This is a genomic window from Rickettsiales endosymbiont of Trichoplax sp. H2 (assembly GCF_009690945.1).
Lineage (GTDB): Bacteria > Pseudomonadota > Alphaproteobacteria > Rickettsiales > Midichloriaceae > Aquirickettsia > Aquirickettsia rohweri.
This window is the reverse complement of record NZ_NPHZ01000004.1, coordinates 1-57671: the sequence shown is the minus strand read 5'-3', so window position 1 is coordinate 57671 and position 57671 is coordinate 1. Positions and strand designations below refer to the sequence as shown.

The 57671-nt window shown below is 27.4% G+C and carries 47 protein-coding genes, 1 tRNA gene and 2 pseudogenes (1 of these 50 running past the window's edge); 24 read left to right on the top strand and 26 right to left on the bottom strand.

The annotated features are described in order from the left end of the window. From h2es_RS05170 to h2es_RS07820, 6 genes are all read right to left on the bottom strand, one after another. Positions 1 to 2202, bottom strand: the 5' portion of a protein-coding gene (locus h2es_RS05170) for an AAA family ATPase (RefSeq protein WP_154512021.1). It extends 51 nt beyond the left edge of the window; 2202 of the gene's 2253 nt are visible here — the first part of the coding sequence; it begins with the start codon at positions 2200 to 2202; its stop codon lies beyond the left edge, outside the window. Between the two features lie 77 nt (positions 2203 to 2279). Beyond that, a complete protein-coding gene (locus h2es_RS05165; RefSeq protein WP_154512019.1) occupies positions 2280 to 3548 on the bottom strand; it encodes a sigma-54-dependent transcriptional regulator in 1269 nt (422 codons plus the stop codon). A 70-nt stretch (positions 3549 to 3618) separates the two neighbouring features. Next, positions 3619 to 4464, bottom strand: coding sequence for a DMT family transporter (locus tag h2es_RS05160; protein ID WP_154512017.1), 846 nt, complete (start codon positions 4462 to 4464; stop codon positions 3619 to 3621). A 178-nt stretch (positions 4465 to 4642) separates the two neighbouring features. Next, the gene (locus tag h2es_RS05155; protein WP_154512015.1) at positions 4643 to 5617 is read right to left on the bottom strand and encodes a sensor histidine kinase; all 975 of its coding nucleotides are present in this window, start codon (positions 5615 to 5617) and stop codon (positions 4643 to 4645) included. 186 nt (positions 5618 to 5803) lie between these two features. Continuing rightward, complete coding sequence (locus tag h2es_RS05150) at positions 5804 to 6790, bottom strand: sodium:solute symporter family protein (protein ID WP_326845012.1); 987 nt, start codon at positions 6788 to 6790, stop codon at positions 5804 to 5806. 41 nt (positions 6791 to 6831) lie between these two features. Next, the gene (locus h2es_RS07820) at positions 6832 to 7287 is read right to left on the bottom strand and encodes a sodium:solute symporter family transporter (protein WP_154512009.1); all 456 of its coding nucleotides are present in this window, start codon (positions 7285 to 7287) and stop codon (positions 6832 to 6834) included. A 191-nt stretch (positions 7288 to 7478) separates the two neighbouring features. On the opposite strand from h2es_RS07820, the gene h2es_RS05135 reads away from it, so the two are divergent. From h2es_RS05135 to pheT, 6 genes are all read left to right on the top strand, one after another. Continuing rightward, positions 7479 to 8825: an amino acid carrier protein gene (locus h2es_RS05135; RefSeq protein ID WP_154512007.1), complete on the top strand. Its 1347-nt coding sequence runs from the start codon at positions 7479 to 7481 to the stop codon at positions 8823 to 8825. 10 nt (positions 8826 to 8835) lie between these two features. Beyond that, positions 8836 to 9348 carry a hypothetical protein gene (locus tag h2es_RS05130; RefSeq protein WP_126045083.1) on the top strand — a complete coding sequence of 171 codons (513 nt, stop codon included), beginning with the start codon at positions 8836 to 8838 and terminating at the stop codon, positions 9346 to 9348. Between the two features lie 119 nt (positions 9349 to 9467). Next, positions 9468 to 10796 (top strand): trigger factor, encoded by a 1329-nt coding sequence (gene tig / locus h2es_RS05125; RefSeq protein WP_154512005.1) that lies wholly within the window; start codon positions 9468 to 9470, stop codon positions 10794 to 10796. A 22-nt stretch (positions 10797 to 10818) separates the two neighbouring features. After that, positions 10819 to 11418 carry an ATP-dependent Clp endopeptidase proteolytic subunit ClpP gene (clpP, locus tag h2es_RS05120; protein ID WP_126045123.1) on the top strand — a complete coding sequence of 200 codons (600 nt, stop codon included), beginning with the start codon at positions 10819 to 10821 and terminating at the stop codon, positions 11416 to 11418. Further along, positions 11411 to 12676, top strand: coding sequence for an ATP-dependent Clp protease ATP-binding subunit ClpX (gene clpX, locus h2es_RS05115; RefSeq protein ID WP_326845011.1), 1266 nt, complete (start codon positions 11411 to 11413; stop codon positions 12674 to 12676). The genes clpP and clpX overlap by 8 nt, the downstream gene beginning before the upstream one ends. 21 nt (positions 12677 to 12697) lie before the next feature. Continuing rightward, positions 12698 to 15097, top strand: a complete 2400-nt coding sequence (gene pheT / locus h2es_RS05110; RefSeq protein WP_154512003.1) for a phenylalanine--tRNA ligase subunit beta — start codon at positions 12698 to 12700, stop codon at positions 15095 to 15097. On the opposite strand, the gene h2es_RS05105 is transcribed toward pheT, so the two are convergent. From h2es_RS05105 to h2es_RS05095, 3 genes are all read right to left on the bottom strand, one after another. Next, the gene (locus h2es_RS05105; RefSeq protein WP_154512001.1) at positions 15094 to 16482 is read right to left on the bottom strand and encodes a hypothetical protein; all 1389 of its coding nucleotides are present in this window, start codon (positions 16480 to 16482) and stop codon (positions 15094 to 15096) included. The genes pheT and h2es_RS05105 overlap by 4 nt on opposite strands. Positions 16483 to 16661: 179 nt before the next feature. Beyond that, positions 16662 to 17513, bottom strand: coding sequence for a hypothetical protein (locus h2es_RS05100; RefSeq protein WP_154511999.1), 852 nt, complete (start codon positions 17511 to 17513; stop codon positions 16662 to 16664). Positions 17514 to 17801: 288 nt separating this feature from the next. After that, complete coding sequence (locus h2es_RS05095) at positions 17802 to 19772, bottom strand: S9 family peptidase (RefSeq protein ID WP_154511997.1); 1971 nt, start codon at positions 19770 to 19772, stop codon at positions 17802 to 17804. Between the two features lie 178 nt (positions 19773 to 19950). On the opposite strand from h2es_RS05095, the gene hpf reads away from it, so the two are divergent. The 3 genes from hpf to recF all read left to right on the top strand — a co-directional run bounded on the left by hpf (position 19951) and on the right by recF (position 22921). After that, on the top strand, positions 19951 to 20532 hold the full coding sequence (gene hpf / locus h2es_RS05090) for a ribosome hibernation-promoting factor, HPF/YfiA family (protein ID WP_154511995.1): 582 nt from the start codon (positions 19951 to 19953) through the stop codon (positions 20530 to 20532). A 91-nt stretch (positions 20533 to 20623) separates the two neighbouring features. After that, a complete protein-coding gene (dnaN, locus tag h2es_RS05085; protein WP_154511993.1) occupies positions 20624 to 21748 on the top strand; it encodes a DNA polymerase III subunit beta in 1125 nt (374 codons plus the stop codon). Positions 21749 to 21796: 48 nt separating this feature from the next. Next, complete coding sequence (recF, locus tag h2es_RS05080; protein ID WP_154511991.1) at positions 21797 to 22921, top strand: DNA replication/repair protein RecF; 1125 nt, start codon at positions 21797 to 21799, stop codon at positions 22919 to 22921. Between the two features lie 246 nt (positions 22922 to 23167). Here the strand turns inward: recF and thiL are convergent, their stop codons facing one another. The 7 genes from thiL to h2es_RS05045 form a co-directional block, all read right to left on the bottom strand. Then, positions 23168 to 24169: a thiamine-phosphate kinase gene (thiL, locus tag h2es_RS05075; protein WP_154511989.1), complete on the bottom strand. Its 1002-nt coding sequence runs from the start codon at positions 24167 to 24169 to the stop codon at positions 23168 to 23170. Between the two features lie 34 nt (positions 24170 to 24203). After that, positions 24204 to 25385, bottom strand: coding sequence for an aminotransferase class I/II-fold pyridoxal phosphate-dependent enzyme (locus h2es_RS05070; protein WP_154511987.1), 1182 nt, complete (start codon positions 25383 to 25385; stop codon positions 24204 to 24206). Positions 25386 to 25389: 4 nt separating this feature from the next. Next, positions 25390 to 26247: a diaminopimelate epimerase gene (gene dapF / locus h2es_RS05065; RefSeq protein ID WP_154511985.1), complete on the bottom strand. Its 858-nt coding sequence runs from the start codon at positions 26245 to 26247 to the stop codon at positions 25390 to 25392. Then, a complete protein-coding gene (gene dapA, locus h2es_RS05060) occupies positions 26240 to 27127 on the bottom strand; it encodes a 4-hydroxy-tetrahydrodipicolinate synthase (RefSeq protein WP_154511983.1) in 888 nt (295 codons plus the stop codon). Before dapA ends, dapF begins: the two co-directional genes overlap by 8 nt. Next, positions 27120 to 27851, bottom strand: coding sequence for a 4-hydroxy-tetrahydrodipicolinate reductase (dapB, locus tag h2es_RS05055; protein ID WP_126044553.1), 732 nt, complete (start codon positions 27849 to 27851; stop codon positions 27120 to 27122). The genes dapA and dapB overlap by 8 nt, the downstream gene beginning before the upstream one ends. 136 nt (positions 27852 to 27987) lie before the next feature. Continuing rightward, the gene (locus h2es_RS05050; protein ID WP_195909980.1) at positions 27988 to 30060 is read right to left on the bottom strand and encodes an MFS transporter; all 2073 of its coding nucleotides are present in this window, start codon (positions 30058 to 30060) and stop codon (positions 27988 to 27990) included. Between the two features lie 61 nt (positions 30061 to 30121). Then, positions 30122 to 30207: transfer RNA gene (locus tag h2es_RS05045), tRNA-Tyr, on the bottom strand. Between the two features lie 195 nt (positions 30208 to 30402). Here h2es_RS05045 and h2es_RS05040 point away from each other — a divergent pair. Then, positions 30403 to 31047: an alpha/beta hydrolase gene (locus h2es_RS05040; protein ID WP_154511979.1), complete on the top strand. Its 645-nt coding sequence runs from the start codon at positions 30403 to 30405 to the stop codon at positions 31045 to 31047. Positions 31048 to 31055: 8 nt separating this feature from the next. Continuing rightward, positions 31056 to 32192, top strand: coding sequence for an FtsW/RodA/SpoVE family cell cycle protein (locus h2es_RS05035; protein WP_154511977.1), 1137 nt, complete (start codon positions 31056 to 31058; stop codon positions 32190 to 32192). On the opposite strand, the gene dnaE is transcribed toward h2es_RS05035, so the two are convergent. The 7 genes from dnaE to h2es_RS05000 all read right to left on the bottom strand — a co-directional run bounded on the left by dnaE (position 32189) and on the right by h2es_RS05000 (position 40842). After that, positions 32189 to 35560 carry a DNA polymerase III subunit alpha gene (gene dnaE / locus h2es_RS05030; RefSeq protein ID WP_154511975.1) on the bottom strand — a complete coding sequence of 1124 codons (3372 nt, stop codon included), beginning with the start codon at positions 35558 to 35560 and terminating at the stop codon, positions 32189 to 32191. The genes h2es_RS05035 and dnaE overlap by 4 nt on opposite strands. After that, a complete protein-coding gene (gene ruvC / locus h2es_RS05025) occupies positions 35560 to 36063 on the bottom strand; it encodes a crossover junction endodeoxyribonuclease RuvC (RefSeq protein WP_154511973.1) in 504 nt (167 codons plus the stop codon). Before ruvC ends, dnaE begins: the two co-directional genes overlap by 1 nt. A gap of 6 nt (positions 36064 to 36069) precedes the next feature. Continuing rightward, positions 36070 to 36795 (bottom strand): YebC/PmpR family DNA-binding transcriptional regulator, encoded by a 726-nt coding sequence (locus h2es_RS05020; protein WP_154511971.1) that lies wholly within the window; start codon positions 36793 to 36795, stop codon positions 36070 to 36072. Positions 36796 to 36896: 101 nt separating this feature from the next. Then, the gene (locus h2es_RS05015; RefSeq protein ID WP_154511969.1) at positions 36897 to 37760 is read right to left on the bottom strand and encodes an outer membrane protein; all 864 of its coding nucleotides are present in this window, start codon (positions 37758 to 37760) and stop codon (positions 36897 to 36899) included. A 34-nt stretch (positions 37761 to 37794) separates the two neighbouring features. Continuing rightward, positions 37795 to 39507, bottom strand: a complete 1713-nt coding sequence (locus tag h2es_RS05010; protein WP_154511967.1) for a tetratricopeptide repeat protein — start codon at positions 39505 to 39507, stop codon at positions 37795 to 37797. Between the two features lie 18 nt (positions 39508 to 39525). Next, complete coding sequence (locus tag h2es_RS05005) at positions 39526 to 39816, bottom strand: SEL1-like repeat protein (RefSeq protein ID WP_154511965.1); 291 nt, start codon at positions 39814 to 39816, stop codon at positions 39526 to 39528. A 132-nt stretch (positions 39817 to 39948) separates the two neighbouring features. After that, the gene (locus tag h2es_RS05000; protein ID WP_154511963.1) at positions 39949 to 40842 is read right to left on the bottom strand and encodes a hypothetical protein; all 894 of its coding nucleotides are present in this window, start codon (positions 40840 to 40842) and stop codon (positions 39949 to 39951) included. 314 nt (positions 40843 to 41156) lie between these two features. Between h2es_RS05000 and h2es_RS04995 the strand changes: the two genes are divergently transcribed. From h2es_RS04995 to h2es_RS04980, 5 genes are read left to right on the top strand one after another with little or no spacing between them, the layout of a single operon-like run. After that, positions 41157 to 41873 (top strand): ComF family protein, encoded by a 717-nt coding sequence (locus h2es_RS04995; RefSeq protein WP_154511961.1) that lies wholly within the window; start codon positions 41157 to 41159, stop codon positions 41871 to 41873. 42 nt (positions 41874 to 41915) lie between these two features. After that, positions 41916 to 42071: a DUF5993 family protein gene (locus tag h2es_RS07930; RefSeq protein WP_369122803.1), complete on the top strand. Its 156-nt coding sequence runs from the start codon at positions 41916 to 41918 to the stop codon at positions 42069 to 42071. Between the two features lie 20 nt (positions 42072 to 42091). Then, the gene (locus h2es_RS04990; protein WP_154511959.1) at positions 42092 to 42637 is read left to right on the top strand and encodes a disulfide bond formation protein B; all 546 of its coding nucleotides are present in this window, start codon (positions 42092 to 42094) and stop codon (positions 42635 to 42637) included. A gap of 9 nt (positions 42638 to 42646) precedes the next feature. Beyond that, complete coding sequence (locus h2es_RS04985) at positions 42647 to 43597, top strand: peptide deformylase (RefSeq protein ID WP_154511957.1); 951 nt, start codon at positions 42647 to 42649, stop codon at positions 43595 to 43597. Continuing rightward, positions 43590 to 44429, top strand: coding sequence for a peptide deformylase (locus h2es_RS04980; RefSeq protein WP_154511955.1), 840 nt, complete (start codon positions 43590 to 43592; stop codon positions 44427 to 44429). The genes h2es_RS04985 and h2es_RS04980 overlap by 8 nt, the downstream gene beginning before the upstream one ends. 13 nt (positions 44430 to 44442) lie before the next feature. Here h2es_RS04980 and h2es_RS04975 read toward each other — a convergent pair whose 3' ends face one another. Beyond that, positions 44443 to 45201: an Mrp/NBP35 family ATP-binding protein gene (locus h2es_RS04975; RefSeq protein WP_154511953.1), complete on the bottom strand. Its 759-nt coding sequence runs from the start codon at positions 45199 to 45201 to the stop codon at positions 44443 to 44445. Between the two features lie 136 nt (positions 45202 to 45337). Then, entirely contained in the window at positions 45338 to 45988 is a 651-nt protein-coding gene (locus tag h2es_RS04970) for a hypothetical protein (protein ID WP_154511951.1), read from the bottom strand. A 293-nt stretch (positions 45989 to 46281) separates the two neighbouring features. Here h2es_RS04970 and fabD point away from each other — a divergent pair, with 293 nt between their 5' ends. The 4 genes from fabD (at position 46282) to h2es_RS04950 (ending at position 49516) form a co-directional block, all read left to right on the top strand. Further along, a complete protein-coding gene (gene fabD, locus h2es_RS04965; protein ID WP_154511949.1) occupies positions 46282 to 47220 on the top strand; it encodes an ACP S-malonyltransferase in 939 nt (312 codons plus the stop codon). A 9-nt stretch (positions 47221 to 47229) separates the two neighbouring features. Further along, positions 47230 to 47967 carry a 3-oxoacyl-[acyl-carrier-protein] reductase gene (fabG, locus tag h2es_RS04960; protein ID WP_154511947.1) on the top strand — a complete coding sequence of 246 codons (738 nt, stop codon included), beginning with the start codon at positions 47230 to 47232 and terminating at the stop codon, positions 47965 to 47967. Next, positions 47967 to 49049, top strand: coding sequence for a cell division protein ZapE (gene zapE, locus h2es_RS04955; protein WP_154511945.1), 1083 nt, complete (start codon positions 47967 to 47969; stop codon positions 49047 to 49049). Before fabG ends, zapE begins: the two co-directional genes overlap by 1 nt. Positions 49050 to 49129: 80 nt before the next feature. Next, on the top strand, positions 49130 to 49516 hold the full coding sequence (locus h2es_RS04950) for a hypothetical protein (RefSeq protein ID WP_154511943.1): 387 nt from the start codon (positions 49130 to 49132) through the stop codon (positions 49514 to 49516). Between the two features lie 37 nt (positions 49517 to 49553). Here h2es_RS04950 and h2es_RS04945 read toward each other — a convergent pair. Continuing rightward, positions 49554 to 50291: pseudogene (locus tag h2es_RS04945) on the bottom strand (IS6 family transposase). A 373-nt stretch (positions 50292 to 50664) separates the two neighbouring features. Here h2es_RS04945 and h2es_RS04940 point away from each other — a divergent pair. The 4 genes and pseudogenes from h2es_RS04940 to h2es_RS04925 all read left to right on the top strand — a co-directional run. Next, the gene (locus tag h2es_RS04940) at positions 50665 to 51234 is read left to right on the top strand and encodes a recombinase family protein (protein WP_154511941.1); all 570 of its coding nucleotides are present in this window, start codon (positions 50665 to 50667) and stop codon (positions 51232 to 51234) included. Between the two features lie 364 nt (positions 51235 to 51598). Next, positions 51599 to 53950, top strand: coding sequence for a hypothetical protein (locus tag h2es_RS04935; protein WP_154511939.1), 2352 nt, complete (start codon positions 51599 to 51601; stop codon positions 53948 to 53950). A 105-nt stretch (positions 53951 to 54055) separates the two neighbouring features. Then, positions 54056 to 57172, top strand: a complete 3117-nt coding sequence (locus h2es_RS04930) for a hypothetical protein (protein WP_154511937.1) — start codon at positions 54056 to 54058, stop codon at positions 57170 to 57172. Between the two features lie 304 nt (positions 57173 to 57476). Then, positions 57477 to 57671, top strand: a pseudogene (locus h2es_RS04925) (transposase); the annotation flags it as partial.

Sequence of the window (57671 nt, the reverse complement as noted above, 5' to 3'; positions counted from 1 at the left end):
AACGGAATTATTAAAAACATTAACATCTAAACTATTTAACTCTTTATCAGTACATGGTCCTATAGAGGCATATGTATTGTTATCTTGATCATCTTGTATATACTTTCTATATTGTTGAAGTGTTTCAAATTTTTCAGGTGCAGTTACGTTAATTGATTGATAATAGTCATATTCTTTGCAGTATTCAATATTATTATTGTCATCAATCTTACTTCTGCCAGCAAATAAAGAGATAATACCTGGAACATATATAAGCTTTTGAACCCAATAGTTCTTTATGTATCCTGTCCAATCTACTATTAACCCAATTAATGTAAATAAAGTTGCTCCTTTTATACCATTTGAAAAATGTGGATAGTTATCAAATTGTGATGATACATAACATAAAGCTAAAGTAAATGAATTATATTCATTAATGTGAATATCAACTTCTTCTGGGTAATTTTTTTTAAAAGATTCTAAATAACTATCCTTTTGTAATATAATTGCATAATCTAAAGGTAATAATCCATATTTATTATCTTTAAAATTAAATAGTTCTTCTATACATGTAGAGTTAAGTAAATAATTAAATATATTATTACTTGAATATATAATAGACAACTGCAAGAAATTGAAATTCATACTGTAATCATGGCATTTTATTTTTCCTTCTTCAAAAATCTTTGAAAAACCATCATAATCATTTGATTTGATAAAATTTACAGCTTTTAGGTAATTAGACTTTTTTAAATTTTCTAAAATTTCATCACACTGTTTATCATCTCTAGGCAGTATTTCTTTAAATTCTTCTAACAATTCTGCATTTGGTATAGAAAACTCAAAATCTTGATCAGATTTTTTAACAGAAAAATATCCAGAGTTTACTAATAAATAAGTAAAAAATTCCTCATTATCAACATCATGATACCAATTATATTTAAATAATGAAATTTGGTTGTCAAATTTCAGTTTAAAAGTTTTATTAGTTGAAAGCTCTAGAAATTTATTACTAATATGACTATTTAAACATTTTTCTTTTGTAAATAATTTTTGTAAAATTGTACTAGCTCCACTTTTTGACCAGTAATTTCGAGGCTCAAGGTCTTTGGTAGAATAAGCAGTATTTAAGTATTTCATTACAGCCCAAGGAGTATATGTGTGCATATATTCTTCAGTACTAATAGGAATATGATATCCATCATACCAATCAGTTATTTTTTCTAAGATTTTTGATTTATCATCAAATGGATATTGATCTGGAAATTTATTTATTAATTGTGTTACTTCCTGTTTTGAAAATCCAAAATTTTTGCTAAATTTTATATCTGTAATCCCGTAAGGAGAAACATTATTGCATCCAGATCCTGCTTCTTTATATATAGTATCAAAAATTCCTGTTAAAATTAATTTTTCTAAATTATGATTAGTTTTAGCTAGTGGAGAACAGAATATATCAGAAATTAATTTTGAAATTTTAATTACTAACTTATTTTCTTCATCTGGTTGTTTTAATCCTAGATTATCTTCTAAAAAAGAATTAATGGGTTTATCGTATTCATCAACTAATACATACACTTTTTGACCATAGTGATTTTTTAATAGTCCACTTAAAAAACTTATGCTATTTTCTAATCTAATTTTATCATATTGAATATCAATATATTTTTTAAAATCATTTCTATCTACATCATGTAATTCATTATTATCTAGCAAATATCTAAAATCTTTATATAAGTTTTTAATTAGACTTTTTAATTGATCTGTAATTACTTCTAAGTTATTTCCATTTATTTCTTTTAAACTAATATATATTACTGGATGCTTACCTTGAAATTTCATGTAATAACCAGAATTAACTTCTGAGATTTTCAGTTTATTATCTATAAATAAATCTTTATTACAAAGAGTTGATCTATGTATGCTATAAGAAAATGACCAAGTCCAAGGACATAAATAAGAAAAACTTTCTTCATAGTTAGTTTTTTGTATGCAATTACTGTTCTCAGGTTCTAAAAATACCTTGAGCATATCTAAGTTAAGTGTTTTGCCCCATCTTCTAGGGTAAGTGATTAACATCGCTTTTTCACTACTATCTAAGATTTCTTTTATAAAGAGGCTTTTATCAACATATACATCATAGTCACTGATCATTTCTTTAAAATTATCAGTTCCTACAGCTATTTTTAATGGCTGATTATTTTTAGTTTTTTGATAAGTCATAACACACTACGTCAAAATTTATAACTTATATAACATATTTTCGCCTAAATTATAAATTTTATCAATAAATTAGTTATTTAAATTAATTTATGATGATGTTTTAGTTTATTTTGTAATGTGTTTATAGATATGCCTAAAACTTTTGCAACTAAATCATAATTTTTGTTATATTTATTTAGCGCTTTATCTATTGCCTTTTTTTCCATTGCTTCAAGTGATTCTAAATTTTCTTCTTCTGATGTATTTATAATTGATATATCTTTTTCTTCAATTTTTGAGGTAGTAGAAATTAATATGAATCTATGAATAGTATTTTCAAGTTCTCTTACATTTCCTGGCCAAAAATGAACTTGTAATTTTTTCAGTGCTTTTTCATCTAATGTTTTTTTGCCTAAATTATTTACTTTACAATATTTTTGTAGAAAATGTTCAGATAAAGGAATGATATCTTCTAATCTGTTTTTAAGTGGTGGAATTTCTAAATGGATAACATTTAATCTATAAAATAAATCTTCTCTAAAATTACCGTTTTTAACTTCAGAAATTAAATTTCTATTACTTGTAGCAATAATTCTCATGTTGAGTTTTATAGGTTTATTTCCTCCAACTCTAAAGATTTCTTTTTCTTGGATTGCTCTTAGTAATTTAGCTTGTAATTTTAAGTCCATTTCACTAATTTCATCCAAAAATAAAGTGCTATTATTAGCTTGTTCAAATTTACCAATTCTTCTTTCAGCAGCTCCTGTAAAAGCTCCTTTTTCGTGCCCAAACATTTCAGATTCTAATAAATTTTCTGGTATTGCAGCACAGTTTATAGAGATGAGATCATTTTGAGAATTTTTACTGTGTTTATGTATTAATTTGGCAATGACTTCTTTACCAACTCCTGATTGTCCTGAAATTAATACATTTGCAATAGAAGGTGCTATTTGTTTAGCAACAGAAATAATTTTTGACATACTTTGTGAAAAGCAAATCAGGTTATTATCATCTTCAGAGTTATTAGATATTATTGAAAATAATGCAGCAATAACTTCTTTGTTTGGAGGTAATAGTATGTATTCAATTGCACCTTCTTTTATACTTTCAGCAGCTCGTTTAGGATTATTAGATAATCCGCATGATACAATTGGTACAGAAAAATGCTCTGCTTCAAGAGTATTTTTAAGTTCTTTTATATTCATTTCTGAATCAATAATAATTAACTCAATATTTTCACCGTTTCTTAAGTTAATCATTGCTGATTTTATATCTATAGCGTGTAAAATTTTTGCATTTTGCTCTTTAGCTAGTTTTGCAGCATTGACTATAGATCCCTTTAAATCGCCAATTATCAATAAACGCATTGTATCACTTTCAAAATATCTAACTATAAAGTATAAAGGTAAAATTCTTTAAATCAAAGAGTTATATAAATTAATTAATATTTTTTGGAGATTTTGATTTTTTCCAAGTCAAACCTCCAATTAATCCAGCAGAAAAAATTAGAAATGAGGATATAAATAATGCATAAGTAGGTTTACTATAACCAGCTATAATTAGTATTGATATTGAGATTATAGGGTTAAAATATGATAGTATGCTAAGTAATTTAAAATTCCCTTTTTTAACTCCATAATCCCAAAAAAAATAAGCTAAACAATGAGTAGCTATGCCCATAAAAATTAATGATATGAAATTAGATAGAGTTGGTATTATAGTTTTTTCATAAGTTAAATGCATCAAAAAAGATAATATAAATCCTAAACCACAATATATTCCAATCATTTCTGGCTTTAATTTTCCATAAAATTTCGAAATTATTGTATAAAAAGTCCAAAAAAATGCAGCAAATAAAGCATATATATAACCTTTAATATATTGATGTTGAAAATTAATATTTTGTCCCTCATCATAAAAAATTAATATATAAATTCCGATAAAAGCAATTAAACTTGCTAAAAAATAACGAAATTGAAGTTTTTCTTTTGGAAATAGAGAAGAGAAAAATATTACCATAATTGGCCATAAGAAATTTATTAAGTCTGCATGTGCAACAGGTGCATGTTTAAAAGATTCTATAAATAAAACTTCGTTGCCAAAAATTCCTATTATACCGATGATCCATATATAAAAAGGATGGTCTAAAGTTTTTCTCCAGGTATGATTATAAGTGTTATAAGATGCAGAGCATATAAAGCCTATTAAAAAAACAATTGATAAAATTTCATATGTAGGAATTTTTTTTAAACTAGCAACTGATGTAGCTGAAATTGCCCACATTAATAATCCTAATTCACCAATGATATTGGCCTTAAATTTTCTATAAATATTATAAGAGATCTTTTCACCACTACCCTTAAAGAAGTTATATTATTTATAAAAAAGCAAAAGTCAAAAAAATTATTAGGTGGTATGAGTGAGATATAATTAAAAGTATATATCTGCAAATTTAGTTAGTTTAATTAAAACTAATAACAAACTCTGTTTCCTTGCCTTCTATACTATTGCAAGTAATATCACCACCCATCTTCAGCATTGATTCTTTGCAGAAATTTAATCCTATTCCATAACCTTCTGTTGTGATATATTTCTGGAACAAGTCAGCAAGTATTTCTTTTTTAATTCCGACACCATTATCCTTAAAATGTAATTTATTATTTTTAATAAATATTTCTATCTTAGCTTTATAGCCTGAGTATTTTAGTGCATTTTTTAATAAGTTAAATATTATATATTTCAACAATGTTGCTGAGCCTACAAATTTAAAATCTTTATTCTTTTTATCTTTATCTAGAAAAAATATTCTTTTTCTCTGGTTTTCATCTGTATGATATTTTTGTAACGCGTCGTTGACACATTTTATAACGGAATATTGTCCCCAATCCCTAGGTTTTGTATTACCTTCAATTTTTGTGTTACTAAGTATTACATCAATATCTTGAATAGCTTGTTTATTACATTTTTTTAGATTTTTAACATACTTTTTTATGTATTCAAGATTATTGTTCTCTAATGCCTTTTCTATTAATTCTGCATTCATTAATCCAATAGAAAGAGGTGTGTTCATATCATGTGCTATTGATTTACTTAATATCTCTAATGTTCTCTGTTTTGTTTTATCTTCTCTAAATCTATGATAAATCACATGAAATATTATCAGTAACAGCAGCACTGTAGAATATGCAGAAAATAAATTTGTGTTTATTTGTTTATTATGTATTACCAAACCTTCAACTAGGTTACATCCTAAATATAAAGTAATGGCTGTTAGCACTCCTAGTATCCCTAATATCCAGGCATAAAACAAATTGGCAAATAAGAATAATGCAAATATTGAAATAACGCAGTTAACACCCCATATAAGGTTATAGCCACTTGAGATAAATAAATATGTGGAAAAAACGGTAATGTTAAAAATAATATTAAATTCCATAGTTTGATAGTAACTTTATTAGTAAAAAATTCATTCATTATCAAAAGCAAGGCAAGGAATAAATTAATATATCGTAGATATTGTGTTGTGATATTTATAAAATTATTAATGTTGTTATATCCTAATATTAGTACAGGAATATTAAGTGCCATAATGAATAGAGCAAATGTGTAATATGATGTTTTGCTAATTTCCACTTTTTCTTTTTATATCTATAAAATTTGCTACAGATCTTTTGATTTTTTGATGTAGAGTTAGCTTGTATTCTTGATATATAGATTTTTCTATTTTAATTATTCCCAAATTAACCTGTAAGTAGTGCGCTCCAAAGAAACCTAACGCACTTCCTAGCACTCCTACGACAAGGCTTATTATACCAAATTCTCCCACATAAAATTTTGCCAATATAGTGCCAATAATTCCTGATATAACACTGATCAAAAAGGAAATTGAGTTTGTTTTAAATTTTAAAAATCCTAGAGTATAAGGGACGAAAATAGTTGTATAAGTAAAAGCGTCAACAAAAATTATCAATTTAAAAATCTCCCTAAATTTGAGTGCAATGAGCACTGCAACTCCAGCACATACACAAGTTGCAATTCGTGCAATTAAGAGCTCTTGTTTTTCATTAATTTTAGGAAAAATCTTTTTTATAACATCATGAGAGGCAACAACACTTAGTGCATTAAGCCAAGAGTCTGCTGTAGACATCATTACTGCGAGCATACCTGCTACCATAATGCCAACAAAAACTGGAGATAAACTGCCAATGAAAGTATAAAGAGCCATTTTACCTTCTATATTTGGAAAAATAGTTTTTATAGAAAATCCCAAAACAAAGATAATAACAGCAAAAAAGAATGAGAGTACCATTAGTACATTGTATGAATTCATTAATTGCTTCGTATCCTTTGCCATTAAAAGCCTCTGTGTATAGGGTGCACTAACAGCTGGCAATATTATCCAAAAAGCATAGCTAAGGAATAGTATAGTGGAATTAGCATTATTAAATATTGTTAAATGTGATTTAGGAATAGAATTGATAATATTATTATATCCTCCTGCTTTGGAATATGCTATGCCACAAGCTATCGGCAATGCTATGAAAAATATTAAAAACTGGAAAACATCAGTCAGTGCAACTGCACGCACTCCTCCTAAAAGTGAATAAATTGTTAAAATTCCAATACCTATGGCAACTCCAGTTTCATAATCTAAACAAAAAAATAATTAAATAGCAAGCCAACTGCTGTTACAGATACTGCTATAGCTCCAATACATTTACTTATTAAAATAAAACTTGTTATATAACTTCCATAATTTCCATAAAGTTTTTGCATAATCTCACTCATGGTGATGCAACCTTTAAATTGCCCAATATTCTTTGCATATATGTTTTTTACCAATAACCAATTGAATGATGTAAAAAGTAAAGCTAAGCCATAAAGTGCACCTGAATTATAAATTCCCTCTACTTTTCCTACAGTACAACCTGCACTTACATAAGTGGCAAATATAGTTGCTATTATTGTAAACGTAGCAAAATTTCTGTTGCCAATGGCATATTCCTTAATGGTTTTAATTTTAGTAGATTTATAAAGACCGATTGCTAAGCAAAGAAGAAGATAAATCCCAACTATATAAATATCTGTAATATGTAGTTTTCCCATATTTTTATAATAACCTAACAATATTAGATAAGAATTAAGCACATATTAAATAAAATTAAAAGAGAATTTTAATTAATTTTTAATATTTAGCATATTTTATTGCCTGAAGTTAATTATTATATTGTTTAATTAAGAGCTGTAATGTATAAGATTTTATCAATTTAAACTTCTAATAAAATAATTTTACATTAATGTCAGAAGCAATATTTGGATTTTTAAGTCAATTAGACATTATTTTATGGGATTATATAGGAATAATTATCATTTTATTTGTTGGAGTTTTTCTTACAATTTATTCAAAATTTTTTCAATTTAGAGCACTGTTTAGGTTAAGAACCTATATAAAGGATTTGGTTGCATGTGCTGAAAAAGATAAACAAGGAACACATCCTATAAAATTATATTTTGCTTCAGTTGGAGGTATGGTGGGGCTTGGTAATATAGTTACAGTCGTTAGCACAGTAACTTTAGGAGGCCCTGGGAGTATTATATGGCTTTGGGTAGCGTCATTCTTGGGAATGTTAGTAAAATATTCTGAAGTTTACTTAGGAATAAAATATAGAGTAAAAAATAATGAAAATGGTTTTGATGGTGGTCCAATGTATTACCTTCGTGTAGGCTTTAAAAACAAGATATTACCAATATTTGTTTGTATTTTATTATGCATATATGGTGCAGAAGTGTCGCAATTTTTAATTATTACAGATACAATTGTAAACGTATTTTCACTTAATAATAGTCATATTGATTTAAATGGTATTAAATTTTTATATGGAAGATATATAGTGATAGGATTATTACTTACATTCATATTATTGACATCAGTCAAAGGGGTTAAAAGATTTGCAAATGTTTGCTCGGCAATGATGCCTCCTTTTATGATTGGGTATATTATTTTAGGGATCTGGATAATATTTGATCATAGTGCTGATTTGCCAGATGTTTTTTCATTAATATTTTCTTCGTTTTTCGATTATAAATCTCAAGCAGGTGGTTTGATATCTGGGGGAATATTTTTAACTGCGCATTATGGAGTTTCTAGAGCAGTATATTCTGGTGATATAGGTATAGGCTATGATTCTATAATACAAAGTGAAACTCAGACTTTATATCCAGAAAAGCAAGCTAGGATGTCTATATTTGCACTATTTTCTGATTCTTTGATTTGCACTATAAGTATTTTGATACTATTGGTTACAGGTATGTGGCAAGTTAAAGGTTTGCAGCCTTCTGAATATGTGGTTAATGCATTGAAATTATATTTACCAAATGTAGAATATTTTATGGTCGTTCTCTTCACATTTGCTGGTTTTACAACGATAACAGGTTATTTAGTAGTTGGTCAAAAATGTGCAAAATATCTTAATAAAAAATATGGACAGTTTCTATATATATTATACTCGATATTTGCATTTATAGTTTTCTCATTTTATGATCAAGAACAAGTTATATTAATAATGAGTGTTTCTGGTGGAATTCTTATGGTAATTAATATGCTTGGAGTATTTAAATTAAGAAAGTCTATTGAATTTTTATAATTAGTTTTTCATGGCTTTAAAAAAAGGTAAAAATAAAATTAAGACGAAAAAGTCAAGATTTTACTCTTCTAAAATTACCAAAACTTTAAGAAGCATAATAATTAAATTATTAGTTATTATAATTAGTCTATTAATTTTTATGTTAGTTATATATAAAGCTTATAACTATTATGTAAAGCCAATTGATTTAAAGAATATTCCTTATATCAAAAATAATAAAAAATGCGATAAAATAAAATTTAATGAAAATGATGGGATTATTTTTTCTAATCAGGATAAGAAAGTTTATGATAGTTTAAAACAAAAGAAAAGAGATTCATATAAGCAAAATTTAAAATCAGAAAAAGTAATACAAGATTTTTCCCATAAGCAAATTTTTGATATTGTGCAAGAAATCAAAAAAGATGAATTTAAAGAAAATAAAAATAACAAACCTAAACCAGTAACTGAAAAGAAAAATATTTCAAATAAAATCAAAAAAAAGAAGATGAATACACAAAGTATTTTTGATGTTTTAGGGTAATATTTTATAATTAATTTATTATATGGTATTGCTATTAAAAATAATTTAAAAAAATTGTTTAATATATTTAAAAATTCTGTTAAACCTGAATCTAAATATAAATAAAAAATATTGATCAAATGACGATTAAAAAATTGCAAAACGAAAAGTTTTTTAAAGAATTTGAAGTGCATGTGCCGTTTGAAGAAATTAATTCAAAAGTTGAAGAAAGTGTTTCTAAAGCTGCAAAAACGTTTAAAATGCCAGGTTTTAGAGAAGGTAAGGTGCCGCTTAGTATTGTAAGACAAAAAGTTGGGAAGGAAGAAACAGGTAAGCAAATACAAGAAAAAATTTCTGAGTCTATTAAAAATTTAATTGATTCCAAAAAAATTATTCCATACTCGAAACCTGATGTGCAAGTTCTATCATTTGATGAAGATAAGGGGCTATCTATTAAAATAGGCTTTGAAATATTGCCGGAAGTTCCAGAAGTAAAGTGGGATAGTATAGAGGTTGAAAAAATAAATATAAAAATTTCTAATGATGAAATAACTCAGACAAAAAATAATTTACTTAAAGAATTTAGAAAATACAAAAAAGCTGAATCAAATTATAAGACTAAAGTAGGGGATAAAGTAAAAATAAATTTCCATGGTAAGATTGAGGGTAAGGATTTTGATGGTAATAAAGCTGATGCTATGGAGCTTGTGATTGGTGATAATACTTTTTTAGCAGATTTTGAATCTAATTTAGTTGGATGTAAATTAAATGATGAAAAATCTTTTGATATAGTGTTCCCAAAAGATTATCCAAAAGAAGATATAGCAAATAAAAAAGCTGTATTTAAAGTTAAAATAGTTGATGTGCAAGAATTAGCTTTGATTGATAAAGTTTCTGATGAAATGCTTAAGAAATTAGGTGTAGAATCTGAAGAAAAATTAAATGAATTAATAAAACAAAAATTAAATTTTGACTTCATGAATTCAATTAGGTTAAAGATGAAAAAGGAACTTTTTGATCAAGTTGATAAGAAATATGATTTTGATTTACCTAATAAAATGATTGAGCAAGATTTTGAAATTATCTGGAGTGAAGTGGAAAAAAACAAGGGAAAACAAGAGAATATAAAGGATAAATCTGATGAGGAATTAAAATCTGAGTATAAACAAATTGCAAAAAGGAGAGTTAAGCTGGGCTTAATAATGGCTGAAGTGACCAGAGAAAATAATATTTCTATAACAGATGATGAATTAAGAAAAATAGTTGAGCTTCAAGCAAATCAGAATCCTCAAATAAAAGATAAGATACTGGAATTTTACAAAAATCCAGAAAATTTAGAAAAAATTAAAGGGCCAATTCTTGAAGAGAAAGCTTTAGATTTTATTTTATCTAAGGTTAAATTAAATGAAATTGAAATGACAACGGATGATTTTGTAAAAAACGTTTTGCCTAAAATTAAAGATAAATAAATATATATTTAGTTATATAAAAATGTCTTATATTCCTGTTGTAATTGAACAAACTCCTAAAAGCGAGAGAGCTTTTGATATATTTTCTAGGCTGCTAAAAGAAAGAATAGTTTTTTTAAGTGGTCAAGTTGAGGATAATATGGCATCAGTTATTATTGCTCAGCTTCTGTTTTTGGAATCAGAAAATCCTGATAAAGATATTTTTATGTATATTAATTCTCCAGGTGGAGTGGTTTCTGCAGGTTTAGCAATTTATGATACAATGCAATATATTAAATCTGATGTTTCCACTTTATGTGTTGGTCAAGCTTGTTCTATGGGGTCTTTTCTTCTTACTGCTGGGGAAAAAGGTAAGAGATTTGCTTTACCTAATTCAAGAATTATGATTCATCAGCCAATAGGAGGTTTTCGTGGTCAAGCTACAGATATTGAAATTCATGCAAAAGAAATATTACAGTTAAAAAATAAGCTTAATAAGTTGCTTAGTTATCATACAGGTCAAAAATCTTCAAAAATTGAAAAAGATGCAGATAGGGATAATTTTATGTCTCCTGAAGAGGCTAAAAAATATGGATTAATAGATAAAATTATTACTAAAAGAGCGGTAACTCAAAGTGAATAAAGGACATTCAGAAATATTATATTGTTCGTTTTGTGGAAAAAGCCAAAATGAAGTAAAAAAGCTTTTATCTGGAGTAGCTGTATATATTTGTGATGAGTGTATTACTCTTTGTTCTCAAGCGTTAAATGAGAATAAATTAGAGACTAAAAATTTAATAAAAAGCGATATAAGTCCTAAAAAAATATATGAGATCTTAGATTCCTATGTTATTGGACAAGTAAGAGCAAAAAAAGTGTTATCAGTAGCAGTATATAATCATTATAAAAGATTTGAAAAGCCAAAATTTGATAATAAATTTCATGATGTTGAAATTGCGAAATCAAATATATTAATGATTGGTCCAACAGGTTGTGGAAAAACATTGTTAATGCAAACTCTTGCTAAAATTTTAAATGTACCTTTTGCTATAGCTGATGCAACAACATTAACTGAAGCTGGATATGTAGGTGAAGATGTAGAAAATATATTGGTAAGGCTATTACAAGCAGCTGATTATAATTTAGAAAAAGCAGAAAAGGGAATTATTTATATTGATGAAATTGATAAAATATCTAGGAAATCTGAAAGCCCATCAATAACACGAGATGTTTCTGGAGAGGGAGTGCAACAGGCGCTGTTAAAATTAATGGAAGGTACTGTTGCATCTATTCCACCTCAAGGAGGAAGAAAACACCCTCAACAAGAATTCTTGCAAATTAATACTAAAAATATATTATTTGTTTGCAGTGGAGCTTTTAGTGGCCTTGATAAGATTATTAATCAGAGAAAGAAAAATAGTTCTATTGGTTTTGAAGCAGTAGTAAAAAATAAAGATGAAGATGTTTCTGCATCAAATGTTATTAATAGTGTTGAGCCAGAAGATTTAGTTAAATATGGTTTGATTCCTGAGTTTATTGGAAGATTGCCATTGATTGTTACTATAAATGATCTTGATGAATCTATGTTGATAAGAATTTTAAAAGAGCCAAAAAATTCTTTAATTCAACAATATCAAAAATTATTTGATTTAAATGATATTAAATTAAATTTTGAGGAAAATGCATTTAAAGAAATAGCTAAAATTGCTTTCAAAAGAAAAACTGGTGCCAGAGGTTTAAGAGCAATATTAGAGAATATTTTGCTTGATTTAATGTTTGATTTTTCTAATAAGAAAAATATTAAAGAAATAACAATTACTTCTGATGTAATTAAGTTAAATTCTAAACCTAAAATTAAGTATTATACTAATAAAAGTATTAAAAATAAAAAAGTAATTTAACTAAACTTCAGGTAATAATTTATGAAGCTTACTTATAAATGGCTTAAATCATTCATTGATTTAAGTGTAGATTTAAATACTGTTCTTGAGATACTTTCTAATATTGGATTGGAGGTTGAAGATTACGATAATAAAGAAGAGATTTATTCACAATTTATAATTGCTGAGATTATTGAAGTGTGTAAGCACCCTAATGCTAGTAAATTAAGTGTTTGTAAAGTAAATAATGGTAAAGAAATTTTACAAATAGTGTGTGGTGCTTCTAATGTTAGACCTGGAATGAAAGTTGTACTTGCACCTGTTGGTTCTGTAATTCCAAGTAATAAAATGGTTATAAAAAAATCTAGTATTCGTGAAGTGGATAGTAATGGAATGCTTTGTTCCGAACAAGAATTACTGCTTGGTAATGATTATGATGGTATTATTGAGGTTCTAGATAATAAAATTAAATTAGGTACAAAATTTTCTGATGGATATAATTTGAATGATATAGTTATTGATATTAATTTAACTCCAAATAGAGGCGATTGTGCATCAGTATATGGTATTGTAAGAGATTTATCAGCTAAAAATATAGGTAAATTAAAGTCTAAATATTTAAATTTTTCCCAAAATAATTTTGAATTTGGGCAAAATATAGATGGTATAAAAATTTCCATAGATAGTGAATATTGTTATGAAATAGCTTTTTGTAAAATAAAAAATATAAATAATAATTTAGAAATTAAACGTGATATATTGTCATTTTTTAAGCTAGTTGATTTAAAATCACATAATCCAGTAGTTGATATCTCCAACTTCTCTATGCACGAATTTGGTAGCCCTAATCATATTTATGATGCTGATAAGATTAAAGGTAACATTCAAATCAGACTTTCTAAAAAAGGAGAATTTTTTAAGTCATTGGATAATAATGAATATAACTTGCCAAAAGATATATTGGTTATTTCTGATGATGAAAAAATTCTTTCTATAGCTGGTATTATTGGTGGTGCAGATAGTAAGGTTGATGAGAGCACAAAGAATATTTTAATTGAAGTTGCAAACTTTAGTCCTGAACAAATTTCTAAATCTGTAAGAAAGTTAAACATTAGAACAGAATCCTCATTCAGATTTGAGAGAAGGATTGATCATGCTAATACATCTGCTTTTATGAATAATTTAGTTAATCTGCTATTAGAAAATTGTGGTGGTAATATTAGTAATTCAGTACTTATTAAAAGTTCTGAGCCTAAACATATTAAGCAATTAAAAATTAATTATAATGTTATTAATAAAGTTCTTGGATCTAAATTAATGACAAATGAGATTGATTCAATTCTTTCTAATTTAGGATTTTTAAAGGAAAAGGATGAAATTTTTAATATACCAAGCTGGAGGCAAGGAGATATTGAAAATAATGCAGATATTGCCGAAGAAATAATAAGAATAAAAGGATTGGAAAATTTAGAATCTAATAATAAATATCTTTATGCTATAGAAGATTTAAGAATTAAAACTCATGATTTTGAATCTATTTTTAGAAAAATGCTTATTGGTAGAAATTTGTTTGAGATAATATCTTGGTCTTTTATTAGCCAAGCATATGCAAATTTATTTACTAATGGTGATGATATCAAGTTAGCTAATCCAATTAGTAATGAATTTGCTATTATGAGAAATAGCTTGATACCTGGATTGTTACAAACAGTAAAAAATAATATACTAAAGGGGATTAAAGATTTATCTTTTTTTGAAATAGGCAAAGTTTATTATGATCATAATAATTCTTTAATTGAGAGGAAATCTTTAACAATTCTTAGAACAGGTTATGCGATTGATAAAAATATATTCTCAAAACAGAGGAAATTTGATTTTTATGATTTAAAAGATGATGTATTTTCATTGCTTGATGAAATTAAGATGTCGCCTCAAAATATTATTATACATAAGGTAGATAATAATATTTATCATCCAGGTAAGAGCATAGCGTTATATATTGGTAAAAAATTAATTGGTTATGTTGGTGAATTACATCCTAAAATTTTAAAAAAATTTAATATGAAGCAAAATGTTTATTGCGGCGAAATATTTTTTGATAATTTACCTAATAAAAATTTAGAAAAAAGAAAGCCTATGTTTTTATCTCAATTGCAGAGTATATCTAGGGATTTTGCTATTTACATTGATGATGATACTGAAAGTAATGAAATAATAAAGTCAATTAAATCTCTTAAAATTGATATGCTAGAGAGTATTAATATCTTTGATGTATATAAAGATCCGCAAGATACTTTAAATAGAAAATCGGTTGCTTTTAGTGTTAAGCTTCAACCTAAGCTGAAAACTTTAATTGATCAAGAAATTGAAGATATATCTAATAAAATTATAAATGTTTTAAAGCAAAACTTAAGTGCTGAACTAAGAGATAGTGAAAATTAATTATACCAAATTTCACTTACAGGATTATTATTAAAAAAACTGTATATATTAAACTCAGGCATTTCAATCTCTGCTTCACCTAATGCGCTTAGTTGTGTTGCTATTTTACCAACATAAAATGCTCCTAATACTAATGATGCAGATTCATAATAAGTTTTACTCACATCACCTGCTGTATAATTCTCTAACAGTTGTTTTGTTGCTACAACTCCACCAACTGCTTTATGCTCTGGACTCGGGTTTGTTTCTAACTGACTTGATATTGAACTCAATGTATTTATTGCTAATGTATGCTTAAATGATGGGCTTGCTATAGATAAAGCTATATTACATACAGTTTTTACCGCAATACTAATAACCCACGGATTATAATGGTTTACTGCATCATGTTGATTCAAAGCATCTGAAACTCTTGTTTCTAGATTATTACTCATATAATCCTTAGACATAAATATTCCTGCTCTTGCTATCGGTATATAAAAACTTTGAGCTCCTGCTTGATATCCCAAAGCAGATGATGTAATTGCCAATACAATTGCTAAGGAATATTGCAATTCTTTGCCACCCAATACATCATGCCCTAAATGCTCATTTAATAACATTCCTGTTGCTAATATATCTAATTTACCCAAATTTACATAATGACCGCTAGAATATGATGTGTTTCCAATTGCTTTATGAGCATAACAATCTTCATCTTTTATTTCTTCTCCTCCCAAATTACTATACGACATAGCAAGTTGTTTTATTGTTTTCAGTATTGATTCATCTTTCGTTGCTGTTGCAATATACATAACGGCATGATTGCCTTTTATTCCATTTACATATGATATACCTATTTCTACTCCTTTTTTATCTTTAAATAGACCCCTTAATTCACTTAACATAATTAAACAATTATCCCCACAGGTGCTGTCATCTTTTTGTATTCCTAAAGCATGGTATTCTGAATGATTACCTAATAATGATTGAATAGTCAGTTTAAATTCAGAGTTTTCATCCAATGTATCAATCACATCTGTGTATAAACCATTTTTTTGATTGATTTTTAGTACCGTATTAAGATGATATACGTTTGTTTCAATATTAAGATTAGCATCATTATTGATCTCTCTTAATCCTTGCTTAATTTCATTTTCTCTCAACCCTCCTGTTCCCTCACCGCATAATTCCATATTATCTTTATCTTTCTCATCATAACTAGTTCTCATCCTTTTAATTTGTGGACCTAAATACACTTCTTTTCTAAGATTTTCTTCCCAGTTCAATTTATTCGATTGTAGTGTTTCTAGTAGTGTATTATATGAAAGATTATAATTATCATCATTATTTATCTTCAGATCACTACTACTAAAAGATAAACTTCGGAATTTTAAAGTTATCAATTTAGTTGATTAAGTTGCTTTATTAATAGAACTAACTAAAGATGCAACTAAATGATCACGAAATTGTATTTTTAGGTGTATAAAGCTAGTGTATTTAAACGATAAATTCCTAGTATTTTTTGCTCCTTCAATAATATTATAGACAAATTGTTGATTCTGCTCATTCAGTTGCTGTAACACTAAATCCACAGGTCCTTCACAGTCCAGTCATTAATAAATTTTTTTATTTGTTCATATTGTGAATCAGTCAGTGATGCTTCAGATAAATCTAAAGATCTAGTATTTTCACTTTTTTGATCGTTTATCAATTTTTCAATATGTTTATCACTTATTATTATTTTATCAGGCCATAGTTCACCAAGCCCGGCTGACATAATTTTTGCTTTTTTATAGTCTATCAATTGTTCAATATGTTTATCATTATTAGGCAATAGTCTACCAGGGCCGACTGCCATAACTTTTGCATTTATTTCTTTAATAGCATTAGTTATTGCTTCTTTATTGTTATCATATAATTTACTTGATATCTTTAAATTCACAGGTTTTTTAGAGTTTTGAATAGCATTTAAGACTAATTCAAATTGTGAATCAGTAATTGATAATTCAGATAAATCAAAATCATTAGTATTTTCACTTACTGAATCTTCTAGCAATTTTTCAACATATTTATCACTTGCTATTGTTAAACCAATGCTACGAAAAATAATACTGTGATTTGACTCATCAATAATTTGTTTTATGCGTGTTTTATGAGAATCAGATAATTGCTGTTTCACAGTTAATGATGTTAATTTACCTGCTTTTATGTTGTTAAATATTTGATTATCTACAGATACAACTTTATTTCTAGGGTCGTCATTAGGGTGATGCGGAAATTTTAAGCTTAAACTAATAGGAAACTTGGATTTTTCAATGCTTTGAAGCAATTGTTTAATTTGTTTATCTGAGATATTAGTATTACTTAAATTTAGGGTAATAGGTTGGGTGGCTTCTTTTATTGCCTGAATTGCTTTTTCTATTGCACTAAACATGTAAATCCTTTAATTTTCACACTCTTAAATTAAACATTTTAACCTCTTGTTTACCAAAATACAATTTTTTTACTAATTTATTTGTCTTTTTAAACAAATTCAGTTGTTGCGATAAAGTATTGTTGGATTGCCATAGGTGATGAAGAATCTTTACAATGACAGGGAACCAGATATGTTAACTAACAGTAATTATACCTATAATCACTATATTTAAGAATTTCTGTAGTAATAGTTTTTTGTTTATACAGAAAAATTTTATCTTTAATTTAGATTAAAACGTATTCTTTATTATTTATTTGCAGTTGTATTAGCAAGGTGTGAAATTTCAGATTTTCCTTCTTTTATTTCTATTGATGAGTTCTTGAAGTCATCATTGATTGGTTCGCAATTACCTCCTAAATATTTAGCAAAAAATTCTTCAGTAATCGCATAAAAAGATAATCTATTCTCTGGTCTTGCAAAGCCATGTCCTTCATCTGGATATAGAGCGTAAATTACAGGTATTTTATGTTTTTTCATTGCAGCTACTATTTGGTCTGATTCAGCTTGTTTTACTCTTGGATCGTTTGCACCTTGACCTATTAATAAAGGTTTTGATATTTTATTAACATGATGAAGTGGAGATTTATTTTTAAGTATAGCTTTACCTTCTGAAGTTTTATTATCACCACCTAGCATTAATTTAAGACTGTCAATTAGTGGTTTCCAATACTCAGGTATTGACTCAAGCAATGTTATTAAATTTGATGGTCCGACAATATCAACGCCACAAGCAAAAATATTTGGTGTAAAAGTTAAGCCAACTAATGTTGTATAACCGCCATAACTACCTCCCATTATTGCTATTTTATTTTTATCAGTTAATTTCTCTTTGATTGTCCAGTTAACAGCATCAATAAGATCATCATGCATTTTTGCAGACCATTCACCATTTCCTGCGTTGATAAAATTTTTACCGAATCCTGTTGATCCCCTGTAATTAACACTAAGTACAATATATCCTCTATTACTTAGCCATTGATGAAAAGAATTTAAACTCCAATAATCTCTTGCATTTGGTCCCCCATGGACCAATAATATCATTGGCAGTGGTTTTTTAGTTTTTAAACTATCTGAATCTTTAATTCCATTCTTTGGAATAGATATATAACTAGGCAAATCTAATCCATCTCGTGATTTAATAACCACGGGCTGCATATTATTTAATTCATAACTTGCTAATTTATTATTATTTGTAAATAAGTAATCAGCTTTTTGAGTGTTCCTATTATACAAATAATATTTGAGCGGTTTATTATCAAAATTAAAGGCGACTAACCATTTATCATCTTTTAACGTTCTGGAGTTGATCATTAGTGTTGAATCTTGGTGTAATCTTTGTAAATTATTAAAGTCTTTTTCAAATTTCTCATCATAAAATTTATAATCTTGCTTTAAATAATAACAGTCTATAGCCTGTAATATTTTTGTTTTTGGTTGAAGAATAACATTTCTAATATCTGCTTTTGAATTTGAGTGAATAAGCTTTTTTATTTTAGTAGTTAAATCTATAATGTATAACCCTGATGTATCTCTATCGATTGAACTTGCAAAATAAACTTTTTTACCTTGTTCATCAAAATTCAAAATGCCGGTAGTTTTAGAATCTTCAAATGGTATTTTTAAAAAAGGTATTTCTTTTTTATCCTTAAATTCATAAATTTGATTTCCTCCATCTGGAGTTGGTTGGTATCCAAATCTAATATTGTAATTATCATCTATGTCAAATCCTGAATATTTATCATTTTTGTATAATAGTGATAATTTACTAGTGTTAATATTCAGGTTATAAATATCAAAATATTCTTTTTTTCTATCATTTAACCCAATAATTATTTCATTGGGAATTTTATAACTAGATTTTAAAATAATAGATTTTACATTTTTAGTAGGTGTTAAAGTTCTGTCTTCTAATGTATTAATGTTAACTTTATGAATTTTATCATTTTCATCTCCATCATTATCTTTTAAATATAATATATGATTGTTATCATAACTCCAAAAATAACTTCTAATTCCCCTTTTTGAATCATTGGTAATTGCTTTTGCAGCATTTAGGTTATCTAACAGAGCAACAAATATATTTAATGCACCATTTTTATCAGATAGATATGAAATGTGTTTGCCATCTTTGCTAATTTGAACATTTGCTTTTTCTGGATTTCCAAAAAGTATTTTTCTGGGAATTAGATTGTCTTTAACATTTGCAAAAATATTCATAGTTAATAGTTATAATTATTGATATAAATATAGTTTTCACACACTTTGATCCTATTAATAATTTCACATCATTAAATAGTTAAAATTATTTGTCAATATAATTTAATTTGTATCAGTAGTTGATATAAAAAGATTAATCGATTATCATATTAAGTAATGAAATAAAAAGGAGTTATCCATGGAAATAACTGTGTATGGCAAGCATATTAAAGTAGGTGCTAGTTTGGAGAAACATGTGAAAGATCATTTGATTTATACTGTAAAGAAGTATTTTAAGGATGCTTTGAATGCACATGTCAAAATCGAAAAGCAAGGCCAGTTATTTCAAACAGAAATTATTGTCAATGAAGGAACTGGTAATGGAATATTGATTAAAAGTAATGGCCATGAATATGACTCGTATAGAAGTTTTAATGTTGTAAATGAGAAAATTGAAAAACAGCTAAGAAGATATAAGAATAGAATAAAGAACCATAAAGTTACTAAAGAATCTGAATCTGATTTAATTAGTGGTACAAAATATGTTATTTCTCCACTTGAAGAAGAAGATATTGAAAATATAGAGAAATCTCCTACTATCATTGCTGAAAAAGTTTCAGGTATAGAAAATCTTAGTGTAAAAGATGCTGTTATGAAAATGGATTTATTGAATTTACCAGCGTTGTTATTTATTAATGATGCCAGTAAAAAATTAAATCTAGTATATTATAGAAAAGATGGAAATATATCTTGGATCGATACAAAGGTTAATATAAATTAAAAATAATTTACAAAGCATGAAGGCATTGCTTGCAAAATAAGAAAGTTAATTTATTATTTAAGTAAATAGTTTTCATTTAATATAATTTATAATGAAAGTACAGGTTAATAATTCTGAGTTATTACAGGCTTTAGGCCATATTCAATCTATCGTTGAAAAAAGAACAGTTAAAAGTATTTTACTAAACGTTAAAATAAGTACAAAGAAAAATCAAATTTCTTTTTTTACTACAGATTTAGATATATTTGCTAAAGAATCAATTAATGCAAGTGTAGGAGGGCAATTAGTAACTACAGTTCCTATCCATATATTTTATGAAATTGTAAGGAAAATAGGAGTTAATAAAGATATAAGCCTTATCTTTGAGCCATCTGATAAGCCAGGAAAAATGCTAATTAAATCTGAATTAAGTGAATTCAGTTTACCATGCTTGTCAGCAGATGAGTTCCCAGATTTTGAAGAAGGCACATGTGATTGCCAATTTGAAATTGATTCAAATAATTTACATTATTTAATTTCAACAACTAAGCATGCAATTTCATTTGATGAGACTAGGTATTATTTAAGTGGTATTTATTTGCATGTTGCTGAAGATAATGGAATTAATGTGTTGAGAGCTATAGCAACAGATGTTCATAGATTAGCTATAGGAGAAGTGACACTTCCTAAGAATGCACAATTATTGCCTGGGATCATTATTCCTAAAAAAACAGTTTTAGAATTATCAAAATTACTAGAAGATTTTAATGGTAATATTTTTGTTGGAGTATCATCAAATAAAATTACGTTTAAAATCGGTAGCACTACTTTAATATCTAAGTTAATAGATGGTAAATTTCCTGATTATGATAAAGCAGTGCCATATGGTAATAATAAAATACTTGAGATATCTATCGATGAATTATCAAAGGCTATAGATTTAGTTACAGCAATATCTACTGAAAGAGTTGTAGCAGTAAAATTAAAAATACAAAAAAATAAAGTCATTCTTTCTGTAAGTGATAAGATTAATTCTTCTGGGACAATTGAAGTCCCAGCTGTATACAATAATGATGAAATATCTATAGCTTTCAATTCTAGGTATATAATAGATATATTGAACAATATAAATGGAGATAAAGCTTACTTTAAATTAAATTCTGGTAGTGATGCTGTATTAGTAGAGGATAGTGGAAATACTAATTGCAGATTTGTTATAATGCCAATGCAAGTTTAATTTGTTGACTAATAGTTTATAAAGAAATAGCTATTTTAATTAGCATTTATGGGTCATAATTTTCCATCATTAATACATCAGTTAGAGTTAATTAATTTTAGAAATCATGTCAATTTAAAAATAAATTCTGAATCTAAATTTGTGTTGATATTAGGAGAGAATGGAAGTGGTAAAACAAATGTTTTAGAAGCAGTATCATTATTAAGTGGCACTAAAGGTTTTAGGAATGCAAAAAATAGTGAAATAATATTTGATTTTAATAAATTAAATGCCGAATGGGGTATTAAAGCAGATTATTTGAATTGTGAATTAGAATTTACTTTATTGATAGGATGTAAATTTAAAAATATTGACTCAAATGGAAATAAGATAATAAAGATAAATAATGAATTACTTGTTAAACAAACAGATATTTCAGATATACTAAAAATAGTCTGGCTTACACCTCAAATGGAAAATTTATTTCTTGAATCACCAAGTATAAGAAGAAAATTTTTAGATAGAATGACTTATAATTTTTTTTCTAATCATATATCTTATATTCAAAAATATGAATATTTTACACAATCAAGAGCTAAAGTGTTAAACGATATTAATTGGGATCAGAAATGGGTAGAGCAAATTGAAATGAATATTGCAGAGTTAAGTTTAAAAATTATTAATAATAGAATTGAGTGCTTAAAAATAATTAATACAGGTTTAGAATCCTTATCAATTCATTACTTAAAACCAAAATTATCTACATCAGGTGAAATAGAAGATCAATTAAAAATTAATAAATCAACAACTGTTTTTGAATATATAATTAAGCGCTTGGCTAAAAATAGATTAATAGATGCAAAATCTAAAAGATGTAGTATAGGTGCACATAAAAGTGATATTAATGTACTTGATAGAGATAAGAATAGAGATGCAAATTTATGTTCAACTGGTGAGCAGAAATCTATGATTATATCTTTAATATTAGGTCAATCTTATGCATTGTATAATTTACAAAAAATAGCTCCAATATTAGTGTTAGATGAGATTTTTGCTCATCTTGATGAAAAAAGGAAAGTAGGTCTTATTGATGAACTAGAAAAAACTCCGTCGCAAATTTGGATAACTAGCACTGATAAAGATTTAGATAAGTTATTTAAACAAAATAGCTATGCTAAGTTTACTTTAAATTAATCAAAAAAGTCTACTTAATACGTTATCAGCTTGACTTAAAACTTTATAAATATCAAAAGAAAGGTGATAAATCCCAGGAAACTGTATAAATATGCTTATGCAAAGTTTATCTAAAGATTTATAAAATCAAGCTGCTACAGCTATCAGGAGTTTTTTTGTATGAGTGTAATTATATTTTTGTTTCAGAAGTATCATTGAATTGGGTTAATTTGATATAGTCTTTATCAATCTCATTATTGACTTGATTTATACAACAAAGTTCCTAAAATGGTCGAAATCTTCATATGGATTTTTATATTTTATTTCATTTTGAAAATATGAAATTAATTTTCCTTTTTTCTTTACAATTTCTCCAATTTTATAAAACTTCTTATTAAATTTAGATAAATATTCTTTACTAATTTTTTCGTAAAAATTACTATTAATTGTAAATATTAAATAATAGTCTTCTCCACCAGATAATAAATATCTATTTAAATCTGAATTATTTTTTTGACAAACTTTTAATAAATTTTTATCTACAGGTATTTTTTCTAAGTTAATATTTGCTGAGCAATTTGATTGCTCACAAATCCTAGTTAAATCCCTGTTTAAACCATCTGAACAATCAATCATAGCGTTTACTTCGCTAAAGTTGGCTAAAAAATTAGATTCATTTATGTATATATAAGGAGAAATATGAAATTGAATTAAGTCATTTTCTTCCTTTTTTTTTCGCATAATTTTATTTGACACTAAATCTAATCCAGCAGCAGATAAGCCTGGATTACCAGTTATACATATATAATCTCCAATCTTTGCAGAAGATCTGTATTTAATTTTTTTGCTTTCAGATTCTCCCATAATTGTTATGGATATAAATAATTTTGACTTAGATGCTGTTGTATCTCCTCCTAAAAGGTAAATATTATAATTTTTGCATTGTTGTTTAATTCCATCAATAAGATTTTTAATGAATGAATTGTCAATATTTTGAGGAATAGCACATGCTACAAAGATAAATTTTGGAGTAGCACCCATTGCAGCAATATCACTTGCATTGACTTTTACTGATTTAATTCCTAATTCATAAGCTGTGATTGTATTTAAAGAAAAATGAACATCTTCAGCTAATGCATCATTTGAAATCAACCATGAGATATTTTTATTTTTTTGTATAACAGCACAGTCGTCACCAATCCCAACAATATCGCCTGGCAAATTACTTTCTTTTAAAATATTTATTATATCTTCTTCAGATAAGCTCATTTAAAACTTCTCTTGTAAATCAATATAAGCTAATTTAAAGCATGTTTTTCAAATTATCCTTAATCCTTTTAGCAGCTTCTTCAACTTCTTCAATAATTGGAACAAGTGCAAGTCTTACAAATTGAAGGCCAGGATTTATTCCATTAGCTTCATCGGAAATTAACTGACCAGGTGTTACTATAATTCCAAGTTCTATAAGTAATTCAGCAAATTTTATACTATTAAAGTTTTTAGGAACTTTTTGCCATAAATAAAATGTTGCATCTCCTATTGGGGCTTCTAGACCGCAAGAAGTTAATGCATCTATCATAATTTCACGTTTTTTTCTATATTCTTCTCTCATTTTTGCAACTTCAACTTGATCCTCTAAAGCTAAGCATGCAACGTCTTGAATGAATGTAGGTGTTCCAGAATCAATATTAGTTTTTACTTTTTTAAAACCATAAATTATCCTCTCATCTCCTGCGACAAATCCAACTCTATAGCCTGTCATATTACTTCGTTTTGAAAGTGAGTAAAAAGTAATAACACCTTCTTTTTGAATTTCTAACAGACTCATAGGTTTTTCTTTAAAGTATATATCATTATAACATCCTTCATCTGCAGCAATAATAACATTATAATGTTTAGCCCATGAGACAAGAACTTGCAACCATTCTTTGGTTGCTGAAACTCCAGTAGGTGAATTGGGATAGTTTGTCCAAATAATTTTTGCTTGTTTAGATATATTGTCTGGTATTAGTGCAAAATCAATTAAAAAATTATTCTTTTCAAGAAGTGGTGTAAAGTGTATTTCAGCATTTCTGAATCTAGTACCTGTTTTATATACTGGATAAGCAGGTGTAGGGCAAATTACTATATCACCAGGATTTACAAATCCGATAGGGAAATTAAAAATTGCTTCTTTTGACCCTATATTTGATGAAATTTCAGTTTCTGGATTTAGATCAACATTATATTCTCTTTTCATATAGTTAGCACAAGTTTTTCTATAATTTATATCTCCAGTATAACTTGGATATCCTGAAGTATTTCTATTTTTTGCAAATGTTGAAAGATTGTTTGTAATAAAATCTGGAGTAGGGCTTTTAGGATCTCCTACGCCAAAATCTATAACTTTTACGCCTTTTTGCTTTAAATCACTAACTTTTTTATTAATTTCAGCAAAAGCGTATTTTTCTGTTTTGTTGATTAATTTAGAATATTTAATTTCCATAATTTTAATGTTTAACTAATTTTTTTATAAATTCACTGGCGAATACACCTTTTGAAATTCTAGATACTTCTCCTGTTAAAAACACTTTTTGTTCTATGATTTCTACAAAAACTTTGCCACCTCTCATTTCTACTGTAACATTATTGTCTATAAAATCAAGTATATATGCAGTACAGCTTGCAGCACAACTACTTGTGCCTGATGCTAAAGTATATCCTGCACCTCTTTCCCATATTTCGATTTTAATATTTGATCTATCTAAAACTTCTACAAACTGAACATTAGTTTTATTTGGAAATATTGCATGATTTTCCAGTATAGGTCCTAATTTCAATGCCAAATCTTTAGATATTTTGTCTTTGATTAAAATACAATGTGGATTTCCAATGTTAACACAATTAATTATCTCTTTTTTGCCAAGTAGTTCGATTTCTTGGTTAAGTACTTCAGTACAGTCTAATTTTACAGGTATTTTATGATTTATAAATGAATATTGTCCCATTGATACTTTAATCAAATTTGTATTTTTATCAATGACCTCAATTTTTACTTTTCCTACCTTAGTATATAAATCAAATTTATCGCTTGTAATATAACCTTCATCAATAACATATAATGCAAATATTCTTATGCCGTTTCCACTTTTTTCAGCTTCAGAGCCATCAGGGTTGAGAATCTTGAATGATATTTTGTTATCTTTGATTATTGGTCCAAAGAGTATGCCATCAGATCCAATTCCAAAATTTCTATGGCATATTAATTTTATATTTTCCTCATTTAACACTAAATCAAAACTTAGCTTAGCTGGATCAATTACAATATAATCATTACCTAATCCATGATATTTGTAAAAATCAACCATTACTGCATTCTTCGTAAATTTGAATTAGCTCTTTTTTCTTTTGGTCATCTAATTTATGTAATGGTAATCTAAATTCTTCTTTAATTTTTTCCATATAAGCCAATATAGTTTTAACAGGAATTGGATTGCTGGATACTGATAAAAATGCATTCATAAATTTCAGTAATCTATAATGACTTTGTCTTGCTGCTTCAAAATTATTTGTGAAGCATTGCCAAACAATATTTTTCATTTCTCGTGGAAATATATTAGATATTACTGACACAACTCCATGTCCTCCTAAAGACATTAAGGGCAGTGTCAAAGAATCATCTCCAGATAGAATAATGAAGTCTTTAGGTACATTATTTATTACATCCATAATCTGGGTTAAATCACCACTTGCTTCTTTGACTCCAATTATGTTTTTATGCTCCGATAATCTAATCAAGGTATGGGTTTCGAGGTTAACAGCAGTTCTACCTTTAATATTATATAAAATTATAGGTATATCTACAGAATCAGCAATTTGCGAAAAATGTTGATACATCCCTTCTTGAGGGGGTTTATTATAATATGGATTTACTGAAAGTATAGCATCAGCTCCTAATTCTTGAGCTTTAATAGATTTTTTAATTGATTGAGATGTGTTATTGCTTCCAGTTCCAACAATGATTTTTATTTTATCTTTAGCAATTTTTACAGCTAATTCTATGATCGTATCTGATTCATTTTCATCAATAACAGGGCTCTCTCCTGTAGTTCCTAAAATAACAATGCCATCTATATTTGCTTCAACTTGTTCTGTTATTAATTTTTCAAGAGATATATAATCAATAGATTTATCATTATTAAATGGGGTTATTAATGCTGTAAATAATCCAGAAAAATTTTTATTCATTAAGTAATTCCTCCATATAATTTTTTATGCTATAAAATCCAGTTTTATTTTTAATCCATTTAGCACAATTTATAGCTCCTATAGCATATGAGCTTCTATCTTTAGAATCATGAGAAATTCTAATTGAATCTGTAGGGCTATCAAAAATTACTTCATGTTTTCCAATTATACTGCCACATCTTGAAGAACTAAAATGAAGTTCATTTGGTTTTATTTCACCATCTATCCTATTCGTAACTATTTGTTTCTTCCTATCTATTTTATTAGTAATAATTTTTGCTGTGGTGAGTGCGGTTCCTGAGGGAGAGTCTTTTTTCTTATTATGATGAATTTCATGTCCCATGATATCATAATGGTCAAATTTATTTATAATTGACGAAGTTTCTTCAATAATTTTCCAAAATATATTCACTCCAATAGAAAAGTTAGATGCGTATATAAATCCTGTATTGTGTTTTTTGACAATCTCCTTTACTTCATTAATATTATCATCCCAACCTGTAGTTCCACAAACTATTTTGACTCCTTTTGAGGATAAAATTTCTATGTTTTTTAAACAAGCTGATGGTTCAGTAAATTCAATAGCCACCTCATCTTTATCAAATTCAGTAGATGATAATTCAGTATAATTATTAATTATTTTTGATACGGGAGTAGATAGTTTATTGGCTTCAAGCTCTATCATTTGCCCCATTTTACCGTATCCTATTATAGCAATCTTCATGTAAAATAATCTAACTTTGAGCTAAAAGATTAGCTCTTTTATATTTAAAATGTCAAGTTTAAAAATATTTTTTGATATCGATTTTATGCATTTATTGGTGGATAGTGCCGTTTTTACGTTTTGATTTTTTCAAAAATCATCTCTTTTGCCTTTTTAAAATATCGTTACAATATTTAAACATTTTATTTTCAAGATGAATTTTGCCATAGATATTTAACTTATCCCCAATTATAGCTACAAGTTTTATAAAGCTATTATTAGTTTCTTTTGCCATCTTTTTTTGCTTTTTTAGACTTAATCCTTCTATAGTTTGCAAATTATGTAGTCTATCCATTTGTTTAATAAATAAAGCTTCATTATCATTTAATTTTTGTAAATTATTTAATGTTTTTTCTAAACTAAGCTTTATATGTTTACCATTTATAAACCTATTCCTTGTTAATCTATCCACTATTTGAGCTATGCGTTTATTAAATTTCTCCTCTATAAGTTCTACAGTACATTCAGAATCTTCCACAACATCATGTAATATACTAGCTACTATCACGTCAGTTTTTAAATACTTTTCTGCTACCATACCAGCAACAGAAAGAGGATGCCAATAATAAGGATGATCTCCTGTTTTTCTCATTTGTTTATCGTGCCATTTTTTCGCAAATATTATGGATTTTGCAACTAACTTAATATTGATCTTCTTGTTCTCTTCTTTGCTTAAAGCATTCAGTGTGTCTAGCAATTGTACTGAATATTTACACTTATTGCTAAATAATTCATATTCATCTTCTAAATCATCATAATTAAAATCTTCTTCTTTTAATGCTGTGTCTTCTTTTGGTGGATTTTCATTTGGGTATTTAAGGTATGAGCCTTTTTTAATTTCTAATTTTCTTAAATATTGAATAGCCCAAAAATAACCAATTACAACAGGTACAAAAATAACCCAAATACCATAATATCCAAAATAATTAGTTAATGGAATTAAACTAAGAGAGACGGTTATAGTAGATAATGGACAAGAAATTCCAAAGGTTATTGCTATAATTCTAAAGCGTTTAGAAACAGGAAAATGTTTAAAAAGAGCGGTAGATAGTGAGCCATCTGGATTCAATACAAAAGAAAGAAATGCTAATTGCAATAATAGCATAGAAAATGAATTTGAAATATTATTAAAACAATAAGGTGCAAAAGGTAAAAATATAATAAAAAATATAAGGGTAACTTGAGCTATTTTTAAGGGATGGTATTTTTTTACTAAATAAGCTATCAGTATACTTGCTAAAACAAGAAGAAATGTAACTTTTAAATTTTGATTTATAACTTGTTCAGCAGTAAAACCTAAATGACTTTTCATAAAACTTCCGCAATAAATAAAAGAAGTACATAATCCCACTGGAAAAACAAAGCTTAACAAAAAATAAGCTAACACAGCTTTTTTATCTATTTTCTCTTCGTATTTAAGGAAGTTTTTCTTTAGTACCTTAATTTTTTTAAATTTATTTTTCATTCTTGATTTATAATTTGCAAATTCAGGTGTTTCCCTAAGTCTTGTCCTTGCTATAAGACCTATTACTGCTATTATTGCACCAAACCAAAAAGCAAATCTCCAATTTAAACTTATAGAAATAGCAAAGGATGCAACACTTAAAGCAAATAGTCCTCCAACTCTGATGCTTATGTCAATAATTTGATTATAAATATACCTTTGAGGAGGTTTGAACATTTCTGTTAAATAAATTTGTGCACCTATAGACTCACATGAAGAAGAAAAGCCTTGGGCCATTCTGCATAATACCATTACAATGCTTGCAGTTATGCCTATTTCTGCATATGTTGGAAGATTTGCCATTATTATACAGGAACAAGCCATAAGGGACATAGTAAGCATTATTGTAGATTTTCTACCTAATTGATCTCCTATCCAACCTATAACAATTCCTCCTACAGGTCTCATAAGATATGTTGAACTAAAAGTTAAAGCTGTAATTAATTGCGCAGTTAGAGGATTAGTTTGAGGGAAAAATAATTCATTAAGAAGCACTGCCATGTGAATATACAACATTAAATCAAAATATTCAAGGAATGTACCTATTGATAGAAGTGCTACTGCTTCTTTTTGTTGTTTGTTTAGCTTTTTATTATTCATATTTATGATCCCACATATTAAATATACATTATATATATTTAAATCTGATACTTTATTAAAGTGCAAGCTTAAATTAACATAATTAAATGTTTTAAATTTTTTTGTTGGATTTTATTAATTGATGATATGGTGGAGGGAGCAGGATTCGAACCTGCGTACGCAAATGCGGGCAGATTTACAGTCTGCTGCCTTTGTCCACTCGGCCATCCCTCCATTTCATAATAGCCGAAAATATAGTGTTGGATTGAAGCATATTTTGATGAAAATTACAAGATTAATAATTCTAATTATAATTAATTTATTGAAAATTTAGTGTTATATTAAATTTATGATTAAAAATGAACATATATCTTTATTGTTATTAACTGCATAAGTTGTTATTATCTGTAAAAATTAAATACCTAAATTATGTTGGAATATTCTCAGTATTATAACTATGAAGGTAAACCTAAGAAATTAATTGTAATGCTTCATGGTTATGGGTCAAATAAAGATGATTTAATAAATTTAGCTCCAGAGTTATCTAAATTTATGCCTTCAGCTTTATTTGTTTCTCCTAATGCACCTTTTGATTTTGAGGGAATGCCAAGAAGTGATGCGAAGCAATGGTTTAGTCTTGTTGATAGATCAAAAGAAACTTTAATGAATGAAATAAAAGTAGCTGAAAAATACATTATTAAATTTATTTTAGAACAATTAAAAAAATATAATCTGATAGAAAGCGATTTATGTCTTTTAGGTTTTTCACAGGGAACAATGCTTGCATTATATTTGATAATGCAAACATTATTAAAGCCTAAATTGATAATAGGATATTCTGGAAGATTATTTGAAAATGAATGGAATTGTGATTTTTTTGATAAAATTACAAAAATATTATTAATACATGGGGAAGAAGATGAGGTTGTTCCTGTTGAAGACATGTTATCAGCAGTAGAAATGTTAAAAAAATATAAATTTCAAGTTACTAATTATATTTCAAGATATCTAGCACATGGAATAGATAATGATGGGATAAGAATAGGTGGAAATTTTTTAGAAAATAATTTTTAGGTTTGATTTTGATAATTGAATTTAAAAATAAATTATTAAATACAATAGATATAAAGGCATTTATAAATATAATTTTTATTATGCTTTTAGGAATATTATTGCTTGCTTCAGCTGGTTCAGCTGTGGCAGAAAAATTAGGGCTATCACATTATTATTTTGTAAAAAAGCAATTATTATTTTTATTTGTGAGTATTGTGATTATTTTATTTTTAGCATCTTTAAATGAGAAATCGATAAAAAGAGTAATATTCATTGGTTTTATATGTACAATAATTTTACTTATTATTGTTATCTTTTTTGGTGATGCAACTAAGGGATCTAAAAGGTGGATTAGCCTTTTTGGATTTTCTTTACAACCATCTGAATTCTTAAAACCTTTTTATACTTGTTTTATTGCAATTATTCTTTCTTATCAAAAAATTAGAATAAATTTTAAGATTTTTAGCATATGTGTATTTTTTAATACTATTGTTGCAATCTTGTTATTATTACAGCCAGATTTTGGGGTGACTGTTACTAATACGATTGCAACATTTTCTTTGTTTTTTATAGCAGGAATAAAATTATCATGGTTATTATTTATATTAATCATTTTCTGTTTTGGAATATATGGTGCTTATTTATTTTTTCCACATGTGGCTAAAAGGATAGATAAGTTTATTGATCCAGTAAACTCATCTAATTATCAAGTTCAAAAATCTATTTCATCTTATTTAAAAGGTGGGTTTTTTGGAAAAGGACCAGGAGAAGGTACTATAAAATATGTTTTGCCAGATGCGCATACAGATTTTATTTTCGCAGTAGGTGCAGAAGAATTTGGACTTATTTTCTGCATAATAATTATTATTGCATTTGCAATTTTTATATTAAGAGGTTTTTGGAGTTTAACAAAGATATCTAATCTATTTCATGTATATGCAATTTTTGGGATTATGATGCATTTTTCTATGCAGTTTCTTTTTAATATAGGCGTTACATTAAATATTTTTCCAACAAAAGGCATGACATTACCTTTCATTAGTTATGGAGGCTCTTCTATGTTAGCATTTTCAATTGCATCTGGAATCTATTTAAATTTAAGTAAAACAACTAAATTCAATAATTTATCTCAAAGTAGGAAATTTATTTTTATAGAAGAACGTTAGATTTCTATTAATTTATTTTTTTGAAAATAATACAAATCATTTAAATCAATATACATGTTTTTTGTTTGTTTAAAATTAACTATATCCCCTGCTTCGTTTTGTGCAGATAAATTTATTTTAATTCCAGAGGTATAATTAACGGTTTTTTGTAAATACTCTAAGTGTTTTTGTTCTTTAATTATAATTTTAATCTGTATATTAGAATCATTGATTGCTTGATCTATATTGTTAATATTATCTACTATAATCCTTACACCTGAATTATCCTTTCTTACTTCTACTGAAAAGTATAGACTATTTCCCTCTACTAGGAGATCATTCGATTTATAGAGTAAAGCTTCATCAAAAATGGCTAAATCAATTATTCCATTTAAATCTGAGATTTGTAAAAATGCATATTTACCTCGAGGAGTAGACCTAATTTTTTTAACAGTTAAAACACCTAGTAATTTTATCTTAGATATTGAGCTTTGGATTTTTTCAATATCAATAGATTGAGAAATATTCAGTCTATCAAAAAAACATCTGTATTTTTTAATAGGATGGGTAGATATATAATATCCAAAAGATTCAAATTCTACTTTAAGCTTTTCTTTTTCATCCCATTCAGTGTAATGCTTGAGATCTGGCCTATATTTTGCATTATTAGCTGTGCCAAGAAATAAACTAAGTTGGTCATCATGATGGGTATTAGAAATTGAATGTTTTAATAAAATATCAACATTCATAAATAAAGTTTTTCTACTCATTCCAAATTCATCAAATGCTCCAGATTTTATTAGATTTTCTAAAATTTTTTTATTAATACCTATATCAGATAATCTTTCAATAAAATCAAAAATATCAGTATATTTGCCGTTTTTATTTCTTTCAGCAACCATTAAATCAATAACTTTTTTTCCGACACCTTTAAGTCCTATTAAGCCAAATCTTATTTTATTATTTTCAAGAATAAATTCTGACTTAGAATAATTTATATCTGGTAAAAGTATACTAATGCCAAATTTCTTTGCTTCAATAATAAAAAGATAAATTTTATCTGTATTGTCAATTTCAAGGTTGATGGATGAGGTTAAAAACTCAAGGGGATAATTTGCTTTTAAATATGCTGTTTGAAAAGATATATATGCATAGGCTGCTGCATGAGATTTGTTAAATCCATAACTGGCAAATTTATTTACAAGATTAAATATTTCTTCAGCTTTTTCTTTGTTAATATTATTATCTATACACCCTGTAATAAACTTGCTTCTTTGAGCTTCCATTTCTTCCTTAATTTTTTTGCCCATTGCTCGCCTTAACAAATCAGCTTCTCCTAATGTATATTTTGCTAAGATTTGAGCTATTTCCATTACTTGTTCTTGATATACTATTATTCCATAAGTTTCTTTTAGTACGGTTTCAAGAAGTGGATGTACATAATCAATTTCTTCATTCTCATGTTTTCTGTTGATATAACTTGGTATATTGTCCATTGGTCCTGGTCTATAAAGTGATCCTAATGCAATTAAATCACCAATATTATCTGGTTTGATTTTTTTAATTGTTTCTCGCATACCTGAACTTTCAAATTGAAAAACTCCCATGCAATCTCCTTTAGATAACATTGTATAAGTTTTATTATCATCTAATGCGATATTTTGAAGATCAAAATCTTTATTAATTTTTTTAATTAAATTACATGTCCAAGAAATGACAGTTAAAGTTTTTAGTCCTAGAAAATCAAATTTTACCAAACCTATTTTTTCAGCATATTTTAGGGAATATTGAACCATAGGCATTGTGGAATTTGAATCTTTATAAAGAGGCACAATTTTTAAAAGTTCTTTATTACCTATTACTATTCCAGCTGCATGTGTTGAAATATGCCTATTAACACCTTCTAATTTTAAACTAATTGATGTAAGTTTTTCAATAGATGGATCGCTTTTGCTTTGAGATTTAAGCTCTCTATCCATATCAATGGCTTGCTTTAATGTTACAGGATTTGCAGGATTATTTGGAACCATTTTGCATATTTTATCAACTTGCATATAAGGAATTTGTAAGACTCGCCCAACATCTCTTAAAACAGCTCTTGCTTGCAGCTTTCCAAAAGTAATTATATGTGCCACTTTATCTTCACCAAATTTTTTCTTTACATAATTTATGACCTCATCTCTTCGTTCTTGACAAAAATCTATATCAAAATCTGGCATAGATACTCTTTCAGGATTTAGAAATCTTTCAAAAAGCAACCCAAATTTTATAGGGTCAATATCACTAATTTGTAAACTCCATGCAACAATTGAACCAGCTCCAGAACCTCTTCCTGGTCCAACAGGAATTTGCTGGTTTTTACTCCATTTTATAAAATCTGAGACAATTAAAAAATAACCTCCAAATTTCATTTTATTTATTACAGATAATTCATAATCTAGTCTTTCAAAATATAGTTTTCTTTTTTGATTATCGTAATTTGTATTTTTTAATCTGATTTCCAACCCTTCTTTTGATTGTCTAATTAGTTCTTCTGATTCTTGTTGCTTGGTTTTAAAAAATTTTGGCAAAAGTGGTTTGCTTTCGTGAAGAATAAAAGAACATTTTTTTGCAATGATCTCTGTGTTTTTAATTGCTTCAGGAATATCAGCAAATAACTTTTGCATTTGACGATTGCTTTTTAAATAAGCTTCAGGATTAGCTTTATTTCTTTCTTCTTCTATAAGATATCTACTTGTGGTTATGCACATTAATGTATCGAGTGCATCCTGCATTGTTTGTTTGATGTATTGAGTAGAATTTGTAGCTACAATTGGTATATTTTTTTCAATAGCTATATTTTTTATAAATTTATCAAATTCATAGTCAAAATCATTATCTGATCTACTTAATTCTAAATAAAAGTTATTTTGAAAATTATGGTTAAATAATTCAATAATTTTTTTTGCTTCTTCTTTTTTTTCTAAATTAAATAATTTTTCAATAGGTGAATTATTACTACCAGATAGTAATATTAATCCAACAGAATTATCAAATAAGTCTGTTAATGTTACATGTGGTATGATTGAGTCATTTAAATAACAGGTGGTTACTAGTTTCATTAAGTTCTCGTATCCACATCTGTTTTTAGATAAGAGTAAAATATCACACAAATTATTATTATTTTCAGTACCAATATTAATAGTGATTACTGCTCCAATAATTGGTTGAACTCCTACTTTTATGCATTCAAGTGAAAATTCTAATGAGCCAAATAAGTTATTATAATCTGTAAGTGCAATTGCTGGTATGCTTTTCTCTTGGCAATGTTTAGCAAGATCATTTAATTTAATTACACTTTTTCCAATAGAATAATCAGAAAATGTTCTTAAATTAATAAATAAAGACATTATAGATTTTTATTATGTTTATAATGATTAGCATGGCATAAAGCTATTGCAAGTGCATCAGCTTCATCAGAAGATTTTATTTTTACATTAGGTAACCAATAGCTAATCATCTTTATGATCTGTGATTTGTCTGCATTGCCAGAACCAGAAATTGCCTTTTTAATTTTTTTTGCTGCATATTCTGTAATTGGTAAGTTATTTTGAGAAATAGCTATAATAGATGCAGCTTTAGCTTGAGCGAGCATAATTGAGCTTTTGTTATTTACATTAACATAAGTGTCTTCTATAGCTGCATAAGTTGGCTTGTTGGACTCTATTATTTTTAAAGCCTCAGTAAAAAGATGGTTTAGTCTAAAATGATAATCCATTTTGGTAGATGTTTTTATAATGCCAGATGCAATGTAATTGAATTTATCATTATTTATATAATCAATAACTCCCCATCCAGTAAAATTTAAGCCAGGGTCAATTCCTAAAAATCTGCCAATAATATTTTGCGACATTTTAAATTAGCTTAAAAATTTATGATTGCTATGAACAGATTGTACGTCGTCTAAATTATCTAGTACTTCTAAAAGTTTAAAAACTTTTTCACTTTTTTCTCCATCTAATTCAACTAAAGTATCTGCCACCCACTTTACTTGAGATTTAAATGGTTTGCTAAATTTGTTTTCAAGAGAATCACTAATTTCAGAATATTTTTCTGTGTTTGTAATAATTTCAACAAAGTTACCTTTTTCTGTGCAATCATCTGCTTCAAATTCTATAGCATCATCAATTAATTGATTTTTATCCAAGTTACTTTCTTCATAAGTAATAGACCCAACTTTTTTAAACATATAGCCAACACTTCCTGGCTCACCAAGTGCACCTCCATTTTTACTAAATGCGGCTCTTACTTCGCTTGCAGTTCTATTTTTATTATCTGTTAAGGTTTCAACTATAATAGCTACTCCTCCAGGTCCATAACCTTCATATCTTATTTCATCATAATTGACATCATTATCAGCAGAAGTTGCTTTTTTGATTGCATTGTCAATTTTATCTTTTGGCAAGTTTGCTTGTTTTGCAGCTGTTATAGCAGTGCGTAGTCTGGGGTTGAAATTTGGATCTGGCATACCTGATTTTGCAGCAACTATTATCTCTTTTACTGCTCTTGTAAAAGCCTTTGCTCTTTTTTTATCTTGAGCACCTTTACGATGCATTATGTTTTTAAATTTTGAATGTCCTGCCATATATAAAAATAGGAAAAGCGTTTTTAATGATCAAAATACTATTTTTCTAAATTTTATTCAATGGTAAACAATTTGGAAGCAAAATAACCTTTAAACATTTATTAAAAGCCTAAAACTATACCCGCTGAAAAATCATGGCCCTTAATTTTTTTTTGATCACCATTAGATAATTTGTATTTACCATAATCAAAATATCTTGCTGAAACTTCAAGAGCTGAGTTTCCAGACATTTTAAATTTCATACCGACACCAACACGATAAGCAAAAGAAGTTTTGTTCAAAAGAGATGGTTTTTGCTCCATTTGATTTGTTTTATTATTATATTTTTCAGGAAGTTCAACAATTTTCATTTTAGAAGCTCCAGCTCCTAATATTAAAAAAGGTACAAAGCGTTTTTTAGTTGGAGCTTTTAATTTTAAAGAAAATATTAAAGCTTCTAATTTCATATTTAATAAAGATAAATTAAGCTTATCTAATTTATTATAATTTAATTTAGAGTCTTTTAAGAGCTTTTCGACATGATATTTTTTACCCCTAATTGTTATTTCACCATTTCTAGTAGGGTGATATAAGTAAGTATCATCAGTATTGATCGAATCAGGTATGTTATTTTTATCTTTTTGTACGTATGCACGCATTAATAGTATAGGATCAATATTTTTAGCCGGATCAAATGATAATGAATTAAGTTTATAGTCAGAAGTGAGTGTGATATATTTAATTTTATTATATGTCAATTCAGATTCTATATACTCATTAAAATTATAGCCAATTCCAAATCCATAGTTATCATTAGAAATTTTAAAAGATGGTTTATCTTGATTAATTAACTTATCAGCCTCATTTTTGATATATTTGCCTTTAATAGGAAGATCAAATTTAATGTATAAATTTTTAGAGTAAGAATATTGATAAAGCATCACTAAAAAAAGAAATAATAAAATACTTTTTGTAAAGTGATGCATTATCAATTACTCCTAATGAAAATTTAAAAAAAAACTATAATTCAGATCTATCGTTTGATTCATGTGCTGAAATCTCAGATGCATCTGTATTTAGCTCATCTTTAAATTTTAAATAATATTCAAGTTTTGCTTTTTGATTGCCCTTTTTTATGGCTGAAGAATACCATTTTTTTGCTTCTGTAGTATCTTTTTGCAAGTCCTTACATCCATTAAAATGCATTTGTGCTATCATTAATTCTACGTCATCGTGAATTTTATTTTTAGTTTCAGGTAAATCAGATAGATTGTAAGATTCTTTATAAATCTCTTTTACTAAATTTAAATCATCATTGACTTCATCTATTGTAACAATAGATTTTAGATTTGAAACTTTATCTGGATGTAGATGGAGTGAAATTTGCTTATAAGCTTTCTTAAATGATTCATGGTCATGTATAAAAATATCATTTATATTATACTTATTTAATATCGATTGCATAAATTCCATCTCAGGATTTGCAACATTATAATGAGCTTTAAGCAACCAATTTAAAGAATCTTTACACTTTATAGGATTTTGTTTTTCAAAATCTTCCTTTCCTAAAAAGTATTGAGAATCATAATGCCCTTCATTAGCAGCTTTTACAAGTAATTCTTCAGCTAAATTAGGATTATAAGGAACAATTTTACCCAACATCAAATTTTGAGCATAATATAGCATTGCATCATGATTGCCTTTATCAGAAGCATAAATTAAATCATTTATAGCTAAATTTGTAATACCTTCATTACTATCTTCATTTATATTTTCTAAAATAATTTTGGATGAAATAAATAAAGCTGAAGGTAATTTATTTATTTTACCAAGTTCTAATATCTCTTTTAATTTAAATTGGTTGCCAGGTGAAACTTTTGAATTTTTATATAAACCTTTCTCATAAATAGAAAGTAAGGTTACAATAGATTTAGAGTGTTTGTTGTTTCTAGCATTGTTGTCTAACAATGATATTCCTTTTGAACAATACAAATTAGAATTAGTATTGGATAGCATATCATATATTGAATCTAAGAAAGATTTTTCAGAATCTAATTTGCAATTTGACAGTATTTTTGTCGCAAGATCGAATGTTGCTTCATGGTTACCATTATTACTAGATTGTTCTAAATATGACAGAGCTTCATCATTATTACCCAGTAAAGTATAAACTTGAGCTAGCTTGTGTTGCGCTTTGTTATGATCTTTATTTGCTAACTTTTTTAATTCTATAATTGCTTGATTAGAATCATATTTTTCAAATTTGGGATTTAGGTATAATTCTGCTAAATCAAAAATTGCATCTGAATAGCCTAAATCACTTGCTTTTTCAAGTAATTCCAATGCTTTTTCAACATTTTTTTCGGTTTTTCCAAGACCATTTAAATAATATTTACTTAAAATGTATGTTGAGTATCCATCACCATTTTCTGAAGCAAATTTTAAAAATTTATATGCAATATTTAAATTTTTGAACTCTTTTATTTTTCCTTCAAAGTAAATTATACCAAGTGATTTAGCTGCTTTCGGGTTTTTATAATGATCATATGATTTGAGTAGATTAGCATGAGCTTTTTCAAATTTACCTTTAGCTAAATATAGTTCACCTAAATAAAAGTATGCTTCTGAGTCATGATCATTTGATTTCAGTTTGATGGTTTCTTCAAAATATTTTATAGCTTTATCTTTGTCATAAAAACCATAATTAGAATATTCTTCATGAGAGTGAAGCACTCCAAGTTTAAATGCTGCTTAATCATCTCCTAATTCATAAGCTTTGAGATAATATTTTAATGCTTTTTTTGGATCAGCTTTAACATATTTGCCTTCTGTATGCATATCACCTAATTTCAAAGATGATTTGTGGAATTTATTGTATGACTCTTCAAGTAATTTAATAGCTTGATCTGTTTCTTCTCTTTCCAAATAAATGAGAGCCATTTCGTATTTTGCATCTGGTAATCCAGATTCTGCTGCTTCTTTTAGTCCAGTTAGAATGTCATCTTTTTCTATAACAGCAATTTGGTTTTTGTCTTTACTCATTATTTTTACCTAAATTGTTTATATGGATTGTTTGTACTTATAGTCTGATCATTTAATTGGAATTAAGCTCTTTAAACAAAAGATATTATTTAAAGAGCCTAAAAATCTATAAGTGCTAAATAGTATTAAAAATTATAGCTCATCAAGAATATCTGTGTGTACAAACTGTTTTGTAGGACAGAACGCATCGTCGTAAGCTAAAGTAAAAATTTCTTTACAAGTAACAAATTGAATAAAAAAGTCTTGATCTTCATGATCATATCTACTTTGGCATATACCTGTGCTTAAATCTTCCCTGATTACAGGGTCAATGCTTTTTAGATCATTACATTGTTTATTATAAGTATTAAAGACATTTTTTAAAATATCAGTTAATTTTTTCTTATCTTGAATTAATATTTTTGCTGCAGCAGTATTTACTTTAATCGTATTTCCATCAGTTTCGTAAGCTTGTATACCAGTATTTCCATTATGGTATTCGAATGATCCCACAACATCACCTTTAGAATAAGGTTCGTAATTTTGTTTATCAAAAACAACCTTATAGTTAGGTGCGGTGTTAAAGCTTTTGTCGCCATTAATAAGTCTTAACATGAAAAATTCATATCCTAGACTTTTATCTAATGATGGTTGAATCGGAGAGTAGTTATTTTGACTTTTATCATCACCATCTTCTTCGTCATTGACGATTTCTACAACGTAAAAGTTTTTGCTTTTGTAAGATAAACTTCCAAATCCTGGATACATTGTGCTCCCTTGTTTAATAGCAAGATCCATATCATTGATGTGTTTCTTGACATCATTATCTATTTTGCCTTTTAGAAAGCTAAATGATGATCTTACTTCTTGGTCCACTCCTTTAACTTCTCTAGTGACAGAAGATGCTGATTGTTTTGTTTCTGCAACTAACGCAGATACAATTGGGCCAAAAATATTTTCAGTATTTTTGATGTTTGTACTTCTAAGAACTAAACCTTTTTGTTGATCTGTGACTTTAAGGTTTTCTTTTGGGTTTGATCCTTCCATGCATTCGTCAGATGTAGACCCATCTTCGCATTAGCCATATTTATTAAAATCGGTTTCTGTATTCATTTTTCACACACAATTAGTTAAATTTCAGCGAACTATACCAAGCATGTTTTGCTTTGTCAAGTAAAATACTTGTAAAATATAATTTTAAGCAATTATATGTTTTAAAAATTGCTTAGGTGCTAGGAATATTCTAATTTTTTTTAAAAATGATATTTAATGATTTAATTGTAATTTATTTTTCTAATACTTATTTTGTATGTATATAATTGTGCACTATATTTTAATATTCAATTTTCATTTATAAATGCATGATACTGAATTACTTTAATCTACTAATCGATATAATATACCCACCAAAGTGCATTGTTTGTAAGAGTGACTGCATGGATGCTAATATTTTGTGTTCTGAGTGTTTTATAAAAATATCATTTATTACCAGGCCATACTGTAAAAAACGTGGGAATTCATTGAAAAAAATGTTTGGTGAATGCTCTGAATTAAATTGTATTTATGATAAACACACATATTCTCAAGTGATATCAGTATTTGAATATAATGATTTTAGTAAAAAAATAATAACTAGCTTTAAATTTAATGATAACTTTAGATTATTAAAGTTATTTAAGAGTTGGTTAAGCTATATCATATCAAATGTAAATTATAGTGATATAACTTATATTATACCTGTGCCATTGCATAAGACAAAATTAAAAAAACGTGGGTTCAACCAGTCCTTGATTTTAGCAAAAATAGCTTCAAGGATCTTAGGTATTAATTATAAAAATAATATTCTAGTTAAAATTAAAAACACAGAAAATCAAAGTGATTTAAAGAAAAGCTTAAGAGAAAAGAATCTAAAAGAAGCTTTTTCAGTAAATTTAAAATATAAAAAATTAATTGAGGATAAAAAGGTGTTATTAATAGATGATATAATTACTACTGGAAGTACTGCAAATGAATGTTCAAAAACATTATTGAATAATGGTGCAAAAGAAATTAGAGTGATTTCACTTGCTAAAAGATGAATTTTATTTTACTTTTTACATAAATGGCAGAGGATTTGTTTTATGATTGTGGCAATATTTTTTTTATTAATCCTATCTCTTTTATTAGGTTATTTTGGCAAAAAATATTTTGGCTTAACTTGTTTTTATATTTGTTTTTTTATGTCAATACTTTGGTTGCTTCACCATGCAACTGACAAATTAAATCTATCATTTTAGTAAATAAATAAGTGTATAAAATGGAAAATCAAAGAGGATTATTTATAGATTTTGTTATACTAAGTATAGCATTAGGAGCTAATATTATTGCTTTATTTTATCAATTTTACTTTAATGAATTGCCTTGTCCATTATGCTTATTGCAGAGGGTAGGGTTGTTCTTTATAGCTTTTGGAGCTTTAATGAACTTAAGATTAGGAAAGCAATTTAAATATGATTTTATAATAGTGATCTCCAGTTTATATAGTTTAACAGTAGCTATGAGGCAAGTATTTCTACATATCATGCCTGGTGATTCTGGTTATGGATCAAAGTTTCTAAGTTTACATTTTTATACTTGGAATGATATTATTTCTTTTTTATTTATAATTTTGATATCTATTTCACCAATGTTCAAAAATATAAATTTAGAGAGTTTGTTATCAAAGATGTTATTGTCGATTAAAAAAATAACTAATTTATTTTTTGTTTTGTTTTTAACTCTTTTGGTTTTTAATATTATTTTAGTATATTTAGAGTATGGATTTAACCAATGTCCTGACAACCCGGTGAATTATAAATATTGAGTATTACTTATGCTACATAACATAAATTTAAAGAAGTTTACAAAATATGTATTTATTTTAATACTATTAACTTTTAATGCTTATGGAGGAGCAATGGAAAATAAAAATATATCGCTTGATAAAGATAAAATTATAGAAGTAAGTATAGGGAATAAGGTATATAAACCTACATTAAATCAGGAAAAAGGAATTTTAAAGGTATTGAAGATGCCTGAAGATGAAAAAATTTTAAGAATGAAATCTATTGAAATTGGTGAATCAGAATTGCCTTTGGTTGCTGATTTTATGAAAAAATATCTATTATCTACAATGTATGAATCTGGAGGTATAGGTATAGCTGCAGTACAAGTTGGAGCGCCAATTAGAGCATTCATTGTAGATATAGCTAAGACAAAAATTATAAATAAGGATGATTCAGATCAACTTGATGTAAGATTATTCTTAAGAGGAAAATTAGAAAAAGGAAAATCTGTTATTATGAATGAAACTTATGTTGAATATGCTGATAATAAATTTATTCAAAAAAATAAAATAACAAGAAAGGTGCCAAAAATAAAAGAGGAAAATGGGAAAAAGCAATTAATTGGGATTGAGGAAGAGGTGATTAAAGATAATAATACTTCTCCAGACTTGATAATTGAGCGTAAACCATATTTCTTCTTAAATCCTAAAATAAAGCTTCATCATAATAATGAAATAGTATTACCAGAAGGTTGCTTATCTGTTCCGATGGAATCCATATTTAAAGAATATAATGGTAATAGCAATGTTAAAAGACCTGAAGGCATTGAGATAGAATATATAAATGAAAATCTGGAAAAAGAAATAATGAAAATAGATGGGTCAAAGGATGATTATTGGAAATGGTTTTCTAGGTGTGCACAACATGAAAATGATCACCTTGATGGTGTCTTATTTGTAGATAGGCTTGAAAAAGTTAGTAATGATATAAATGGGTAAGATATCGCTTGATAAAGATAAAATTATAGAAGTAAGTATAGGGAATAAGGTATATAAACCTACATTAAATCAGGAAAAAGGAACTTTAAAGGTATTGAAAATACCAGAAGATGAAAAAATTTTAAGGATGAAATCTGTTGAAATTAGTGACTCAGAGTTGCCTTTAGTTATTAAATTTATGGAAAAACATCTATTGTCTACGATGTATGGGTTTAGTGGTGTTGGAGTTGGTGCAATGCAGGTTGGTGCACCAATAAGAGCGTTCATTGTAGATATACCAAAATCTAAGATAACAAGTGCAAATGAATTTATTGATTTTGGCGATTCATCATATCTAACATCTAGGCTAGAGAATGGTGATAGTGTTGTTATAGAAGAAGTTTATTTCGTTTCCATAAATAATAAATTAGTTCAAAAATCTAAAATGATAAAAAAGTTTCCAAGGATTAAAGAAGTTAATGGTAAAAAGCAATTAATTGAGATTGAAGAAGAGGTAATTAAAGATAATAATGCTTCTCCAGATTTGATAATTGAGCGTAAACCATATTTCTTCTTAAACCCTAAGATTAAAATGGATTTAACCAGTAAAATTATATTATCAGAAGGTACTCCATCAGTACCTATGGAAATAATTGATAAAAAATATAATGGAAGTACAAATGTTAAGAGACCTTGTAATATTGAATTAGAATATTTGAACGAGAAATTAGAGAGAAAAGTAATGAAAATTCAAGGAGATAGACATGATTATTGGAAATGGTTCTCAAGGTGTGCTCAACATGAATATGATTATTTAGAAGGTATTTTATTTATAGATAGGATTAAAAGTTAATAATTCGTAATTATTATAGCTTCTGTGTAATAGATTTAAATGTCTTTTCTAATTCTTTATCATCGTTCGTAGTAAGTAACATTTTGCTTGCTAATTTTTGTAACATTGGTATTGTTCCTAAAAAATCTATATTTTTATCATTGCAATAGTCTTGTAAGTTGCTTTTGCCAAAAATATACTCTTTATTTTGATTTATAGGATTGGATAAGTACGACATATTTTCTATTATTCCCATAATTTTGATTTTTAATTTATTATACATATCAACTGCTTTGAAAGCATCAATTAGTGCAAGCTTTTGTGGCGTTGTCACTATAACTGCACCATCAATTGCATAATTTTCTGCAATGCTTAAATGTATATCACCTGTACCTGGTGGTGTATCAACAATAAGGTAATCTAAGTTGCCCCAATTTGTAAGTTTAAATAACTGATGAATTGCTTTTGTAAGCATTGGCCCTCTCCATACTAGCGCAGAGCTTTCTGGAACCAAAAAGCCCATAGACATCAACTTTATATTTTGTTCTTCATGAGGCTGTATTAAGCCCTCTTTTATCTCAGGCTTTTGATTGATATTGAATATCCTAGGGATTGATGGTCCATAAACATCTGAATCAAGTAAGCCAATTTTATATCCTGATTTTTCTAAACATATTGCTATGTTTGATGCAATAGTTGATTTACCTACTCCTCCTTTTCCTGAAGAGATTAGTATAATCTTATTTATTTTATTTAATTTAGATTTTTGTCTTGGAAATGGGTGCTTAAACATAAATATTACAAATTAATATTTTATGCTATTTTAGGCATATTTGTTAGAAAATCTAGGCTAAATATTTTTAGCCTAGATAAAAATTTATTCAGATGATTTTTTTATTCATTAAAGTTATGCTGATTCTGGTAGATTATTAGGTAGTACCAAAGTTGTCAAGAGAGTCATGATAGGGGCATAATTCATCATCTTTAGCTAAAGTAAATATCTCGTTACAATTAATAATGTTAATAAGAAAATCTTTATCAGCAGCTTCATATCTATGAATACAAACATCATTAGTTATTTTTATGATTAAGTTATCAGGAATATTTTTTAATTTGTTGCAGTATAGATAGTGCTTATTAAATACACTTTTTATCATATCAACTAAGTGATTTTTTTCTTGCACTAATATCTTTTCAGCAACTGGATTTACCATAAATGTATCTCCTTCTAGTAGATATGCTTTTATCATACTACTATTGGCATTATGGTACTTAAATGTTCCTACTACATCAGATTTTTGATATGATTCATTTGCTTGTTTATCAAAAGTAATTTTATAATTAGGTTCTGTATTAAAGCTATTTTGACCATTGATCAGTCTAAACATAAAGAATTCATATCCTCGATATTGTTCTAAAGGATCTTCTAAAGGATTAGGTGTAATAGTGCTATAGTTTTGTTTAACAGAGCTATTTGATGGTTCGTTGATTGATTTAACCAAATACAATGGTTTATCTAGATATGATAAACTACCATATCCATCATACATAACGAAACGTTGCTCAAAAGCTAAATTCATATGATCAAGATGCTCTTTAATACTGTCATCTAGCTTTTTTTCAGATATGCGAATGCATAAATTGTTTCTTCCAATTTTACATTATACTCTAATTCTTCTCCCACTTTTATTAAATTGTTCAGATTTTGGTGGAAATTACTTGCTTCGTTCATTTCTTAAAGTTGTGTCATGCTAAAAGACTCAAAAAGTTTATTAGTCATTGGCTAACGTAAATTAAACTTCAAGTCAAGAAATATATAGAATAAATTTTTAAATTAAACTAACATACCCAAATTATATTTAAACTTATTTTTATGAACACAGCTTTTATATATCCTGGTCAAGGTTCTCAGTATGTTGGAATGGGTAAAGAGATTTATGATAATTTTCTTGAGGCGAAAGAAGTATTTGAAATTATTAATGAAGCTTTAAATCAGAATTTAACTAACTTAATTTTTAATGGGGATGAAAATAATTTAAAAATAACCAGTAATACTCAGCCAGCAATTATGGCAACATCAATGGCAGTTTTAAAAATTGTAACTTCTCTTTCTAATAAAAAAATTACAGAATTATGTTCCATATCAGCTGGACATTCTTTAGGTGAATATAGTGCTTTATGTGCTGCAGAAAGCATATCTTTAGAAGATACAGCTAAAATATTAAGAGCTAGGGGTAATGCTATGCAAAAAGCAGTGCCAATAGGTAAGGGCGCTATGTACGCATTAATTGGTGGAGATGAAGTTGCAGCTCAAGAAATTTGCAACATTCTTTCTAAGAATGGTGTTTGTGAGACCGCAAATGATAATGGAGGGGGGCAAATTATACTTAGTGGAGATAAGGATGCGTTTAAAGATATAAATGAGGTGGTGAAAAATTTTAATATAAGGAAGTCAATACCACTTCCTGTAAGTGCTCCATTTCATTCAAGTTTAATGAAAGAGGCCACTAAAATTATGATTCAAGAATTACAAAAATATAATTTTGAAACTCCTAAAATTGATGTGATTGCAAATTATTCAGCGAATGTATATCAATCTAAGCAAGAAATAAAAGACTTATTGGTAAAACAAATAGAAGGTAAAGTAAGGTGGCGTGAGACAGTTTCTAAGATGTATAACGAATTTTCAGTAAGAAAGTTTGTTGAAGTAGGGCCTGGCAATGTGTTAACTAACCTTATTAAAAGAGAATATAGAGATGTTGAGGTTTATAGTTTGCAAACATCAAAGGACATAGAAAATTTTTTAAAATAGGAGGTGATTATGTTTGATTTAACTAATAAAATTGCTTTAGTTACAGGTGCTACTGGGGGTATAGGACGCTCTATAATAAAAGATTTTATTACTTCTGGAGCAAAAGTTGTGGCTGTTGGGCGAAACCAAGAAAAATTAAAAGAGCTAAATAATGAATTTGGAGATAAGGTGTCTACATTGATTTGTGATTTTAATGATAAATCACATGTAATTTCATTGTTTGAAAATGCTGAAAAAGAATATGGAAATATAGATATTTTAGTTTGTAATGCTGGAATTACTAAGGATAATTTAGCACTTAGGCTAAAAGATGAGGATTGGGATGATGTTATAGAAATGAACCTTAATTCAACGTTTAAGCTTAATAGATCTGCAATAAAATCTATGATGAAACGAAGGTATGGTAGAATAATTAATATATCATCAGTTATTGGGCTTAGTGGTAATGCTGGTCAGGCAAATTATGCAGCAAGTAAAGCAGGTATTATAGCGATGTCTAAGTCGCTAGCAAAAGAAGTGGCAGCGAGAGGTATTACAATCAATTGTGTAGCACCTGGTTATATTGATACACCTATGACTCAAGTATTAAATGATGATATAAAAAATTCTATTATTTTACATATTCCAGCTAAAAGAATTGGAGTTCCCAAAGATGTGTCTAGTGCAGTGATATTTCTTGCATCTAATGAGAGTTCATACATTAACGGGCACACTCTAAGTGTAAATGGTGGAATGTTGATGTCCTAATGCTGAAAGACGTATATCAAAAGTATATTTTAGAAAAAGGATATGAGGATGATAAAAATCAATTAAAATTAATTGATTTACTAACTCAATTTAGTTTGCAAATTGAAAAGCCAAAAACATTAATAGATAAATTGTTTAGTAAGAATTTTTCCTTAAAGAGGGGAATATATTTATGGGGTAAGGTTGGTAGAGGTAAGACGTTGGTCTTAAATTTATTTTTTGAAAATTTACAAGTGAAAAATAAGTTAAAGCAACATTTTCATGAATTTATATTAGATTGTCATGAAAAAATAAATAATCTTAATCAACAAAAAAATATTGATAACAAAGTATCTGAAATTGTCAAAGAAATTTCTAAAAAATTTTGTATTTTATACCTTGATGAGTTTCAGGTAAATAATATTGTTGATGCTATGCTATTATCTAGGCTTTTTACTGAATTAATAAATAATGGCATGTTTATTTTCCTTACTTCTAATTCTTGTCCTCAAGATATATATAAAAATGGTCTTAAGAGAGAGTATATATTTCCATTTATTGACTTGCTTTTGGATAAGATACATATTTTTAATCTAGATTCACCACAAGATTATAGAAAAGATAAATTAAAGGAATTTAAATTGTTTTTATATCCACATCAAGCAGATAAATTTAATAAACTTGTTAGTAATTTTCTTGATGATGAAGTTTTTAAAAAAACTAGAATAAAAGTTTCAAATAATAGATATTTAAGCATTAATAAATGTGTTGATAAAGTAGTGAAATTTACTTTTAGTGAAATTTGTGAGGCAAATCTAGGTACGACGGATTATATAGCATTATGTAATCATTTTTCAGTGTTAGTAATTGAAAATATACCTCAGCTAAAATTTGAAAATCATAATGAAGCATTAAGGTTTATTGCTTTAATAGATTGCATGTATAATGAAAAGTTATTAGGGATATTCTCTTCTGAAGTGAAATTGGATAAATTGTATATTGGAGATATTCATAAAAAAGAGTTTGGTAGGACAATTTCACGTATATACGAAATGCAATCAAAAGCATATATTGAGAATTCGAAAATTTTTCAAAACAATTAGAAATAATATCTAAATACACTTTACTTATAGTTGTAAAATAGTTGTTATTTATTTATGTGAAATAAATTTTAGGAGTGACTATGACAGAAAGATATATTTATAGCATGATAATGGATAATATTCCTTTGTTATCATCACAAAATGTTTTAATGCAACTAAATAATAAAGCATATACGTATTCAGGAATGGAAGTGCATAGCGGAAATTTTTTAAAAGATATGTGGTATTCTAGTTTAGATTTTTTTAAAAGTGTTGTGAATAGTTTAAAGAGTCCAGTAAAGATTGCTGCAGCTACCTTAACTATTGGATATGAAGGATTTAAATTGCTTAATGCGAAATTTGCAAGTAAAAGTGCCGTAATTTACAGTGGAAATGAATTATTAAAGGAATATTGTATTGATGAAATTAAAAGTATTTTTGCTATTGCTTCATCATCATATACTTTAAAAGGGTCTGTTGCAAACTGATAGAGAGGTTAAAAAATAGTTAAAGTTCAGAAATATTTTAGATAGAAGAATCCAGTGAGTAAAGATTAAAAAGTTTATTGATGAAAGTGATTTGATTTTTTAAGTTATTATTTATCCAGAAAGATTGATTTTTAGCAAACATTATCATAGTCTCAACGCCTTTGATACATCGATATGCTGAGGTAAAAGATTTAAATCCTAGCATGGTTCGAAGCCGTCGTTTTATCCTTCCATGATCTGATTCAACAATATTATTCAAATACTTAACTTGAGAATGCTTTGTTTTGTCACCTATTATTCATTCTTTTCTAAGTTCATTAATTGCTAATTGATATGGAGCATGCTTGTCTGTATTGATTCTATAAAAATTAGATTTGCTGCTTTTTAGAGCTTTTTTCAAGAATCTTTTAGCAGCCTCTTTATCACGTCTATGCAGCAAAATAAAATCTATTGTTTTTCCATATTTATTGATCACTCTATATAAATACTTCCATTTGCCTTTCACTTTAATATAGGTTTCGTCAACTCTCCAACTACCACTATAGACCTGGCTATACCAGCTAATTCTTTTATGAAATTCTGCTGCATATTTCTGAATCCACCTATATATCGTCGTATAATCAACTTCTACACCACGTTCTTGCATCATTTCCTCTAAATTTCGGTAGCTTATTAGATATTTTAGATACCATCTCATGCATCCTATTATCAATTCTCCGCTGAAATGTCGATTCTTGAAATATGTTCCTGCATCTATATATTTTCTTTCTTCCATAAACCTTCCTTTATTTTTTACCTTTATACTACTTCTTTAATCAGTTTGCAACAAACCCGGTTAATTACACATAGCACCCTGGAGTTTTAAAATGTTCTGTATTAGTGATAACAAGGGTTATATAGAGAAGTAAAAAATAATTAATTTCAACAGTTGAAAAACTGTATCTTTGGATATAAGGAGTATACAGAAGATTTGCAAAAAACAAAAAAGAGTGATTTTTGAACAATTTTGAAAATTGAGAACAACCAGAAAAACGACCGTTATTCTGATTAGAAGAAAATATAAAGTATTTAGCTAGAAATCAATCAGAAAAGCTGTTAAGGTAAACAACATAAGATTTTGGTATAAAAATTATCTTTTCTGATTAAATATGTTAATAGGATATGCAAGAGTTTCAAAAGCTGATGGCTCACAAAATTTAGATTTACAAAAAGATGCACTTATCAAAGCTGGAGTAGATAGTGGAAGAATATACCATGATTATGCATCAAGTAGAAAAGATAACAGACCTGGATTGCAATCATGTATTAAAGCATTGCAACTTGGCAACATATTAGTTGTATGGAAGTTAGATCGCCTTGGTAGAGATATAAAAGACCTGATCAGCATGATAGATATGCTAGGAAAAAAAGAAGTAGGATTTAAAGTTCTTCAAGGATTGGGAGCAGAAATAGATACAGGTAAAGCAAATGGGCGCTTTGTATTTAATATATTTGCAGCGTTAGCAGAGTATGAGCGTGAATTAATAAAGGAGAGAACTAAAGCTGGATTAGATGCCGCGAGAGCAAGAGGGAGGAAAGGTGGTAGACCTAGAAAAATGGATAAAGCACCAAAAGATATTGCTAAAAAGCTAAATATCACAACTACGACATTGTATGATTATGTAAATGGAGATGGAAGCCTAAAAGAAAAAGGAGAACATATTATGTTAAAAGAGTGAAATATGGCTATAGATAATAAATTAAATATATTATCGGAAGATAAGGTAAGAGAACTGTATGGGATACCAAAATTAGAAAGTGAGGATAGAGAAGAGAAGAGAGAAGAGAGAAGAGGTATTTGATTTAATGGAGAATTCAGAAGATATTTTAGTGGCTGCATAGATGGTATTAAGGCGTATATAGGTGCATGACGAAACTCCAGGGTGCTATGTGTAATTAACCCCTAAACTAAAAAATAGTTGAATAAAATGAAATCTTCGTATTTTATGAATATAAGCTTATAAAAAGATATAAATTATATGTTTATAGTTAGCATAATCAAAAGTCTTTTTGTTGCCAACAATTAATACTTAAAGGGTGCTTATGTTTATATATACGAAGTTAAAGTTAGAAGGCAAAAGTGCAAACTTAATAAAATCTAAGATGAATTCTATAGGGTTGGAGCATATAGTAGATACTTTGAAAGGTAACTGTGATTGTAGGACTTTAGAAGCACATGAATTACATATTACAATGAAGAGTACTGCCGCTACTTCTGTAGATCATATAAAACAAGCATTGTTACCTTATCCTATAATTTATCAGCAAGAGCTAGATAATTTAGGTTTAAGCTCAAGATCAATAGAAAAATGGCATGAAAAATACATAGCGTTCCATAAGTTAGAAATGCCTAAGAAGTTATGTGAAAAGCTATTATATAGTGTGCAAAATATTGTATTTAAAGTAGATGATTATTCTGCACATTTTGGACGATTTGCTGCGATAATATTAAATGCAATCGATCAAAAAGGTACCACCTCATATCTTGATAATAATCCCCATATTTCTACAATAAAATGTACAGGAAATGAAGCTGGTGCATGTCTAAGTAAAATTGATAGGATAGGAAATAGTAATTATCAGTCAATTATTGATCTTGGTATTAAAAGCACAGTAATTTCTGTAAATGCAATAGAAATTAATGCAGATATTTATGGTGTAAGTCATAGCACTATTATGTCTAAAGATTTGGCATCATGCCATGATCTTCTCAAAATTGACGATACTAATATCATAGATCCAATCGATGGAAAGAGTAATTTAGGTAGTGTTTACATTATGCCAGATGAAGAACAAAAGCCTGTGATACTAGACTCGCAAGATAATGTGTGTTTGAATAATATTTGTGAATTGGAACATGATTTTTTCACTGATATTGTGGATCCTATTAATACAAAAAGTGATATAGGTCGTAGTTATACTCCACCTGATGCAAGTCTAGGAAAAGGATATAGTTCAATATCTGCTATGATTGTACAGCAACAATGTTTCGTTATGGGAGAGAGGTCAGAAGAGGGTAAAGCTCAAAGTAGTAGGATTGACTTAAAAAAAGGTGATTTTAAAGAAATAACAGATGCTTTAGGACTTGATTTGAGTATTAACGCAGCCTATAAGTTTTTAAAAATTCCTAGTGTAAATTATTTAAAAAGTATAAAAGACACTCAACACTCTATTTCGTTTTCATTTTATTATAGCAATTCTTTTTCTGAAAAAACAATAAGTTATAATAATAAAATAGGTCAAGATATATTAAATGACTACGGTAAATCAATCTATAAAGATCGTCCTGGGCAATTTGTTGAAATCTGTGGTGATAATATAGTAGTAGGAGTTGAGAAATCAGCAATTTTTATTGCTAATATTGAAGTGATACTAAAAGACAAAGATAGTAAAGCATCCTTCGAACTAGGAACTGATCTAAAGGATACTACAAATATGAAAAATGTGATATTAGCGCTTAAAAATAATGAAATCCTAAAAAGTACACTTATAGCAGTTGAGATTTCAGCTTTTCAAAAAGGTGGTAATTCTAATGCATTATCTGGTATACTTAGTTTTAATCAAGAAAAACACTATCATATTGCGGATTGCTCACTGTTAAATATTGATTCATGTCTTTATTTAATTGATGGTATATTAAATTATGCTAAAGAATTTTCTAACCAAATAATATCCGATAATAATGATGGGATGGTAACAAATTTTCATACACAACAAGTAACTTATTTCTTACCTAATCTCATAATTCCGAAAATTGATAGTATTACTCAAGGCAATAGAAGGTATTTGCATGAGACATATGATCAATTAAATGCTTATTATAGTAAACTAAGCAAGATGATTGATTCAAATCATTTTAAAGAGAACATTGACTTAGATGATAAAAAAAAACTTAATACAGTACATAAAGCAACAGAAAATTTAATCCACAAACTAGAAGACGAAAAAGGGGCAACATTATGCTATACTAGTTTAAAAGATTGTAATAAAGTAACAGAAGACATTGCAAAAGAAGTGATAAAATTAGATTATAGTTATGTAGATCACTTAAGTAAAATAATCAATATTACTGTCTCTTTATATACTTGGAATCCATTTTTATGGTGTAGTAGTAATATTCTTGATGTGATGTATCCCTATATAGAGAGTGGAGAGTATTTATTTGGTAGTAAAAATGCTAATACTAGTGTTATAAAAGCTCAAGATAATTTTGTGATAAATAGTCAAAATGTTTGTCCAGAACTTAGTAAAAGTGGGGGAGCACAATATGTGGGTTATATAGATGAAGATACAACTCATTGTTTAGGTAATTGGTGGGGCAGTTGGTGTAATTGGTTTAGTTGCTCTGGAAAAATTATAATCCAGGAGACAGATATACTAGGTTATGATATTTAAGAGTTTATTATACAAATTTTCGTGTATTTAATAGTACTTGAGAAGATAAAAATGCAAAGCAATCAATAAGATATTCATAATATTATAAAACAGTATTTACTGCATATGCTCTCTGATGAACAAATAAAAGAAAAATTCGCTATACTTGCTGTTGAAACAGAAAAATATGCTGGCATGTATAGAAATTTTGATAATGAAATATTAAATTTGGTTTTATGTCTAGAGAACCTTTTAAAGCTTATAATAAATAGACAACAAGAGCAAAAATTACCTTCAGAAACAGAGCAGCAGCAATATACACAGTTTGCAGAAGCACTATATCAACTTAACAAAGAAGTTACAGCTTTTTGTGTATATAATAGATTAACAGGCAATCAGCAAGACAGCAAATTTTATAAAAAAATACCAAGTTTAATTGAACCATATAAAAAAACATTACCATTTTTAAAAGATCTTAAGGTTTTAATAGAAAGTAGCGGAATTTTTCAAGAAGATGAAGTAAAAACTATTGGAATAAATATTAATGTATTGAATGAATGCTATAGATCTTTATATAAAATTATTACAGAGGTGAGATTAGTAAAACCACTTCGTGATTTTCATTCTGCAATAGAAAGTTTACAGCAAAAATATATCCAGCAAGTAGATTATAAAACTATAGAACAAGATTTATTCAATACTCTAAGTGCGCAGCAAATAATACCAAATGAACTGAGAACGAGTAAATATTATATATCAATAGATTGGAAATTTTTTGAGGTTGTAGCTAAGAAATATAAAACTTTAATACATAATGCAGAGAAGAGAGAGGTATTAAACCATATAAAGGATGACATTTTCAATTTTAGTTTACATATACGTAAAGTAACTTTGCTTGTTCAAAATTTGAGTCATCAATATTATACAGAAGAGATTGATATTTCTGAATTTAAACCTCAAAGTTTTGATTATTTAAGAGAAGATTATAAAAATTATATACCGAGTAATTTTGCAGTTTTTGATACAAATCAATATAGTGCCAAAGAATGTAATCAATCTTTATTGCCACTTACTCAACACTTAAAATCTTCTGCTGTATTGATGATAGAAAAAACCACATTTCATATACCATTTAGATTTGAAGTGACCTGCCTATTACCTGAGGATTTTCCTATTATTTCAACAGATGATGTGCAATATGTTCAAAAAGCAATTAAGAAATCATTACAACTTGAAAAATCAAACCAAATGCCTGATCAGAAGCTAATTAAAAAATGGCAGGAAAAAATCAATGAATTAAAGGCAAGTACAAAGCAAGAATATTTTCCTCTGATTGCTCATCTACAGATACTAAATAACTTTTGGGTTAAAGGTAAATTAGAATCTGATTTACAATCAGACCATTATTCCTTGCAGTGGAGTAAGGCTTGTGAGATTTATAGTTATGTATCTTTTAAAAAAACTTTAACCAATGGAGATTTAGTAAAATTTGTTGAAACTATTGTCTTAAGTAAATTACAAACATATACGGAAAATATCTCGATATTAATATTTAACACAATAGTATCTTATTACGTTGGAAACTTTAATCTTGATTTAAAACTTTTTCAAATATGGAGGGATAAATTACAACAATTCCCAAAAGATACTGTAGATGCTAATAAAAGAATTAGTGATTTTATAGTGAATGGAGCAGAATCTAATTATGCCAATAAAATACATGAGTATACAAAAAATTTATTGGTAAATATGAATTATTTTCAAGGTGTATATAGTCTATTATTACTAGATTTAGAACTAATTAAGCAATCTAGTATTATTTATACATATGATATAACTCTTTCTATTGCTCCTTATTTTTCAAAATTATATAACTTTACATTTAATAAGTTAGAATTGCTAAAATTCTGTTCTCATTTAGTTATGATTTCACATCCTATAGTACTTTTAGAAATTGAAGGATTACCGCCTGAATTACAAGATCAATATAATGAATCTGTAAGAAGATTGTTTCAAAAAGAAAAATATGTAAATTCAGAAGGTATGATAATAGGGTCTAATGTCTATAAAAATCATGGTGTAGAACCTAAAAGTTTAGAAGTTTATGATAGTTTTATAAAAAGCTTATTGCAGTCAAGAGTAGATTTTGCGAAAGAAATATTAAAACAAGATATTAGGCCAGTAAGTGATAGAGAGATTTTACAATTAAAACCAGGTATAGAAAATCAACTTAGAGAATTAGAATTTAATAAAAAACTAATATCTTCTTTTGGGCAATTTCAGTCGTTAGCCTTGATAAGTGGTGCTATTGCTAAAATAAATAATCCTAATATAGACAAAATTGAAGAAATTCAACGTTTAGTAAAAAATTGCTTTAGTATTGCATATATGAACGATGGCAGATTTAAAAATGATAGATTACCAGAGATAAGGAAACATAAATACGCTTTTGAATTATCTAAGTTAATTGCAGATAAATTTTTATACTCAGAAAACTCTTTTATTTTACAAGTGATAACTCCCAATCAGGATCATGCCTTTTATGTTGCAATCAAGAATATATTTTTTCAGAATAAGTTTCAAATTATGATTGTTAATGGAGCTGGGTTAGGCTTGCATGAACCAGATCCATCAATTACAAATAGCGAATATAGTGACCCTACTCATGGTAGTTATCGTGTTATGGGTAGTGAATTACTTGATAAGGCAACGTATAAAGAATTTCTTCAACATTATATTTATAGGGTACTAACTTTTAGGTATACTTCAGAGGTAAATAATGAAAAGAACATATATTTACTAAAGGATATAACAGGAGAAATAGCTAAATTTAGTGGGTTTAAAGGAGCGAGCTTTGATATTCCTAAAGGAGTGTCTCTAGATTTATTATTTAGAGCTCAAATATCTGAAAACTGCACTATCCACAATTTAAAAAATTGTATTCGTCACTTGTTAGATATGAGTATAAGTGAATATGCTATGTTTGAGAGTGAATTACTTAAAGGCGCGGATAAAATGCTTGTTGAATTATTAAAAAGATCTGTAATTGAGGCTAAGGTCAAAAATGAAGAAATGGGATATATTGGTTCAATTCACCCTATAATTGGTTCTTCTATGAATGCACCTCATTTATTAACTGATTTATATGTATGTCCAGCTGATGTATATAGTGCAGAACAGTACAATCAAGATTTATTTTCTGACTTTGAAATTATCAATCCCATTAATGAGTTTGACAATTAATCTTAAAATTATACTGTTAAGTTACTATAGTGAAATAGTTGGATGAGATAAATTTATTGAAAGAGAGGATATTAAGCTATAAAATAGTTTTTTAAATTAAGAAAATTTGATTTCTGAAGAATCACTTGTCAAATTAATTACATTAACAATTGGTGAGATATTTAATGGCCTAAGGGTAGGGAAGTTGAGAAAACGGCAAAGTATATATTAAACAAGCGGTTATATCGCTGTTTCGAGGGTGTAATATACTTTGTGTAAGTTACTAAAAAGAATAAAATAAAAATAATTTATTATGGTAACACACATGGCACAAAAGTTAAGTAAAAAAACACCAGATACAGCAACAAAATTAGTGGATGAACTATTATCACAAGTAGATCCATCGGAGATATTGACGAAAGATGGTCTGTTTAGTAAATTAAAAAAACAATTAGTAGAAAGAGTTCTACAAAGCGAATTAGAGCACGAGCTAGGATATGATAAGCACAGTAAAAAAGAG

Coding starts and splice junctions, on each gene's coding strand:
- h2es_RS05100 (WP_154511999.1), bottom strand. CDS start 17,513: ATGTTTAGTGCAATAGAAAAAGCAATTCAGGCAATAAAAGAAGCCACC.
- zapE (WP_154511945.1), top strand. CDS start 47,967: ATGCTGAAAGACGTATATCAAAAGTATATTTTAGAAAAAGGATATGAG.
- thiL (WP_154511989.1), bottom strand. CDS start 24,169: ATGAGCTTATCTGAAGAAGATATAATAAATATTTTAAAAGAAAGTAAT.
- fabG (WP_154511947.1), top strand. CDS start 47,230: ATGTTTGATTTAACTAATAAAATTGCTTTAGTTACAGGTGCTACTGGG.
- fabD (WP_154511949.1), top strand. CDS start 46,282: ATGAACACAGCTTTTATATATCCTGGTCAAGGTTCTCAGTATGTTGGA.
- ruvC (WP_154511973.1), bottom strand. CDS start 36,063: ATGTCGCAAAATATTATTGGCAGATTTTTAGGAATTGACCCTGGCTTA.
- tig (WP_154512005.1), top strand. CDS start 9,468: ATGACGATTAAAAAATTGCAAAACGAAAAGTTTTTTAAAGAATTTGAA.
- h2es_RS04980 (WP_154511955.1), top strand. CDS start 43,590: ATGGGTAAGATATCGCTTGATAAAGATAAAATTATAGAAGTAAGTATA.
- dapB (WP_126044553.1), bottom strand. CDS start 27,851: ATGAAGATTGCTATAATAGGATACGGTAAAATGGGGCAAATGATAGAG.
- h2es_RS05070 (WP_154511987.1), bottom strand. CDS start 25,385: ATGGAAATTAAATATTCTAAATTAATCAACAAAACAGAAAAATACGCT.
- h2es_RS05160 (WP_154512017.1), bottom strand. CDS start 4,464: ATGTGGGCAATTTCAGCTACATCAGTTGCTAGTTTAAAAAAAATTCCT.
- h2es_RS04975 (WP_154511953.1), bottom strand. CDS start 45,201: ATGTTTAAGCACCCATTTCCAAGACAAAAATCTAAATTAAATAAAATA.
- dapF (WP_154511985.1), bottom strand. CDS start 26,247: ATGGTTGATTTTTACAAATATCATGGATTAGGTAATGATTATATTGTA.
- h2es_RS05155 (WP_154512015.1), bottom strand. CDS start 5,617: ATGGAATTTAATATTATTTTTAACATTACCGTTTTTTCCACATATTTA.
- dapA (WP_154511983.1), bottom strand. CDS start 27,127: ATGAATAAAAATTTTTCTGGATTATTTACAGCATTAATAACCCCATTT.
- h2es_RS04990 (WP_154511959.1), top strand. CDS start 42,092: ATGGAAAATCAAAGAGGATTATTTATAGATTTTGTTATACTAAGTATA.
- dnaN (WP_154511993.1), top strand. CDS start 20,624: ATGAAAGTACAGGTTAATAATTCTGAGTTATTACAGGCTTTAGGCCAT.
- h2es_RS05020 (WP_154511971.1), bottom strand. CDS start 36,795: ATGGCAGGACATTCAAAATTTAAAAACATAATGCATCGTAAAGGTGCT.
- h2es_RS04950 (WP_154511943.1), top strand. CDS start 49,130: ATGACAGAAAGATATATTTATAGCATGATAATGGATAATATTCCTTTG.
- h2es_RS04970 (WP_154511951.1), bottom strand. CDS start 45,988: ATGAATTTAGCTTTTGAGCAACGTTTCGTTATGTATGATGGATATGGT.
- h2es_RS05130 (WP_126045083.1), top strand. CDS start 8,836: ATGGCTTTAAAAAAAGGTAAAAATAAAATTAAGACGAAAAAGTCAAGA.
- h2es_RS05165 (WP_154512019.1), bottom strand. CDS start 3,548: ATGCGTTTATTGATAATTGGCGATTTAAAGGGATCTATAGTCAATGCT.
- dnaE (WP_154511975.1), bottom strand. CDS start 35,560: ATGTCTTTATTTATTAATTTAAGAACATTTTCTGATTATTCTATTGGA.
- h2es_RS07930 (WP_369122803.1), top strand. CDS start 41,916: ATGATTGTGGCAATATTTTTTTTATTAATCCTATCTCTTTTATTAGGT.
- h2es_RS05040 (WP_154511979.1), top strand. CDS start 30,403: ATGTTGGAATATTCTCAGTATTATAACTATGAAGGTAAACCTAAGAAA.
- h2es_RS04995 (WP_154511961.1), top strand. CDS start 41,157: ATGATACTGAATTACTTTAATCTACTAATCGATATAATATACCCACCA.
- h2es_RS05135 (WP_154512007.1), top strand. CDS start 7,479: ATGTCAGAAGCAATATTTGGATTTTTAAGTCAATTAGACATTATTTTA.
- recF (WP_154511991.1), top strand. CDS start 21,797: ATGGGTCATAATTTTCCATCATTAATACATCAGTTAGAGTTAATTAAT.
- h2es_RS04935 (WP_154511939.1), top strand. CDS start 51,599: ATGTTTATATATACGAAGTTAAAGTTAGAAGGCAAAAGTGCAAACTTA.
- hpf (WP_154511995.1), top strand. CDS start 19,951: ATGGAAATAACTGTGTATGGCAAGCATATTAAAGTAGGTGCTAGTTTG.
- h2es_RS04985 (WP_154511957.1), top strand. CDS start 42,647: ATGCTACATAACATAAATTTAAAGAAGTTTACAAAATATGTATTTATT.
- pheT (WP_154512003.1), top strand. CDS start 12,698: ATGAAGCTTACTTATAAATGGCTTAAATCATTCATTGATTTAAGTGTA.
- h2es_RS07820 (WP_154512009.1), bottom strand. CDS start 7,287: ATGGGAAAACTACATATTACAGATATTTATATAGTTGGGATTTATCTT.
- h2es_RS05095 (WP_154511997.1), bottom strand. CDS start 19,772: ATGAATATTTTTGCAAATGTTAAAGACAATCTAATTCCCAGAAAAATA.
- h2es_RS04940 (WP_154511941.1), top strand. CDS start 50,665: ATGTTAATAGGATATGCAAGAGTTTCAAAAGCTGATGGCTCACAAAAT.
- h2es_RS05005 (WP_154511965.1), bottom strand. CDS start 39,816: ATGAGTAAAGACAAAAACCAAATTGCTGTTATAGAAAAAGATGACATT.
- clpP (WP_126045123.1), top strand. CDS start 10,819: ATGTCTTATATTCCTGTTGTAATTGAACAAACTCCTAAAAGCGAGAGA.
- h2es_RS05015 (WP_154511969.1), bottom strand. CDS start 37,760: ATGCATCACTTTACAAAAAGTATTTTATTATTTCTTTTTTTAGTGATG.
- h2es_RS04930 (WP_154511937.1), top strand. CDS start 54,056: ATGCTCTCTGATGAACAAATAAAAGAAAAATTCGCTATACTTGCTGTT.
- h2es_RS05000 (WP_154511963.1), bottom strand. CDS start 40,842: ATGGAAGGATCAAACCCAAAAGAAAACCTTAAAGTCACAGATCAACAA.